The organism is Mycoplasmopsis felis ATCC 23391, assembly GCF_000701865.1.
Lineage (GTDB): Bacteria > Bacillota_I > Bacilli_A > Mycoplasmatales > Metamycoplasmataceae > Mycoplasmopsis > Mycoplasmopsis felis.
Genome location: NZ_JNKA01000001.1, coordinates 1 through 57,671 on the forward strand (window position 1 = coordinate 1; position 57,671 = coordinate 57,671).

A 57,671-nucleotide genomic window follows, 5' to 3' on the forward strand; every position below is an offset into this window, starting at 1 on the left:
AATTACTATTACTATGTAATAGTAAAATAAGAGTTTTCGTTAGAAATTTAAACGTCGTTCTCTTGCACTTTAAAGTAGCGCGTACGTGTGAGCGCGCGAATAAGAAGTTTGTTTTATCTTAGATAAAACAATTATGAAAATCCTTTGCAAAATGAAGAAATTAAGAAAAAAATAAATAATTCTGAAAAATTTAGAATTATCTTTTTGGTCATCCTTGTTTTTGAAAATGCTTTATTGATTGATTGGTTTGTGTTATAATATTTTTGTAAAAAGTTCGGAATATTTATTGATTAGTTTGTAATTAATTACTCCCTTCTTTTCTTCGGTGTCGTTTTGTTTGTGAAGTAATATTACAAATATTATAATTAAAAATAACTCAAACGAGTTATTTTTAATCTAAATAAGTTGGTATATATATTAATGATAATATGTAATATAGTGTGTATGTATCTAATAATACATCTTTGTATATGTGTTTACTTAATTTTTCCTCAGAACTTAAGAATGTAGGGAATGATAATTCCATAAAATTTGAATCAATATTAAATGTAAACCTAATTAAAGCAGCATTTGAATGAATTTTTAATCCTGATAGTTTAGTTCCTTCTTTATCATAATATCTTTTTAAAGATAATTCCATAGATAAAGGTGTATACATCATTCTAGCTTTAATTGGATCTGGTGAAACCAAATTAAATGTTTTATTAAAATTATCATTTTCTGTTTCAATAGATTTTTTTCTACTAAATTTTCCATCAAGTAAAGTAAATTCAAAAACTTTCTCTTTTAAATAAGTTGTGTCTAATTTAATAAAACCTGAATAATGATAAGATCTTGTGATTTCACCTTTAGAATTTTTTGTTTCTTTTTCATATTCAACAACATATAGTTTAGCTGGATAATCATTTATTAAAAGATAATGTTCATCTAATATTCTATTGAAATAAGCATCATAAGGAATTTTAGATGATTTAAAAGCGTCTAATTCTTTAGCAGATAATATTTCACAATTTTTATATGAACTTATTGTTTTTTCTAATTTGTCTTGTTGAACATAACCAATATATTTAATACCTTTATCTAATTCTGTAAATGCATGTTGATAAAGTGATAATCTATCTATATGACTTCTAATTAACCCATAAACATCATATTTTTTCTTATTATAAATATAAAACATAATAGCAGAAATTCCTATTGTTAATACAAATAAAAGAATAAAAATTAAAGAAACAATAATACTATTTTCATTTTTAGAAAATATAATTATCATTAACGATATAAACAATCATAAAATACTAATACCCAAAAAAGAATATTTTAAAATTTTGTATTTTTTTAATATGGGTGTTTTTTCTTTTAAAACTTTATTCACAGATTCTTTTATTCAAGGAAAAAGACTTTTATCTGCACTCTCTTTATATTCTTGAAACTTTTTATAATCATTAACTATTTTCATTTAACTACCTCTTAGATTTATCATAAGGTATTCCTGCTGCAGCTGGACCTTGTGTATTCTTGCTTGTGATTATCATAATAATTAATGTAACTATATATGGTAATATTTGGAATAAATCCTTGTATTTTTGGAAGGATTCTCCAAATGAAATAGTTCCATAAAATGAGATTGATAATAATATAGAGAAAAATAAGGATGTTAAGATAGATATAGAAATTTTTCATCTTGAAGTAATCATAATAGCAAGAGCAATAAAACCAAATCCTGAAACATCTTTTGTTAAAGAGAAATTATCTAAACGGGTTGATTGAATGAATATTGAACCTGCTACACCAGAGATTAAGCCTACAATAATCATTGCTTGTCATTTAATTTTATTAACACTAATTCCAGCAACATCTGCTGCTTGTGGATTTTCTCCTATTGATCTAAATCTTAAACCTCATTTTGTTTTACGTAATGCAAATCATGATGCTAGTGCAATAATAATAGTTATAAAAACTTTTAACGAAACTAAATTAGCAAATTTGTTTTCATCTGGTGATAATGCTATTTCTGGTCTTCCATTAAATGTTATATAAGAACCAGAATTTTGAATACGCAATGTTATTATTGTTACTAATAAAGCTGCTATTCCACCAGCTAAAATGTTAATAGCAAAACCAGAAATAGTTTGGTCTGCTTTTAATTTAATAGTTGCAAAACCAAACAGTAATGATAGTGCTACTGTTGTAATTGAGGATAACAACATTAATGCTATACCTGATCACATATTAGTTATTCCTCAGATAGTTGTAAATAAAGCACTATAAAAAGCATAAGAAACAGCTCCAAATACCATGAAACCATTAATTGCTATATTAACAATTCCGGCTCTTTCTGAAAAAATACCTGAAATAGAACCTAATAATAATAAACAAAAGAAGAATCCTGCGTGACTAATAATAATTTCCATTATTCATCTCCTTCTGATATATTATATTTCTTCATATAGTTGTTTTTTATACTTGATAAATAAGATAAAAATATTTTTTCTTTAATTAATTTAAAATTATTTTTTCTTCCTGATTTTTGGTTTTTATATTTGCTTAATGCATCAGTATATTCATGTAAACCAAAATTTTCTTTTTCTTTTAGGTGTTCAAACTTACTCTTTGAAAGAGAATCATACATATTCATTAATTCTTCATTTGAGTAGTTTTTTGATTTGCTAATTTTTTCTAAAATATAATTTTGATATTCTTTTTCTTTTTGTTTAAATTTGAATTTTAAAATTAAATTTTGTCAATATTTTTTAAATAATTTTATTCTCTCTGGAATTACGTATTTAAATTTGCTTATATGATATGTTTTAAAGTTTAGTCAGTATTCTTTGTTTGTTACTAAATAACATTGCTTAAATATGCTTCTTAATGGTTTAAATTTGTAGAATATTAAACTTAGTGCCGTTACAAATATAATAATCCCATTAAGCAACACAAAAAATTCATTTTCTAGTTTTTCACTACCTTGTAATGTTTGAAATAATGTTCTAGAAGTATAAATTATAGAATATAAGAAAGAAGAAAATAAAACTCCGATAGGACTATTTAAGGCAATCATAGCAATGGCTATTGAATCAAAACCTATTGTTATTGGTGATGGTTCTCCTGTTAATCTACCGTCTTTTAAAATAATGTAAAAGAAACCTCCAAAAGCAACTAATGCACCCGATGCTGCCATTACAAAAACTGTCATCAGTTTTTCGTTTACCCCTACATATTTTGCATTAGTTTTGTTTAAACCTACCATTTTTATTTTATAACCTAAGGTTGTTTTAGAGTATATATATCAAATTACTGCAGATAAAATTATCAAGAAAGCAAAACCAAAATAAATGAATGAATATATTTGATCTTCAGCGATAAAAATTTTTGCTGGCCCCCCTATATCATCAAATCAAGAGGCTACTTCTGAACCACCAAAAACTCCATTTACTCTAGTAAATAATCATTGTGATAAGTAAGTAACAATTCAGTTTAAAAATATAGTTGAAATAACTTCATGGACATTAAAATAAGCCTTTAAAAATCCTGAAATTGATCCCATTATAAATCCACCAATAATAAATATAAATAACATCCCTATTAAAAATGATGGATTAAGTTCTGATGGTTTCACTCTAGATAAAATTAAAACACTAAAGAAAATTATTCCAGGCATAGTCATTTGTCCTGCTACACCAATGTTAAATAAACCAGATTTAAATGCTAATGAAACCCCTAAACCAGCAAAACCAAAAAATATAAAATATAATAATAAATCTGTTTTGTTGATATCTCTTAATAAAGAAAAATCAATCATATAGGAAATAAAACTAAATAGTGATGTTCCTCTTGGTGAACTTCCGGTATTACCTATTATCATATAAATAATTGATGATATTAAAATACCAAAGAAAACTGACCATAATGAAGCGTAAACTTTGCTTCTTCCTGTTTTTTTATCTTCGAAAAGAAGATAGCGTCTGAATCCTTCAAAATAATTAATTATTTTGTTTTTATGATAAACATTTTTTTTCATTAGACACCTCCTTCTTTTTTGTGTGCCATATAAACACCTATTTCAGTTCTGGTTAAATCTTTAGTTTCTTTTATAGCCAAAATTTCTCCACCATTTATAACAGCTATTTTGTCTGCTAATGCTAGAACTTCATCTAATTCATAAGAAATTAATAAAATAGCTTTCCCTTGAGTTTTTTCATCTAGAATTTGTTCATGAATATTTTTGATAGCACCCACATCAAGACCACGTGTTGGTTGAACTATTAAAATAAAATCATGAGGTGTGTTCATTTCGCGACCAACTATAAACTTTTGTTGATTTCCACCAGATAATTGTCTTGCTTGTGAAAAACCATTTCTAGCACCCCTAACATCATATTTTTGTATAATTGATTGATTTTCTCTTACTATTGATTTTTCACGTAAGATAGCAAATTTCACAAATTCACTATCTCATAATCTTCTTAAAATAGTATTACTTTTGATATTGTAATCTAATACTAGACCATGTTTGTGTCTATCACTAGGGATAAATGAGACTCCTAAACGAGATATATTAGAAACACTATGTTCTGTTAAATTAATAAACTCATTTTCTGGTTTTTGTATTATTGGTTCTTTGTTTTTTAATATAACTTTTTTTCAGTTATTAAACTTTCTCTTTATGTAAATACCATATTCTTTACTAATAAACACTGACATTAAGATAAGTGACAAAATAACTAATGTTGCACCTAATAATGTGAATATGTATCTTTGGTCTGTAGTTATTGTTGGGAAAGTGAATAAAATAATCGAAATTACTAATGATAAAATACTTATTCCAAGTGAAATAAAACTGTTTATTTTATTTTTCTTTTGGATTTCTTTACTTCTTTTTTTATTTAAATCAGTTTTAGATAAGAGAATTTCACCTTGTGTAGGTTTAATCATTCCGCTTATTACGTATTCTAAATCTGTTTGACCATTACCTTCTACACCAGCTATTGCAAGGATTTCCCCTGATTTAATCTCTAGAGAAACATTTTTTAAAGGTTTTTCTGAAGAAGTTGAAATGTTATTTAGTTTAAGAACAACAGGATTATTTGATGTATCAGAATACTCATTCCTTGCTATTTCAACTTCACCACCAACCATTTTATTTGCCATTTCTTCTATCGAAACATCAGCAACTTTAAAATTACCAGTTATTTTTCCATGTCTTAAAACTGTTGCATTATCTGCTACTTCTTTTATTTCTCCTAATTTATGAGAAATAAATAAAATTGTTTTTCCTTGTTTTCTAAATAATTTAAATGTTTCTAGTAGACCTTGAATTTCTTGGTCTGTAAGAACTGCTGTAGGTTCATCAAAAATTAAGATTTCTGAATCTCTAAACAACATTTTCATAATTTCTACTTTTTGTTGTGTTGCAACAGTCTCTTTTCCTGTTATATTATTTAAATTAAAATGTAAATTGAACGTTTCCTGTATTGTTTGAATCTTTTTAATAGCATATTTATAATTAATAATTTTTGTATATTTATTACTATCCTCTGATCCTAAAACAATATTTTCTAAATTTGTATAAACATCAACTAATTTAAAGTGTTGATGAACCATTCCTATACCTAATCTATTAGCATCATTTGGTCCTTTTATCAATACTTCTTTATTATTAACCTTTATAACACCTTTATCTGGTTCATATAAACCAAACAAGATAGACATCAAGGTACTTTTACCTGCTCCGTTTTCTCCTATAAGAGCATGTATTGTACCTTTTTTTACTTCAAAACTTATATCTTGATTTGCTTTAATCTGACCGAAATATTTGGAAATTTCAATAAACTCAATTGCGTTTTGTTCTTTCATAAATTCCTTTTGTTTATTAAAATTTAATTCCTCTTAATCTATTGATATAAAACACACAAAATAAATGTGTGTTTTATTATATTAAGAATTTACTTTTTCTAGTAATTTGTTAATTAAATCTTGTAGATTTTCGTATTGTTGTCCACCTTTTTCTGCTTTATCTTCATCTAAGAATGCTTTATCTTCAGCAGAAAGTGAATTAAATTTGTTTTGAGCTGTTGTTATTGCTTCTTGTGCTTTTGTTCTTAATGCTTCATTTATTAATGTTGAAGCAGCTAACTTAACTCAATTTTCAGCTATATCACCTTTTTTAATGTGTTTTGTGCTTCCACCTTTAAAAATAGGTTTTTTATTACTATTAAAGACTACTTCTAAAATAGTATCATATACAGCTTGTGTTAAGTTTTTCATTACAGATGTAAAGAATAATCCAGATGATTCTGTTCCTAATGATTTAGATTGATCTACGTCTACTCCAATAATATATTTAGTTTTTGAGTTTGATTTGCTATTGTTTATTGTAATTGTAGATTGTGTTGCAGGGCCTGCAACAGGGTATGCTGATACTGGGTTTTCTGCTAGAAGACCATTAATAACATTATTAAGTTGTTCTCCTGGAACAAAACCAGAATCTAATCTAACTGGTGTATGTGTAACTTTCTTATCAGGATTTTCTTTATTTCAATCGTATATACCTTTTAAATAACCTGTTATAAAATCAGTTACAGCATTAAATGGTCCACCACCAAATGATGATAATTTTTTATTTTCTGTTTCGTTTTCACTTATAAATTTAGCTAATGCATAACCTGCTACATATGAAACTTCATTTACTTTAAAAGTTAAATTATATACATCTGCATAACCTACTTCTTCAGGATCTATAACAAAGTCAACATTAATAATTTTAACACCTGCATTTTTTAATCTAGATGCATTTGCTTTAATGTATGATTTAATGTGATCACCATGTGTAAATCCAGATAAAACTCAAACTTTATTACCAGATGATAAAGCAGCATTGTATGCACTTGGGTAATCACCACTTGGTTCAATAGAACTAATATTTAAATTGAACACATCTTCTGTTTTTCCACCTTCTGTTGTTTTTTTAGTCATTGTTTGATCTTGCAATACATTTAATGCTTCTCATTGTGATTGGTTAAATGACTTATCTGTAACTCTACCTGAGTCAGTTATAACAACTAATTTTGTTCCTACCATTTCCTCAGGTAAAGTAAATGTAGTGTCTTTAACTATTTCTGCTACCCTTTGGTTTTCTGGTATATAATTTGATGGTCTAGTAATTGGACCTTCTTTTCCACATTGTGCAGCTAGTGCAAAAACTGGCACTATAGAAATTAATCCAGTTCCTAAAAATAATTTTTTAATTTGTTTTTTCATATAATAAACTCCTTATATTAAAGTTTTATTATTATAATATAATATGTAGTTTTTTTTTTTTATTTGTAAGTAATACCATTTTTTTTGCATTAAAATGGAAATTTTTGTGGAAATTTCCATTTTAAGATCTTTAAATCGACAAATAAAAACAACTCAATTGATGAACTGGGTTGTTTTTATTTGTATTTATCTGGGTGTTCTTTTTGCATTCTTGAAATGAATTCTTCTTTATCTAAAGAACCATATTTATTCATTAAATCTACACATTCATAATATTCTTTTAAAGCTCAATCAGTGTTTTCAAAACCAGAAACCTCTGTAATTCCTATACGTTTTCAGTTTTTGTATGTTGAGAAAAAAGTTTTGACTTTTTCTAGAAATTCTGATGGTAGATCACTAAGACTTTGGATATTATCTAATCTATAATCATCTGCATGCACACATATTAATTTAGTATCTGTTTCTCCATCATCTATCATTTTCATTGCGCCTATTATTCTTGCACTTAATTTTACTCCTGGCTGAAATGTTTCTGAAGAATATAATAAAACATCTAATTCATCTCCATCTCAGTCTAGTGCATTTGGTACAAAACCATAATCACAAGGATAAACAAAATCACCTCTTAAAATTCTATCAACTTCTATTTCTTTAGTTTTACGATTATATTCATATTTGATTTTGGAATTTTTTTGGATTTCTATTTTTACATCTATTTTTTTCATATGTTAATTATATTATAAAATTACCCTTTTCAATCAAGTGTGCTTGGATGGACAGGATTTGGATTTGTTTTAATTTTACTTATTTTTCCTTCTTTAACAAATACTATCTTGTTTGCAATTGCTTCAATGTCAGGGTTATGAGTAACCATAACTATAGTTGTTCCATATTTTTGATTGATATCATATAAGTAAGATAAAACAACTCCTGTTGTTTTTTCATCTAATGCTCCTGTTGGTTCATCAGCAAAAATTATTTCTGAATTTTTTGCTAATGCCCTTAATATAGAAATACGTTGTTGTTGCCCTCCAGACATTTGTGATGGATATTTGTCTTTTACTCCTTCTAATTCAAACTCTGAAAATAATTTATCTATATCCAGTTTTAAATTTTTATCTTTTTGTAAATATGATCCTGTTTGAACATTATCATACCCAGAAAGATTTTGCAACAGGTTATAATTTTGAAAAATAAAACTCACGTGTTTTCTTCTAAATAGAGTTAATTGTAAATCACTATAATATGGTAAATTCTTGTTGCAAACTATAACATCACCTTTAGATGGTCTATCTAAGCCACTTATTAGATTTAATAAAGTTGATTTACCTCCTCCTGATTTCCCAAAAATCATAACAAAATCACCTTTATTAATGCTTAAAGATACATTTTTTAATACCTTTGTTACTGAGTTTCCTGATAAGTAATATTTACTTACATTTTTAACTTCGATAATTGCGTTTTCTGAATTTGTTAAATTAATATTTTCATCTTTTTTTCTTTTTTTATTTCCGACTTTTCTCAATATTCTTGCTATTGAATTGTCAACATTAATTATAGAAACATTTGATTCACTATCTAAATAATCAAAAACATTTTTTTTAGTTATTTTGATTTTGGAATTTTTAGAAACTATTTGTATATTATCTGTTTGTTCTTCTTTTTTTCTTCTAAAAAAATTTCACATTATTTTCCTTTCAATAAATCAATTGCTTTAATTTTATTAATATTAATTCAAGCAGAAATGGATGTAATTAAGAATACAAAAAACACAATAGATGATGTTATTAATACTGTTAACAATGAAATTGCTATAGGAAGGGAAATAGATGATCCAGTTACTAAGAAAACACCAAATAAAGACATTAATCCAAATGCAATTGGTATAGAAATTAAAATAGAAAGAATGATAAACGGAACATAAATACCAAAAAACATTTTTACTTTTTCTTTATTTGTATAACCTAAAATACTTCATATAGCAATGTTTTTTTCATTCTCTTGAATTAAAATTGTAGAAATTATAATTAATATTATGATTGAAATTAAGAAGCACAATAATGCTAAAGCTGTAATAATTGTTTGCACTGTACTTCCTATTGTAGAGGTAAATGATATTTCTATTTCTTTTGAATCTAACGTATAAGCAGACGGAACATACAATTTATCATCAAATATATTTGAAAATTTGTTTATTGCATCATCTGGTTTTTCTCTTAGTTGACTATAAATATCCTCTATATTAGATTCAGAAACAAATATAGTGCTGTCAATAAAGCTTATTATTTCTTGATCTGTATAACCTAAAGTCGACAATGCTCCTGGTGTTTTAGAGTTTTTAACTGTTCTTAATGAACCAAAAATTCCATCAAATAAATCCTTTTTATCTTTTTCTGTAGAACTTATAATTGAAAAACTTCCTATTGAACCTGAATAACCAGAAACAGAATACAATCCTGCACTTCATAATAGTTGCATAGGCAATTTATTTTTAGATAAAATACCATTAAATTTATATTTTTCTAAGTCTATATTATTCAGTGTTTGATACTCGTTTTCTACTAGTTCATCAAGTCCTATTAATTTATCTGCTGCTTTTTTTGGTATTATGAACTCGTTGTTTATAAACGTTTGATTGATTCCCTTAACTACAAACACATAATTGTTTTCTTTTTTTGTTATTTTGTTTAATTTTTCATTAATTTTGTTTTCATATGTATAAGTTAAATTGCTTGGTTTTAATGTTATTTTAGAACCGATATTTAAATGAAACTTATCTGCTACAACTCTATTTATAATTAAAGGAATTTCTTTATTTATATCGTTGTTATTATTCTCAAATTCATCATTTATTTCTTTTAATAAATCTGAATCTCCGTAACCTGGAACTTTAATTAATTCTGAATCTTTCTTGTATCCATATAATCTTATTTTTTGATCTTTTAACGTCGCATCAACATATGTATAAGTCTCATCTGTTAATTCATCAAAGTAAATTCCATCAAAAATCATTAAGAAGTCACTTACATTGCCTTCTTTATAAAGTTGTTCATATCCATTAACTAGAAATTCTCTATATTCTTCTCTAAATCTTGAAGTTGTAATTATTTGATGAGTATATTTATGCTCTATTTCATCTCAAACCATTGCAAAAAATTTACCATCAATAATATTATTTTCATTCGGTAGATAAATAAAGAATTGATTGATACCTTTTGCTCTAACTTTATCAAATTTGAATGATAAAGTTTTTTGACCATTCGAATCTAATTCAAAAGGAATATCTTTTTGAGTAAAGGTTAGTGCCTTACCTACATCATCACGAGTACTTAAAATACGTGCTTTTTGAACATCGGGTAAAGATTGATAAACTATTTCAAATGGATCAATAGAAACACTTGAATCAATTTTTAAATTCACCGAGAATTGTGTTAATAAATGTCCATCAAATATTTTTGGTATACCGTTTTTATTATCAACATTAATTGAACTTGAATAACCTGCTTTAAAGTAGTCCGATTGATATAGATTCAATTCCGAAATATTACCTACTGGTACATATAAATTATTTCTGATATCTCTTGGATTTAATGGTTTAAATGAACCACCTTGAACAGTGGGGGTAATCAAATCAATTCTATAATTATATGCTCTATTTTCATAGGTTTGATTTATTGTTTTTTGAAATACTCCAAAGGTTGATAAACCAAATATTGTAGTAATACTTGCTAGTGCTATACTAATTCCGAAAGAAACTAGTTTTCAAAAACTATTGAAGATTAAAGAAGCACCAAACTTGGTTTTTATATTTCTTTTTCTAAATAAAGTAGTGTATTTTTTATATGTTTCACTGGTACTTAGTTCAACTATACCTGACATTAAATCTATTGATTTATATCTTAAAGATCTTAATGATACGGTAATTATTAACACAGACATTGCTATAAGAGGGATTAAAATATTAACTAATAATGTAAATAAAGAAAAATTTAAAGTTTGAATAGGTACTGTTCAATAACTATCTATTACTCTTATCGCTATAGATTGCAACATAAATCCTGTTATGTATCCTAAAAAGTTACCAATTAAAATTGTAAAAAATGCAAAAATAGTTAAAGAAGAAGCAATTTGAAGAGGTGTATAACCTTGAGCAAATAAAATTCCTATAACTTTATTTTTGTTAGATATATATCTTTTGATAATAAATATAACTGACACAACAACTAAAAAAACTAATAACCCTAAAATTATATTAGACACATATGAAATTGATAATATCAATTGTTCTACTGAACTTATTCTTAAACTTCTCTCAGGATTTAATGGATCTAATTCATCATATAGGTAAGTTCTTTGTAAATTTGAATTATCGTCTATTTTACTTTGAACAAAATTTTCAATATCTTTTTTTAATAAATCGTTGCTTATTTTTGTATTATTCTTAACAGTTAAATATTCTTTTATTAAAGTACCTTGATATGATTGCACAATACGATCAAAACCTTTATCATTAACGTATACTAAAGCTTGTGATTTTGTGTTTACTTGTAAGTTATTTTCATCTAATATAGGATAAAAGTAATCAAAACTAATATCATCACCAATAATTAAATATTTTGAACCATTCACATCTAAAAGATATTTATCAGGAAGTTTATTTAATAATTCAAGTAATTGAATTGGGTTTTCTGGAATATTACCAGTATAGATTTCTTTGTTGTTTTGTATTAAATATGCATAATTAACTTTTGCAACATATGAACTACTTTGATTAAAAACTAGTCCTGTATTAAATTTATTTAAACTTGTGATTGAGTTTATTAATTTAATTATCGTATCAGATAAATCAATACCAAAAGGCTTATATATTTCAGGATTTAAACTGACTTTTTCGGTTAATGATGTGAATAAGTGTTCATCTAAATAAATTTCATAAATATAATCTTTTTCTACTATAGACTCAAGTAATTTGCTTTTTGTAAAATAACTACTTATTAAGTCATATGCTTTTTTTTCATCATTAACTAGTTCTTCTATATTTATAATTTTATTGTTAATAAAATATGCTAAATTAGAGTTATTTGAAGCTGATTCCCCTATGTTATTGGTATCTGATAACATTCATAATAATACTTGAGGATTCTTCTTGGACAATATAGGATTTAACAAAACATCTGATACACCTAATCTGTCTAAAGAAATAGATTTATAATCTTTATTAAAAATATAATTAATTTCGTTGTATTTATTTAAAATGTTGTCTGTTAAGTATTTATTTATAAATAAATAGGTAAGTGATGATAATAAGTTCTTATATTTCAAATTAAAACCATTATATTCATTTAGATTTTCATCTAATTTAAAATACATATCATCAGAGGCAATATAAGAAATGATTCTAGTTAAGTTGTAACTGTTTTTTTCTATGAAAGGAATTAGGTTTGGAAATTTTCTAGAAATACTTCTTAGTGTGTTCTGTTGGTATCTTCCTAGGTCATCTTTACTGAAGAAAAACTCTCTCATTTTTTCGGGATTTGCTAGTGACCTCGAAATACCAAAACCTGTTTCTTTATATCTTAATATATTTTGTGAAGATGGTTGAAACAAATTAAAATCATTAAATAAATCTAAAACTTCTTTAGTGTTTATTAAACTAAGTAATTCATTTGAAAAATTTTTCTTTTCTTGGATTGTGCCTTCTATTTCAGGATTGAATAAATCTCACCAAAAACTTAGTAAAGGAACAATGTGTTTTAAGTAATTATATCCTTCATATTGAGTATTAAAAAAACTTTTAAATGACCCTGATATAAAATTGCTAAAAAAACTTGATTCAACTGAACTTTCTTTGTTTATATATAAATCAACTAAACTTCAAAAAGGTTTTGAAGATATATTTGAACTTCTGTTTATTTTTAGATTGTTTATTATTGATTGTCATTCATTAGTTATTTTGTTTATTTGTTCTTTGTTTCAAACCTCTTTTTTATTTTTAACCTTGAAATAAAATGAAGATAAATTAAACAAATCAGATGGTATTGTTTCTCATTCTATTTTCTCAAATTCCTTAAAATAATTTATCAGACTTTCTACTTTTTGAAATTCATTAATGTTAATAAATGATGAGTTATTATTAGGTTGTGCTTCAGATACAGGTTGTGATGGGTTTAAAAGAGCAATTAAATCGAAATAATCTAATTTATTATCGTCTTTTGATGGGATAGTTAAATATTCTTCATCTCCAATTTTTTGGCTTGAACCTTTGTTTGATAAATTCAACATTTTAATCAATTCATCTTTAATTCTTTTGTTAGAACCTGGTACATTAAAAAAGGCTTTTAGTGCAGAATATATAAAATCTTCTGCACTTAATGTGCTTGATACTTGAGTAGTTTTTATTTTTTGTGTATTTTTGTTAATATCAAAATCTATTCTTTCTGTTTCAAAATGAACTAACTTTAATTTAGACTCTAAAGTTTCTATAAAAATATTAAAATCAAATGCATTAATTAAAAACTTAATTCCCTCTAAAATGTTTTTATATTGTAAATCTATAGAGTTTTTATATGAATTTAGTAAAGGGAATATTTTTTTTATTGGTTCTATTAAGTTACCTAAAAATATGTTAAATATGTTATTGCTATTATTAAAGTTAAATAATGATTGAACTTCGATGTTATTAATAATATTTATTAATGTTCTTTTTAATGTTTGTTGATTAATAGATTTTAAGAAATTTATTAATATTTCAAAACTACTAATTTTTCTTAACGAATCTTTTGTTCTATCACTAGGGAAATCTGGATTAGGGACTAATTTATTGTATTCATTATCAAAGAAGTTTTGGTTATAATCCGAAAACAATTTAAAGTCTACGGATTTAACTAAATCAATAATGTAAGTTAACATTAGTGATGTATCTTTTGCAGAATTAATCAAAACATTAAAATTAAATATATTTTTTAAATCAGAACCAATTAATAAATCAATAAAGTTAAAGAACTTATTTATTTCTGTTTTTAAATATTCTTTTTTATTAGTTTCATCTGAAGAATTTGAATTTGATAAATCTAATACTTTTGCTAATAAACCAGTTAAAAGTTCTTTAAAATAATCTCCGTTAGGGTTATGTGATAAAACATAAATACCATCTAGAATCATTTTAGGTAAGATATTTAAATTTATTTGTCCACTTGAGAATATAGTAGCAAAATTGTTTTTATCAAATGAAATATTAATTGCTTCCTTAATTGCATAAATAGTTTCTTTTGAAATAAAACCTTTTTGAACCAAATCTGTTTCTAGTAAACTTTTTTCTATCCTTTCTACTCCTAGTGCTAAAGTGTTTTCAGCTAGAGCTTGTCTAACTATTGTATTATCTGGTGATCTGAAAACAAAAGGTAAATAAACAGAATTAGAAAACAAATTTGATTTTGCGACCCAACTATCTTTAAGTATTTCCACAAAAAGTGTTAATCTATTTTTTTGCAGATAATTATTAATTTCTTGAATTGGTATGTCCCCATTAATATAACCTTCTACATTAACATTTTTTCATTTTATAATATTATTGTTTGAATCATACACCGGGGCAACTACTGTTATAGTATCACCAAGAACAACAATCCCTAAACCGGAAAAATCATCTTTTTTTCTTTCTGGTTTATTATTTGTATATCTTGATAATTTATATATTTTACTTTTTATGTATGTATTAACATCTCCATTAATTTCATTAGTATGCTCTAAATCATTGTATTCATAACTTAATTTTATATATGATTCATCTGGAATAATGTTTGATGCTAATTTTTTTATTATTTCACTTGAAATGTAAGGAGTTAATTCTTTTGTTGTAAAGAATTTTGAAAATTCGGTAGATAAATTATTTAAATTGTTTTTGTGAGAATTATCATTAATTAGTAAATTAATATTATTTTTAATGTTGTGAATTTTTCTCTCATTGTTACCTGTATTAATAAAATGAAAAACTTTTTTTTCTCCGCCTTCATCATCAAAAGCATCTACTGTTATGCTTTGCCTAATCCCTATATTTTCTTTCGATACTTGTTCTGATATATAATTGTAAATTTCATTTTTAACTATATTTAGTGCACCTTCTTTAATGATGTTTTGTTTTTTAGTTAAAATATTTTTGTCTATTAGATTTTCATATTTCTCTTCATTAAAATTCTGTATGTTTTCTATTTCAATTATCTTTTTTGTTCCTTGATAAAAATAAATATTATTTAAGAAGTTATCAGGTTGATTTTTTTCATCTGCTATACTTAAATCAACAGTGAGAAAATCATTGTAATCTAACGCTCCTTCTTGTGCTCTTAGTAATTTTTCTTCACCTAATTCTGTTTGATTATTTTGTATAACATATGGAATGTTATAATAATTTATTTCTTTTGTTCAATATGAAAAGTTATTTAAATCGTTTGGTAAAACATTGTTGTTATTTTTTATTTGATTTTCAATAAAAGTTTTGTAAGAACCCGTCCACTTGTCTTTGTCTAAATTGTTATATGTTATTTCATAGTGTTTTCTTGAATAAAAAGATTCGGTTTTTTGTTTTTTGACTCAGTTGAGAGGGAGTATATATGAATTATTCTTTTTAAAAGTGAATTTTCTGCTTTCTATAATATTTATTTCTTCATTTTTAAATAAATCATAATATGTTAATTCTGTTTTTATTTTTTTGTTAAATAATGATGTGATATCTTCATTTTCTTGTTTATCATAAAATGTGGGAGTTGATTGATGATCAAATTCAAAGACGTTGTTTTGGTTATTGTAAGGTATAAAACCTAAAAAAGAAGAAATACCATAACCTGAAATTTTTAAAACAAAACTTTCTTTTTCTCATTCCTTCCCTTTAATAAAATCAAATGTTAATTCTTTTGTAAGTGTATTTATGAATAATGTTGCTATTTGAGAAATATTTATATCTTTAGGATTTTGACTAGTTATATAAGAAATTTCGTTTAGATTATATTCTTTATCAAATCTAAAGATTGATGATTGGTCTAAAATTTCTATATTTTTGCTTGGGATGAAATCTCCATTATTTGTTTTTTTATATAAATTAAATGTTTGATTTTTATTAAAAATTATTTGTTTTTCTTGGTTATCATAATTTAATGTAAAACCTTCTAAAGTTTCTTCATTAATATAATTATTATAAAAACTTAAAAAATCATTTCTTAAAATATACTCATCATTCTTAGATGTTTCATTATGTTTAAAACTAGATAACTTTAAATATTGGTCTGTTATTTCAGTGAAATCTATTATGTTTTTTTCTGAAAATGCATTTTGATCAATATATCTAATTCCTTTATCATAACCAGAACCACCACTAACTTTTGTTAGACCATTTATATAATAACCACCATTATATGCATTACCACTTGATGGTAAATTAAAATCTACAGTTAAGTCATGATTAACTGATTTATCTTTATAATAATTAAATTGATTTCTCATCGCTTTACTTGTGTCATATAGTAGTGTAAAAATACCAGATGTTAAGAATATTAGTATTGTTAATCCAGAAACTACTATTTTGTTTTTAAATAAAGAACGAAAAACCTCTTTAAATAAGTTTCACATAAGTCTCCCTTAAATAAATAATTATAAATTATTATGATTATTTTAAAAATAATAGAATTTTTAGAAATTAAAAAAAAGAGGTTTCCCTCTTTTATTTAATTAATTTCTGTTTCTTCATTTATAGGACCAAAATGTAAATCATTATTATTTTTTTCTTTTTGGTTTTCTGATTTAGATTCTTTTATTAGAAAATCTAAATCAAACTCTTTTTCTTGTTCAATTTCTTTTTTTGTTTCTTTTGGAGGTGATTTTAGATTTTGAGCAATATAATTAATTTCTTCTGCAATAATTGTTTCTTTTTCTAAAAGCAAGGTTTTTATAAGTTCTAATAATTCTTTATTATCTAGTATGGTTTGATATGCTATTTTTTGAGCTTCAATAATTATTTTTCTAATTTCTAAATCAATCTCATGACTTATTTGATTTGATAAAGAAGAACTTGTTGCAAGTGTTTTTCCTAAAAATGGACTACCACTTTCTTCTTGGTATTTTATTGGACCTAAATCACTCATACCAAACTCAGTTACCATTCTTCTTGCTATGTTTGTTGCTTTTTCTATATCATCAGAAGCACCTGTAGAAACATTTTCTTTTCCATAAACTATTTCTTCTGCTGCTCTTCCTCCCATAAAACTTGCTATAGTAGCTAAAAGTTCTTTTTTAGAATAATTATATTTTTCATTCTCTGGCATCATTAAATTATAACCACCCGCTTGTCCTCTAGGAATTATGGTAATTTTTTGTACTTTATTTCCTCCAGGAACTTTTAAACCAACTACTGCATGTCCTGCTTCATGATAGGCAACAGATGTTAATTCTTCTTTTGTTATAGTTCTTGATTTTTTGGCAGGCCCTGCCATTACACGATCAATTGCTTCATCTATGATAGGTAATGTTATAACTTTTGCGTTTTGACGAACAGATAATAAAACAGATTCATTTATAACATTTTCTAGTTGAGCACCAGAAAAACCCTGTGTTCTTTTTGCTATATTAACAAATTTAACGTCTTCTGAAAATCTTTTACCTTTTGCATGCAATCTTAAAATCTCTTCTCTTTCTGATACATCTGGTAAACCTACGGTAATGACTCTATCAAAACGACCAGGTCTGGTTAATGCTGGGTCTAAAACATCAGTTCTGTTTGTTGCTGCTATAAATAATAAACCAGAATTTTCTTTTATTCCGTCCATTTCAACAAGTAGTTGGTTAAGAGTTTGTTCTCTTTCATCGTGCCCTCCACCTATACCAGAACCTCTTGTTCTTCCTATAGCATCTAATTCATCAATAAATACTATTGCAGGTGAATTTTTTCTTGCTTCTGCTATGACTTGTCTAACTCTTTTTGCTCCCATTCCGACAAATAATTCAACAAAATTAGATGCTGAAACAAAGAAGAAAGGAACATTAGCTTCTCCCGCTGTTGCTTTTGCTAACAAAGTTTTCCCTGTTCCTGGAGGACCACCTAAAAGAATACCTCTAGGCATTCTAGCTCCAGATTCTTCATATTTTTTTGGGTTTTTTAGATAATCAACTATTTCTGAAATTTCTTCAATAGGTTCTTTATTCCCTGCTACATCACTAAATTTTTTATCTGATTTAATTATTTGTGCAGGACTTTTGTCTCCAAACGCACCTGATTGACCATTCATCATTTTCATTTGTGATCTATATATAAAATAAATAATTGTGATTAATAAAAATGTTGGAATTAATGAAACAAAAATATTTAATCATATATTTGGTTTTGGAGCAGGTGTTGTTTGTAAACCACCAACTATGCTTACAACACCTTTATCATCTGTTACTTTAAAAACTTCTTGAAAAACAGTTGAATAATTTGGAATTAATAATCTTAAACTTTCTTCATTACCATATGTCAATAAATTTAAATTTCTTTTTCCATCAAAAAATACAGAATGTATTGTATTATCATATTTATTTATTTGTATACTTTTAAAGAAAATTGAGTCATCATCTGAATTTGCTGCTTTTTCTAAATTATTAACAAAGACAGTTAATGTTGTTTTTATTTCTGAATTTTTATTAATAAAATTACTTATCAAAAATGAAAAAATAATGATACCTATTATTATTAATATTAAAATTAAGAATATATTCTTTTTTGTTTTAAACATTTTCCCTTCTTTCTTTTTAAATTATATTATTTTATTTAATTAAAAACAAAAACTTGACCTTTGTTTTTAATTAAATAATTTTTTTCATCCAATTTATATTTACTTGTTCTATTTTTAGAAACTATAAAACTTATAATAGAATTGATTTTATCTTTAGTCAAATTTACATTTACAAAATTATTATTAATCATCATAAAAATCAATTCATTTTTAAAATTAAAAAAATTAAATAAATCTTGGCTGAATTTGCTTTCTTTTCATATTTTGTACTCTTTTAAAACTAAATTAAAAATCCTTTTTCTTTTTTTATTTTTCAGCAATATATAAAATAAAAAAAGAATTTTTTTGAGTTTATTTTTTTTCTGGTTTTCTTTTCTTATTTTATTTCTTGTGTAAACTTCTTTTTCATTTGTATAATCAATTGCATATGGTATTAACTTTTTGATACATTTATTTAATATAGTACTTTTAAAATATTTGAATAAAAAAGGTCTATAAACTGACATATCATAAACTTTGTTAGTTTTTTTTATCCCGTAGTAAAACTGGTTTCTTTGACTTTGTAATTGCATTTGTGCTGTTTCTATAAAATCATCTAAATGATGAGCGATTAATAAATAATCACAATGATTTTCATAGTAAATTTTCTTAAAAAACAAATATCTTTGTTCTCTTGCTCAATTTTGGAAATTTTTGAAGGTATAATCTTCTTTTTTGAATTCCATAATTTCTAGTGGTATATTGTTCTTTTTACAATATTCCTTAACTATATTAGTATCTATGTGACTATCTTTTCTTTGATTGTAATTTACATGTGCAACAATTATGTTCTTATTTTTATATTTGTCTAATAAAAACATGCTATCTGGTCCGCCACTAACAGCAATTAAATACTTTTTATTTTTTTCCATTATTTAATTGGTTAAATTTATTCATTAATATATTTATATCATTATATACAAACGAAATAGCTACATTTGCACAACTATCTATCATAGAATCTAATGTTATCATTTCTTTTTCTGTAAATGTACCTAAAACAAAATCTCTTAATTCTCCTTGAAAAGGAGCGTTTATACCTATTCTGAGTCTTTTAAAATTATCACTTCCAAGTTGCTCAATTATATTTTTAACTCCGTTATGAGAACCACCTGAACCTTTGTTTTTTAAGGATGCTTTTCCTAATTCAAAATCTTTTTCGTCATGAATAACTAAAACATCCTCAGGTTTTATTTTAAAATATGAGCAAATTTGAGAAATAAATTGTCCTGATAAATTCATATAAGTTAATGGTTTTGCTAAGATAAAATCATCTAATTTTACATACTCACCATTAAATTTTGATTTATTTAAAGTTAAATTTAAGTTTTTGCATATCCTATCTACTACTAAAAAACCTAAGTTATGTCTAGTGTATTTATATTGATTCCCTGGATTACCTAATCCTACTATCAACTTCATTAAAGACCTCCTTTTAAAATGGTTTGGGTGTTGGTATATATTTCTGTTTTTTCTAAAAATCTTGGTACTAAGAATTTAGAGTATAAATTTTGCTCTTTAGAAAATATTCATAATTCTTTTTTTGCTCTAGATATTGCAGTATAAACCAACTTTCTTGATAACATAAATCTATGATTATAATTTAATATAAAAATAACATTATCAGTTTCACTACCTTGAAATTTGTGAACAGTGATTGCATAAGCTAGATTAATTTCTGAGTTAAATTCTTCTTTTGAATATGTAATTATTCTTTCTTTATTATCTAAGATAAACTTTACCTTAATTCTGATTTCATTGTTTTCGTTTATTTCTGAAGTATGAATATAACCTATGTCACCATTAGATAAACCTTGTTCGTATCTATTTACTAGTTGAATTACTTTATCACCAACTTTATATAGTATTTTTTCATTATTAAATTTCGATGTATGAACAACTTTTCCATTTGGGTTATGACTTTCTTGTATTAAATTATTTATTTTGTTTATTCCGGATTCACCTTTATACATAGGACATAAAATGATGGTATTATCTATTCCGTGTTTGTTAACTGATTTTTTAAATAAATTTAATAAATCTCACTCAAATTCTTTATACAGTAAAAAGTTTACTGGTTTATTTTGTAATGAATTACCTAACCATTCATTTCAATTATCTTCTAAATCATAATAATCATTTAATACGCTTGTGTTATTTGCTAATAAGTTACTTTGAATAAAAGAAAATGTTTGTTCATTTATTTTTTCTTTTTTATAAAGTTCTTCAAAATAAGTTAGTATGTTTTTAAGATATTCAGGGTTTGTATAATCACCTATATTATTGATAAAATCAACATATTTTTTTATTTCTAACGAGCTACTTCTATAAAATTTTTTTAATATTACAGTAGGAAATAAATTAGAATTAATTAAATCGTTTAATATATCACCTGGTCCTATTGCAGGCAATTGATCTTTATCTCCTACTAATATTAATTTTTCTAGATTAGTACAGGTTTTTAAAAGTTTATAAAACACGGAAATATTAACCATACTAAACTCATCAATTATTATTGTTTTAACTTCATCATAGTTTTCTTTAATTTCAACTTCTTCAGTATCATCTTTTATTTTTAAAAAACTATGTATTGTCCTTGTTAATATTTTGTTTTTAGAACTTAATATTGATGAGGCTCTACCTGTTGGTGTTAAAATAAAAAAATCTTTTTCTGGTTTTTGATTATTGATTTTTAATGTATTATAAAAGTGTTTAATTAAATTACTCTTTCCTGTTCCTGGGTTTCCTGAAACAATCAAGAAATTCTGGTTTATAAAATTATAATATGCATTTTTTTGTTCATCAGATAAGTAAGATAGATTTTTTTCTTCTTCACTATTTAATACTATTTTTTTATTTTTAGATAGATTAATCAATTGTTTTGATATGAATAACTCTTTTTCATATGTAATATTTCTTGTAAATTTATTATTAATTAACTTTACTTTATTTTTATCTATTAAATTAGACAAACTTTTTTGAAATAAGTTTAAATTTTCTTCAAAATGGTCTAATGATATAGTTTTTAAAAACTCTTTATAAACTTCTTTTAAAGAAAATAATGTTGAATTATTTTCTTCTAAACTAACCATAACTTTTAATATGAATGCTTCAAATCTTTTATTAGAATAAATGTCATAACCCAACAGAATCGCAAACCTGTCTACTGTATATAAATTAAAGTTATCTTCTATATATAATAAATATGGATTGATATTTTTATATTTACTTATAAAATCAATAGATTCTGTTTCAAATTTCTTTTTTAAAAAATCATATAAATCTATCAAATCATTAGAATAAAAAAAACGGATATTTTCTTTATAGAACTCACTTTCTTGTTCGCTTAATTTTAAAATTTTATTAATCGTTTCTTGATTATGTTCATAATAATCGAAAGAGTTATCAATTTGTTGTTCATTTAAAATTTCTTTTAAGATATTTTTATTTACTTCTAATGAACCTAACATTTTAAAAAAAGTTTTTCCTCATTTATCAAAAACTTTTTGTGCGGTTATTTTACCTATTTTTTGAATTTTTAAAATATGTTCTTTTATTTCTATATCAGTATCTACTAATTCTAATATAGGGACAAAAGATAGTAAAACAAAAGAGTTTTTGTTTGTTGTACTTTGTTGAATCTCTATTTCATATTTTTTATATAAATCTGGTACATTTTTTCTTGTATAAATTGAGATTTTTTTCTTTTTATCTGTTGTTTCAAAAAGCAAAAAACCCCATCCTTGCGAAGAACTTCCTTTTAAAAGTTTTACAAATTTTCCTGTTATTTTCTCTTTAGATAAATTAACCATAATTATATTAAATTATACTTTAATTATTTTTTTTTGCTTATTTTTATATATACTAGACTTTAAATAGTTATTAACATACTTATTAACAATTTATATTAATATGTTAATAAGTATGTTTTCTGCTTAAATATAGTTATAAAAGTTGTTTATAAATATGTTATTTATTTTTAATTTATTATATAATTTGTTTATGATTAAAAAAGAAAACTTAAATGAATTTACTGAAAAATTATTAAATTATTTGAGGAACGAAATCAATGATAATATGATGTGAAAATCTTTTTTTTCTAAAATGAAAGTAATTCAAAAAGAAGATAATTTTGTTTTAATTTTCATACCTTTAGAAAAAGAAGAAAACTTATTACAATTCAAGGGTATTTACAAAGAAATTTTTGAAAACTCAATTAAAATTGTTTTTGGTGAAAAAATTAATTATGAACTAACTATTAAAAACACTATAAAAGAAAAACAAATTGAAGAAAAGGTGATAAATCAAATTTCTTTATTTAATAATTCTTCAGGTCATCAAAAAAGTAATTTTTTTTCTTTGAATAATTACAACTCTCAGATGAATTATGAAAATTTTTTAGTTACTAATTTTAATGATGAAGTTTTTAATTTAGTCAATAAATTAGACCAAAATTTTTTAAACTTAAAGACAATTTATATTTATGGTCAATCAGGTTTAGGTAAAACTCACTTACTTCATTCTATCGGGAATTCATTTTTGAAAAACAATAAAAACGGTTTTTATTTAACTCCTTTAAGTTTTTCTATATATATTGCTAACTTATTAAAAGAAAACAATTCAAAAAAAATAACAGAAGTATCTGAACTTCTAAGTAATCTGGACATTTTGCTTATTGATGATTTTCAAATATTTGGTGAAGGACAAAAAACACAAACAAAAAATTTTATCTATCACATCTTAGATAATAGGATTCTTTTAAATAAATTAACTATTATTTCATCTGAACTAGATATTAATGGTATGGAAAAATTATTTGATAAAAGGTTTGTCACAAGAATCCAAGAAGGTTATATTGTTAAAATACAAAATCCTAGTTTAGATGATTTACATAAATTAATGGAATATAAATTAAATCAATCAGGTTTCGATATTAAAGTACTAGATGAAAAATCAAAAAATTTAATTGTTAGAAATCATTCAAAATCTGTTAGAGCGATTTTCGGAGCAGCTATTAAATTAATAAATAAAAAAGATGAATTTAAAGTTTATGATGATTTTGTTTTTGATAAAGTTCAAAATTTATTTATAGATTATATAAAAGAAGAAAAAGAAGTAACTTTTGATGTTATATTAAAATCTGTTTCTAAACATTATAAAGTAAAAGAAAAAGAAATTTTGGGAAAGTCAAGAAAAAAAGAAATAGTTATTGCTAGACATATTTGTATTTTGTTAGTCCACAACTTATTAACATATTCATCCACACAAATAGGTAGATTATTCAACAGAGATCACTCTACTATATTAAGCGCTATTAAAAAAATTAATTCTGATGATAAAAATCCTTCTTTTAAGAATGCAATAGAGTTTTTAATTGGGGAAATTAATGGAATAAATTAATAAATTACTAACTTGTTAATAAGGTTAAAAAGTTAATTTTATTTTTGTTTTTGTTAATTAAAATAACTTTTTTGTTTTTATTAGACTTATTAATACAGAAAATAATTATATTAAATAGGAGAAATTATGAAATTTAAAATAAATAAAAAACTAATAGAAAATTCTGTAGAATTTTTAAATAATTATATAGACTCAAATGATGCTTTTATACCGCTTAGAGGTATATTATTTAAAATAGATTATGATAATATCACAATGATTGGTTCTAATAATTACTTGAATGTCAGAAAAATAATAAAAACAAAAGATAATAACATAAATATTTATGAACCTGGTTCTTTTTTGATTAATGCTTCCTTAATGAGAGATGTAATTAAAAAATTTGATGAAGAAATTTTTTTTGAAAGTGACGTTTTAAACATTATTTTGTATGAAAATAAAACAAAATATATTTTGACTAAATTAGAAATAGAAAAATATCCTTATATAAATTTTGATTTACAAAAAAATAAAACAAAAATTAATAGCAATGAAATGAGAGAAATAATAAACAATGTTTCTCTTGCTACTTCTCAAAATACAGAAAAAGTTAATTTCGTTATTTATAAATGTATTAATTTAAAATCAAATAATGGTGTTTTAAGGTTAACAGCAACAGATAGTCACAGATTAATTACTCAAATAATTAATCTTAATGAAAGTTTTGATTTTAATGTTTTAGCAGAATCAAAAAATTTAAAAAAGCTTTTTCCTAAAGAAATAACAAAAGAGGTTGATTTATTTCTAGGTGAAGAGAAAATAGGTGTTTCTTATAATGAAACTGTTATATTTACAAATTTAATAAAAGAAAATTTCACAGATATTTCTCCTTTTTTAAAACCTATATACAATAAAACATTAAAAATTTCAAAAAATACATTACTTAATTTAGTAAACAAAGTTATTTTTCAATCATCTGATAAAATAAGAAGATTACAATTTTTATTAAATAAAAATGAATTAAAACTAAGTTTTGAAGTCCCTGAAACAGGAATATCCTCTGCTTCATCTAACCGATTCGAATTTGATGGCGATTTAGTAGATATAGATGTTGATTTTCAATTTTTTAAAGATGCATTAAGTGTTGTTAACACTGATGAAATAGAAATTAAATTTAATGAATCTAACGAAAGAATTTATGTTTTATCAGATAAATACCCTGAAAACATTCAAATATTAACTCCTATAAGAAGGTATTAAAATGATTATAAAAATAAAAACAAATGAAATTAAACTAGGACAATTATTAAAGAAAATAGATGAAATAAACACAGGTGGACAAGCAAAATTTTTTATAGAAGAAAACTTTATTAAAATAAATGACAAACAAAACGTCACAAGAAACTCAAAAATTAGATCAGGTGATATTTTAAAAATAAATGAAAATATATATAAAATAGAAAAAGAATAAAAAAACAAAAAATATTCAGGTATTTGAATATTTTTTGTTTGGTGTTTTTATTATTTAAACATAAGGTATAGCAAATAAAATAAAAGATACACAAACATTTAATAAAATAATTAAAAATAAAGAAAACTTCTTCTTTGCTAAATAATAAGAAATTAATATACCTAACGGAACATAAATCTTTAATAAAACACCTTTGTATCCTCTAAAAAAATTGTTTTCTGTTTTTGTATAAGAAAAATAATTTATTGAATTTTTATTAAATTCTATTTCAGGTAGAAAAATTTGAACTAATAATTGTAATACCAAAGAAAATATAATTCCTGATATAATAGGTCTTAATATAATTAACATATTTTTAACAAAAGAATTACTTTTAAATTTTTTTATATATCTCATTGCTAATAACATAATAATAATAGCAGGCAAACAAAAGAAAAAATATGTTACAAACATTGCTACATAACCTCACCATAAAACAGAACCATCATCATTGTATGCTACCAAAAATCCTGTAAAAAAACCGAATTTTGTTGATACTACCCCTGGAGTAGAATTAGATATAGCAAAAACAGTATTGATTTTATCTTCTGATATTTGTGAACCAAAAGCCGAACTTAAAAAAGTTCACAACCATCTAAAAATAGGCATAAAAACTTGGCCACCACCAAAAACAGAAAGTGAAATTAAAATCAATAAAGGAATACTAATTAAAAAACCAATAAAAATCATTACTCCTCTCCTTTTTGAAGGATTATTTTTTTGTTTTTCTTTTTTAAATAAAAATATAAAAATGTATAAATAATCATTACAAACAAAATAGCTACAACCTGTATGTTATAAGGGGAGGGAATAAAAAAACAATAAATAAAAGAAAAAAGAAAAATAACCAATCATAAAGGTGTATAAACGCTTTGTTGTGACTGTTTTAAATATCTCATACCAAACTCTATTAAAAAAGAAATAATTGAAATTAAGACACCAATAGAAAGAATCTTTATGTATTCTTTAGGTAAATAATTAGATAATATTAAAAAAGCAAAAGCTATTAAAACATGAGGTAATATAGCAAATAAAGTAATTAAAATACCTTTAAATTTCCCTAATAAATGTATACAAATATAAGAAATAGTTTGAATAACTGACGCCCCAGGTAACATATTGGTAACAATTACAATATCATCAAATTCAGAATTAGTAATTCATTTTCTTTTATCAACCGCTTCTTTTTTTATGATAGGCATTAAAGCGTTGCCACCACCAAAACCGATAAAAGTAACCTTTAATATAAATATAATTAAATGAATAATACTAACTTTTTTTTGCTGCATAATAGTTATTATAATACAAATTAAAATCATACATTTTATAAACTTATAAAATAAAATAAATTTATTATAATTAAAATTATAATAAATAAAGAAAGTTATATATGAAAAAAAGAGTAGTAATAGGATTAAGTGGTGGTGTAGATTCCTCAGTTAGTGCATATTTATTACAACAACAAGGATATGAGGTTGTTGGTTTGTTTATGCGTAATTGAGATAGCATGGTAAATAATGATATATTAGGAAACAAAGATTTAAATGAAAACATTTGTCCGCAAGAGCAAGATTATAACGATGCAAAAAAGGTAGCAGATAAATTAGGAATAAAAATTTTTAGAGTTGATTTTGTTAAAGAATATTGAGATAATGTTTTTGAAAATTTTATAGAAGAATATAAGAAAGGTCGTACACCTAATCCTGATATATTGTGTAATAAATATATTAAATTCGATAAATTTGCTGAATACGCATTTAATAAATTAAAAGCAGATTATATAGCGATGGGACATTATGCAAAAGTAGAAAAAGGAAAATTATATCGCGCAAAAGATCAAGAAAAAGATCAAACTTATTTCCTAGCCCAGTTAACTACCCAACAATTGGAAAAAGTAATTATGCCATTACAAAATCTAACAAAAAAACAAATAAGAGAAATAGCAAATGAATTAAATTTAGTTACTGCACAAAAAAAAGACTCTACAGGTATTTGTTTTATAGGAGAAAGAAATTTTACTCAATTTTTACAAAATTATATACCTGCTCAAGAAGGAAATATAGTTGATATCACTTCAAACAAAATATTAGGTAGACATATCGGTTGTTTTTATTATACAATAGGACAACGTAAAGGATTGAATTTAGGTGGAATGACAGAACCACATTATGTTTGTGGTAGAGATGTATACAAAAATATTTTGTATGTTGCACCAAGTTCCAAACCAGAATATTTAGAATCGAACAGTTTAATAGCAACTGATTATACGTTTAATCATTTTGAATATGATAAAAATAATTTAACTGCTAAATTCAGATATAGACAACAAGATATTCCGATAAAAATGGAAATATTAAATGATAAAGAAATCAAAATAAGTTATGAAAAATCATTTGCAATAACCCCTGGTCAACAAGTAGTAATTTATGAAGGACAAAAATGTATTGGTGGCGGAATTATAGATAAAGTTTTTATGAATAACGAATGAATCAAATATTTATAGAGAGGAAAAAATGACTTCAAAAGAAATAAGAAAAAAATGATTAGACTTTTTTGAATCTAAAAACCATTATGTTGTTCCTTCAAAAAGTTTAATCCCACAAAACGATCCTTCTTTATTATGGATAAATAGTGGTGTAGCCACACTAAAAGATTATTTTTCAGGCAAAAAAATACCGCCTTGTCCTAGGTTAGTTAACTCACAAAAATCAATTAGAACAAATGATATAGAAAATGTCGGTGTAACAGCAAGACACCACACTTTTTTTGAAATGTTAGGTAATTTCTCTATAGGTGATTATTTTAAAAAAGAAGCTATTGAATATGCAAAAGAGTTTTTATTAGATGTTTTAAAATTAGAAAAAGATAAACTTTATTTTACTTATTATAAAGAAGATTTAGAAACAAGAAATTTGTGAATAAAAAACGGTTTTAAAGAATCCCATTTAATTCCAGGAGATAAAAAAACTAATTTCTGAGAAGTAGGATCAGGACCGTGCGGACCAAACACAGAAATTTTTTATGATAGAGGTCTTAAATATGATTCTAGAGGAATAGAGTTGCTGGAAAATGATATAGAAAATGACCGTTATATAGAAATTTGAAACATAGTTTTTTCTACTTTTAATTCTGATGGACAAGGAAATTACACAGAATTAAAACAAAAAAATATTGATACTGGTGCTGGTTTTGAAAGGTTAGTTTCTATTTTACAAAACGTTCCAACGAATTTTGACACAGATTTATTTTTACCAATAATTAATGAAATAGAAAAATACACAAATTACAGATATAAAACATCTAATTACTTTAGTAAAGATAAAACTCAAACCCAAATCAATACTTATTTTAAAGTTATTGCTGACCATATGAGAACAGTGGTGAACGCAATCGCAGATGGAGCTAAACCTTCAAATGTAGGTCGAGGTTATATCTTAAGACGTTTAATAAGACGTAGTGTTTATTTCGGAATAATGCTAAATATTTCAGGTAATTTTTTATATAAATTAACACAAATAATTAAAGACACATTACCTTTCGGATATGATGTAGAAAAAGTAAGAGAAATAATATTAAACGAAGAAGAAATTTTCTCCAAAACAATAGAAAACGGAAGAAATTTATTATTTCAACACATATCAAAAGATCAAAAAGTATTTCCAGGTAATATAGCATTCAAATTATTTGAAACATATGGTTTCCCAATAGAATTAACAGATGAGATTCTTAGACAAGAAGGTATCAAAATAGATTACTCATCATATGAACAAGCTAAAGAACAACACTCTCTAGCAAGTAAAAACCAAAAAGTTTCTGGAATGGATAAAGTAATAAATTCATTGACTTTAATAAAAAATAAAGTTGATGAATTTATTGGTTATTCTGATACATATTCAAAATCCAAAATTTTATATTTATTAAATACAGAAAGAGAAATTCAAGATTCTAAAGAAACAAGTTATGTGATTTTAGATAAAACCCCTTTTTATGCTACTAGTGGTGGTCAAAAACATGATAGAGGTTATATAAAACAAAATAATCAAAAAATAATTATTTTAGATGTGTTTAAAGATAAATTCGGAAACCACATTCACAAAATAGAGGGTAACATTAATAAAAACGAACAAGTTGAATGTTTTGTAGATAAACAGATAAGATTAGGTCTTGAACGTAATCACTCAGGTACTCATTTATTATTTTGTGCTCTAAGAAATATTTTAGGGCCTCAAATAAAACAACTTGGTTCTGATAATAATGAAGAACGTTTAACTTTTGATTTACCAGCAGATACCAAACCAACGGAACAAGAAATACAAAATATAGAGAACTTAGTTAGAAGTTATATTAAACAAGATGTAAAACGTAATTATTTAACTATGACAACAGAACAAGCTAAAAAAATGGGTGCTATAATGACACTTGAAGAAGCAGAATATATGGACCCTAAATCAGTAAGAATTGTCCAATTTGAAGGAATTACAGCAGATTTATGTGGCGGAACACACTTGAGCAATACCAAGAAACTAGAAAATTTTAAAATCACTAATGTTGAAAAGAAAGCGGCAGGAATATTTAGAATTAGAGCTATTTCTTCTGATGAGTTAGTTAATGAATACTTAGAAGAAGAAAAAAATAAATTGATATTAGAACTCGATAAAGTAATTGAAAAAAATCAAAAACTAGATATTAACTATAATTTCGATTATTCATTAGATAATGATTTAGAACTAGCAATAGAACAATTAAAAGAACATATTTCAATAGCAAGAAATCACTTTGTAGAAATTAATAAAAAAATAAATAATGAATTTGTTTTCGATTATCAAAATATAAATTTTATAAAATTAAATAACTATAATTTATATATAAATCAAAACATTAACAAAAACCAAATTAAAAACATTGCTAGTTCTTTACGGGAAAAATTTCCTTCAAGCATTATTGTTTTATCTACAGATGAAGTCAATCCGATATTAGTTGTTGCTTCAAAAAGTTTTGATTCAAATAAATTAGGTCAATTAATTTTTAAACACAATAACCTTGGCAAAGGTGGAGGAAACTCTATTCTTTGTATGGGTAAACTAAACAAGCAAATTGATATTCTCACTTTATTGAAAGAAATAAAATGAGAAAATTAGCTTTTGATTTAGGTACTAAATCATGTGGGTTTGCAATAACAGATGAAAACGAAATTATTTCTTCAGGTTTGGATAATTTCACAATGTCTGAAAATGATTTTGAAGCAGTTTTTAATAAAGTTCATAAATTTATGAACGAATACAAAATAGATGGTTTTGTAATTGGATATCCAACAAAAATTAGTGGTCAAAAAAGTGAAAGAACAATTATGGTTGAAGAATTTTCTCAAAAACTTTATCAAAGATTTAAAATACCATTTTTATTTGTTAATGAACAATATTCAACTAAAAAAAGCCAAGAAAATTTAATTAATATAGGTTTATCTTCAAAGAAAAGAAAAGCAATCAAAGATAAAATGGCAGCACAATTAATTTTGCAAGATTATTTAGACTACCACAAAAATAAATGGAGTAAAAATGAGTAACACTAGAACAATATTGATTATTTCTGCTATTGTTGTTTTTGTTTTAGGTATAGGTTTATACATAAGTCTACAAATTTGAGCAAAAAAATACCGTCAAAAATTTGTATTAAAATCACAACAAGAAGCATTGATGAAAATACAATCAATGAGGAATGATGTTGGAATTTTACCTTTTCATTTAAAAGAAGAATTTAAGTCAAAATCAGATGATATAGATATTGAAGGTCTAATAAACACATTTTATATAAACAAATATAATTCTTTGTTAATACTTAGTTCAAATGACTTATTTAACTTTGTTGCACTGTGTGAAAAAGTAAAAAAAACTTCATATTACTTACCTAACGAATTTGATTTTAAAACATTTAACAAAGTTAGAATGAAATTACCAAACGAGTTCCAACAAGAAATTACACCTTATGAAAATCAAGTAATAGATTTTGTTGCAGTATTTAAATCAAACCTAGAAATTCAAGAAATATATAACAATTATTTTTCTAATTTAAATGAAAATGGAATGATAGCTATATGTTTAAAATATTACAAAAACAAAGATATTTTAAATCTAATAAATATTTTAAAAAATCAAAACATAAATCATGAAATTTCTTATTTTAGTAATAAATTTTTAATAATAGTAAAGAAAAGTATAATATAAAAAAGGAGCAAAATGGATAACCAAAATTTAAATTATTTATCACAACAAAAATACGATGAGTATAAAAAAGAATATGAACACTTAATTAATGTTGAGCGTAAACTAGTTCAAGAAGCTTTAAAAGAAGCGCGTGCACAAGGGGACTTATCAGAAAATGCTGAATATGATGCAGCTAGAGAGCGTCAAGGAATTGTAGAAGGAAGAATCCAAGAACTTGAGTTTATTTTAGATAACGTTCAAATCATTGAATCTAAAGCTCATACCAATGAAACTAAAATAGGAATAAATTCTACTGTAACATTTTTAATTTTAGATAAAAATATAGAAAAAACTATAACTATTACCGGAACACACGATGCTAATCCATTTGAAGGAAAAGTCTCACTTGTTTCTCCTTTAGCAAATGCTTTAATAGGGAATGAAGTTGGTGCAGAAGTCGAAGTTGATGGACCTAATAAATTTATGATTAAGGTTTTAAAAATAGAACATCTTTAGGGAATGAAGTCGTATTTTTCTACGACTTTTTTATTTTAAAATGAAAAAACATCCTTTTATTAAAAAAATATTGTTTACTCAAGAATTTATTGAACAAAAAATTCTTGAGGGTTCTGATTGGGTAAATCAAACTTATAAAAATTCAAATGATTTAATTTTAGTTGGGTTATTAAAAGGTTCTATTCCTTTTTTAGCTCAATTAATTAAAAATATAAAAATAGAGCACGTTTTAGATTTTATGACAGCAAGTAGTTATAGCGGAAAAAAAGAGTCAACAGGAAGTGTTAAAATAATTATGGATTTAGCACAAGACATTAAAAATAAAGATGTATTAATAGTAGAAGACATTATTGATAGTGGTATAACTTTAGAAAAAATAACTAATATATTAAAGAGTAGAAATCCTAAATCATTAAGGATTATTACATTGATGGATAAACCACATCACAGAAAAAATGATTTGATAGCTGATTATTCTTGTTTTTTAGTACCAGATGAATTTTTAGTAGGTTTTGGTCTAGACTACAAAGAAAAAATGAGAAATCTTCCATACATAGGTGTTTTAGACACGAAAATTTTTGATTCAAAAGATAAGTAATTACATTAAATAATAATTCAAACAATTAATAAGATTAAGTATATATGATTTATTAATGTTAAAGTTATATAATAGATTTAGAAAGGAAAATATGAAAAACAAATTTAAAATACTTTCGATTTTATCTGTAGGAACAATTCTTCCTTTATCTATCATTTCATGCAAACAAAACAAAACTATTGAAAACGGTACTCCCGAAGAAAAACCAACAGAACCTAGTAAACCAGAAACAAAAGTAAAAGAATTAAAAATTACTGAATTAAAGGTTAAAAGTGAAAATAACAAAAACGTTTTAGAAATTTTAATATCAAATAAAGAGATAAATAATAAAAAAATAAAAGACATATTATCTTCAATTAAATTAAAAATTCAACATAATGAAAGTTTTTTATCACCTTCTTCTTTTAATGAAAATACTATGGTATTAATTTTTGATGTATCAAACATTTCTAAGAATAAAGAAAATAAAATTGAATATTTAGAAATAGATGAAAAAAAAATAAACACAGAATTATCATTTAGTGTTAAAGAGGATAAAGATTTGAAAACACCCCCATCAAATGAACCGAACGATCCAATCCAACCACAACCAGGGCCACAACCACCAGAATTCCCTGGTTTACCTCCTGGTTTTACATTCCCTTCTTTTGATAGAACAAATTTACACACATATCCTAATTTTGTAAATGAATTCACAAAAGTTGATAAAGAAGTTATTTATAATGAAATATTTGACAGAACTTTTGCTATTAAATTTGGAGTAGGTAAAAAAACAGGTGATGAAAATTATTTCTTATCAACCGATAGTGGAACTGCTTGATTATTAGATTATTATAAAAAAGATGAAAATAATTATAAATTATTCTTTGCTACAAATTTACATGTAGCTTCTATGTTGTCAAACACACTAGAAGATAATATAGCTCAATCTTTAAATTATAATGATCCTAGAGACCTTAAAGCAAAATCAATTTCTTTAGGAAAAGCAAAAGGTACTTATGAACAAATTAAAACATCGAGAAATAATACTGAAGTACCAAATAACTTTAAAGGAACAGAACAATATTATGCAAAATGATGAAGTTCAGATGAAAAATTTAAAGATGCTAATTTAAGCGGAACTTCAGCATCTATAACAACTAAAACGGGGGGGATTTCTGCTCCGAAATTAATTTTTGCTGGTTATGATTTCATTAAAAAAGAATTTATAAATCCTTTACAAGAAGATTTAAAAAGAAAAGCTAGAGAATACTTAAACAATCAACAAAATAACGGTTCTGTGGTAGCAGACGATGATGAAGATTCAGAAGATAAGGTAATTAAAAGAGCAATAGATTCGAATGAATTTATTCCTATTTATACAGACTTTGCAGTTTTTGAAATAGAAATAAATATGACAAACATGGATAATTCACTAAAAGAATTGTTTAAAAAATCAATTACTGCTCTAGATAATTATTTAAAAAGATTAAAAGATACTAATAAATTACCTAACCAAGATAAAAATATTTCTTCATTTATGCAAACAACAGATTACTTTAGTGCTGCTAAAGAAAAAAATAATCCAACAAGAAATAATTTATGAAATGCTCAGAATTTATATATTGGAGGTTATCCTAGTTCAAATAATGGTTCTGTGTGGTCTGTAAACAACCCAACTGAAAGATATGATGAAAATATACAATGATATCCTAGAGAACCAAAAAATGCTAAAGCATTTTCATTTGCTACAAGTCAAGGAGAAGAAAGAATTACTAATTCCAACGTTTCTCCATATGGTAAAGCGCAAGGCAAATTATTAGGTGATTATTATGGTTATAATTACTCATTACTATTTTCATCACTTTATTATGGTGCTTCTGGTTCATTAGTTTATAATGAGTTCGGACAAATGGTAGGAATTTATAATACAGTTTCAGCAAATGTTGAAAATGGTGATTTAAGTAAAAATGCAGGTTTTGCTCCTTTTCTTTTATCAGAAGATGTTCAAGGAAATATTCCTATAAAAGCATATAATTTAATAGACGGAACAGATAAAAACAGGTTCCCTGCTCAAACTGCTTCATACAGAGAGAATTTAGCAAAAATTTATCCAAACGGATTTAATGATAATAACTTTAAAACAGCTTTATTCCCTGAAGGTTTCAAGAAGTAGATTATAAAGAAAGAACGTTAACTTTATTCTTTATATCAAATAAACTAAATATTAATTCAAAAAAATTAACACAATGTGTTAATTTTTTGATTTTCTTTTTTGCTTTATAGTTCAAGATAATTTAAAAACAAAACCTATTAAGATAAATGATAAATAAACCACTATAACGAAAGTATGTTCTTGTTTTCAATCATTATTTAAAATAAAAGGGAAAAGATAAATGTTTAGTAATGTTAGAATTCAAACTATATTTATAGAATAAATAATTTTCTCTCATAGAGGGATTTTGTCAATAATTTTTTTTCTTGATAGTATTAAAGCAACAACAGTTGTAAAAGTATCTTCTAATAGCAAAGCAACAGCATTTACACCTATAACAGCAGTAAAATAAGGGTTGTTTTCTGAAGAATCTTTACTTAATAAAGTTGGTAGTAATCATAAAACTAGCATAGATAAAAATGTTAGTATAGCAGTAAATAAAATTGCATTTTTATATTCGCCATGCTGATTATGGTCAGCATATTTAGGGTTGATGTGATTATCTAGTGCTAGTGGTATTAATTTACGTGCTGTGGATACACTTTGTGTTATTTTATAACCAATATCATTAAAAATAAACCCTATTATAAACACAACTATACCAGCAGAACCTAAAGCTAAATGGTAAATTTTAGAAAAATGTTCAATTGTATCATTTTCATTAAGTTTTAAACCCAAAAATAACGTATATGAAACAAAATAAATAGATGAAACTATTCCTAATGAAATAAATAAAACTTTTCTAAAATTTTTAAAATGTGCATCTTTTGCCATAGAAGCCATATCTTCAATACCGGCAAAAGCAAATATAAAAATTAAAACATTTACAAAAATTAAACTAACAGAAACTTGTTTTTTTATTTGTTTTGAAACCAAATCTAAGTATCCTGCTCCAGAATTTTTTATTATAAATCCTATTAAAATAAACAATCCTAATGCAATAAAACCTCATTTAACAACAGAAGTCATAAAAACAACTTTAGTATTTAGTTTTAAACCTTTAGTTGAAATTAATATTAAGCTACCGAAAAAAACAATGGATATTATTCTGATTGATCAAATAATAATTTCAAAATTATGTGTTGTTTTAGGTATGGCCAATTCAAATGCGCTAGCTAAAAATAAAGGTGATATAGATGATAAAACAGGAGATTGTAAAAACTGATTTCAACCAACATAAAAACAAAAATTATGAATCAGCTTTCTTTTTATTCTTTCTCATTTACTAAAGTTTGGAAGCTCTTCTTCAAACAAAGTTTTATCTAAGTGTCTTACATAAGAATAAGAACCACCATAGTGATCCTTAAATGCATTACCCATTCTAGAGAATACTAAAGCAGTTCCGCAAACCGTTAACAAAGAAAGACCTATTACAAGATAACCTCATAAACCTAAATTAAATATTTCAGTGATTGTTGTTAAAAAACCAAGTCCAACAATAAAGTTAATAGTTAAGAAAGTAAATGATTTTTCTGTAAAATGCTTATTTTTCATTTAATTTAAATGTTAATTTATTTTGAGGTTCTTTTTTATTAAAAATAACATCATATATTTCATCATATGTATGTACAGGTATGTAAGTTAAATTAGATTTAATTTCTTGTGGTACATCCCTTAAATTTACTATATTTCCATACGGAATAAAAACGAATTTTAATTTCTTCTGAGATGCAGCAAATGATTTTTCTTTTAAACCACCTATATCTAGAACCTTACCCCGTAAAGTTATTTCACCTGTCATTCCATAATGAGATGGAACTATTCTTTTTGATAAAGAAGAAATCAGTGCTGTTGTAAAAGTTACACCTGCGCTTGGTCCATCTTTTGGGACTGCTCCTTCAGGAACATGGATATGAATTGTTGTGTTATCAAAGTCAAAACCTTTAATTCCATATCTTTCAGCATTTGCTCTTACATAAGATAAAGAAATACTTGCAGATTCTTTCATAACTTCTTTTAATGAACCAGTGAGTTTTATTTCACCTTTACCTGGATATGTATTAACCTCGATTTGTAAAGATGACCCACCAACAGCTGTATAAGCTAAACCATTTACAACACCAGGTGTTTGGTAATCTTCGCTATCGCTTTCTTTGAATTTTTCTGGTCCTAATAATTCTTCTAAATCACTAATTTTTAAATTGAATACTTCTTTTTTATTTTTGTTTTCTAATTTTTTAAATATAAACTTTCTAGCTAATTTATCTAATATTCTTTTTAATCCACGAACACCTGCTTCACGTGTGTAATTCTGAATAATGTATTTCATTGTTTCATTATTAATACTTAAGAAATTACTTTTTGCACCAACTTGTTCTATAACTTTTGGCATTAGGTGTTCTTGAGCTATGTTTATTTTTTCTGATAATGTATAAGCAGACAATTCTATTATTTCAACACGATCAATTAGTGCTGGAGGAATATTTTCGTAATAGTTTGCTGTTGCTATAAATATGGCTTTAGATAAATCATATTCATGTTCTAAGTAATGATCCTGGAATTTTGAATTTTGCTCTGGGTCTAACACTTCAAGCATAGCTGAAGCAGGATCGCCTTTATTTGACGAAGCCATTTTATCAATTTCGTCCAATAAAATTACAGGGTTAGATACACCACTTTGAGAAATACCTTTTATTAATTTACCAGGCATAGCACCAACATATGTTCTTCTGTGTCCCCTTATTTCACTTTCGTCTGTTACACCACCAAGAGAAATTTTTACAAATTTTCTTTGTAAGGATTCTGCTATTGCTTTTGATAATGAGGTTTTACCTGTACCAGGAGGACCAACAAGACATAAAATAGGAACATTGTTGAATGTTTTTTCTTTTGTTTTATTTTCTTCTTTAAATAGATTTAAATCTATTTCAAGTTCATTATTATATTTTAATTTGTTTGATTCTTTTTTTGCATTTTCCTTTGTATTAATAATTACAGCTATGTACTCCAAGATACGTTGTTTTACTTCTTCTAATCCATAATGATATTTGCTTAAGACTTTTTTAGAGTGCTCCAAATCTAAAAGTTCTTTTTGGGTCAATCTTCAAGGTAATTTCTTTAAGTGACTTACATAAGTTTTAGAAATATTAGCTTCAGGAGAAGCTGCCATCATTTCATTTGCTCTTTTTGTTTCTTCAGCAATTATTTTTTTTACTGATTCAGGATATCTTTTGCTTTTTATGGAATCACTAATTTCTTTTTGGTATTCTTCTTCTTTATTTAAAGGAACATTCATTCCTTCAAGTTCTTCTTGTAATCATTTAATTTTTTCTCTAATAACAAATTCTCTGTGTTGGTCATTAAGTTTCGTTGACATTTTTTTTGCCATTTGGCTTTCCATTTCAAAATTGCTATTAACAATATTGAGTACAGAATCAGTTATTGCTAAAAGTTGTTTATCACCAAATGCTAAAAAACCAGTAACTTTTTCAGTAAATTCAGGTTTCATAAAAGATAAATATGTAGCAACATATCTTCATCTATCTTTATACTCTGTAGGATTTTGTATTTTATATTTATCATTAAGAAGTTCTTCTATGTATAAATGATTTCTACCATATTTCTTTTTAAATAAATTTTCTACAAATAAAATTTTTCCAATATCTGGTATTTCAATAACACCTTCTTTTATATTTTTCTTTAAAGATTCAGCGAAAAAATTATAAATATGATCAACGGTTTGAGGTGTAGGATAAATATTGCTTGCTTCACTTATTATATTTATAGAACTTTCGTCAGTGTTTCTTATTATAGTTGTGTTATCATATTCAGCAATCGGTACTATATGACCATAACATGAAGTTACAGAACCAACAGGAATTTTGCTGTTTTTTATTTCATTTCTTGTAAGCGAATAAAATTTATCTTGATCAACTTTGCCATCAAACAATAATTCAGCATAACCATAGTCAATTAAATTAAAAAATCCAGTATTAATGTAAGTTAATACTACACTACTATTGTTGTTAGGTATTTTCTGAATATCAATAATTTTAGCAGTAATTGCTTTAGGATATAGAGCTTTTTGTTCATCGGAATAAGCAATCACAACATTTAATTTTTCTTCATTTTTTAAGTCAACATCAGCTTCTAGCAATTCATTTTTCTTTATTTTTATTTGGTGAATTGCTCCAGGAAATGAAATATTAGTCATTCCAGAAATAAGCAAACGCGATACTTTATATTCTTTTGACATTTGTCTCCTTTATTTTATTACAAAGTTAATGAGTTTGTTTGGTACAAAAATCTCTTTAACTATTTTTTTATTTTCTATTCAACTATTGATTTGTTTTTTAGATAAATTTAATACTTCTTCTTTAGACAAGTCTTTTGAAACAGTTATTTCACCTCTTAATTTTCCATTAACAGTTATTCCATAACTTATTTCATCATCTATTAGAGCAGATTTATCTATAGTAAAATCAGTTAAATTTTTTAATTTAAATAATTTTTCTGAATATTCCCATGCAGTATGAGGCGCAAAAGGTTCTAATATATTTAATAAGATATAAAACATTTCTTGTAATAACAATTTATTTGTTATTGTTTCATATTCATTATATGTTTCCATAACTCAAGCAATGATTGTGTTATATGAATATTCTAATTCCTTGTTAGAAAAAATTTCTATATATTTTTTTAAACCTAAATAAAGTTTTTTTCTCGCTTTTTTTTCTTGTGAAGATAATTTTAGTTCTTTTATCTTAAGGGAATCAAAATTTTCGATTTTAGAAACTTCTTGTATTCTTGTTATAAATTTATTTAAAAATTTATAACATCCATTTATTCCTGAATCACTTCATTCTAATTCTTTTGAAGGAGGTGCTGCAAAGAAAACAAATAACCTTGTTGCATCTGTCCCATATTTGTCAATCATATCTTTTGGTTCTACAACATTACCTTTTGATTTAGACATTTTAGAACCATCTTTTAAAACCATCCCTTGTGTTAGCAAATTTTTAAAAGGTTCACGATAATTTATTAATTTTAAATCAGACAGGGCTTTTGTAAAAAATCTTGCATATAATAAGTGTAATATAGCGTGTTCAATACCACCAATATATTCATCAACTTGATTTCAGTAGTTGATATTTTCCTTTTGAAATAATATATCTTCTCTTAATTGAGTCGGAGTGGTGTATCTCATAAAATATCAACTAGACTCAAAAAATGTATCTAATGTATCGGTTTCTCTTTTTGCTCAACCATTGCATCTATAACATTTAACATCTAGTCAAGTCTTACTTGTTAAAATTGGATTTCCATTACCGTTAAATTCAACATCATTAGGTAATAAAACAGGTAAATTTTCTTTTTTTTCAGGTAGTGTTCCACAACTATCACAATTAATTAAAGGAATTGGGGTTCCTCAATATCTTTGACGAGAGATTCCTCAATCACATAAATTGTAATATGTATCTCTAGTTAATAATTCTTCTTTTAATAATGGTGAGTTTTCATTATGAGAAAAAACTATATTATTAAATTTCATAAAAGTTTTTTGCGTTTCATCTAAAAAGCTAACAAAACTTATGTTTTTATTAATATTAAAACTTGTAAAATCTGTGACATATATAGGTGTATCTTTACCATTGACAGGATTTATAACACTAAACGGAGTTTTTAAACACAATTTCTTACTAAAATCTTTATTAGAGATAGCAGAATTTATTTTTTCTAAATATTCTTCTTGTTCTCTCGTAATATTAAATTCTTCTTTTCATATTTTTATTAATTCATGCTTTGAACTAATAGATATAAAATTTGCATTCAATATTTTGTCATAACTTTCTTCAAATATTGTTATTTTATAATTGTTTTCTAAAACATATAAATCAATTTTATATTCAGTTTTTTTACCTATTCAGTTTTTTTGCATTGTTAGCACTTGTTGAGGTCAATGATTTTCTAAAGATTTAAGTTCTGACAATAATTCATCAGCATACTCTGTTATTTTTAGATAATATGTCTCCATTTCTTTTTGAACTACAACATTATCACACCTTCAACATTTGTTATCAATTACTTGTTCATTTGCTAACACTGTATTATCATTTTCACATCAATTTAATGAACTTTGTTTTTTGTAAATTAAATTTTTCTTTCATAGTTCAAGGAAAATAAATTGTTCTCATTTTGTATAAGAAGGGTCTGCGGTTACACATTTTTGATCCCAAGCAAAAGAAATACCTAATTTTTGTATTTCTTTATCCATTATTTCTATATTTTTATAAGTCCATTCTTTTGGATGAACTTTATTTTTTATAGCTGCATTTTCTGCTGGTAAACCAAAAGCATCTCAACCAAATGGGTGGAATACATTATAGTTATTTCTTCTGTAAAAACGAGCAATTGCATCACCCAAAACATAGTTTCGAACATGTCCCATATGTATTTTTCCACTAGGATATGGAAACATACTAACAATATATTTTTTAGGTAAATTAAAGTCATTTTTAGGTTCAAATAATTTATTTTCAATTCAATAATTTTGTCATTTCTTTTCTATTTCTTTATATTTTGACATAATCCTCCTATTTAGTTCCGAAAATTCTATCACCAGCATCACCTAAACCTGGTTCTATATAACCGTTTGAATTTAATTTTTCATCTAAAGATGCTAAATAAATATTAAAGTCCTTACCAAAATTTTTTATTACATTCTCAACACCTTCTTTAACTCCTAATAAACAAACTAATTGTATATTAGTAAAACCTTCTTTTTTTATTTGTTTTATTGCATCTACCGCAGAATTTCCTGTTGCTAACATGGGATCTACAACAAAAATTAAACTATCTTTAGGTACATTAGGCATTTTAAAGTAATATGGATGAGGAGATAAAGTGGTTTCATCTCTATACATACCTATATGTCCGACTCTAGCATTAGGTATGAGATTAAGTAAACCCTCAACCATCCCTAATCCTGCCCTAAGGATAGGGACTAAAATTATTTCTTTTAGAAAAGTTTCACCAATAAATTTTTGATTCAATGGAGTTATAACAATTTTTGTTTTTGTTTCATATTCTCTCATTATTTCAAAAACCATTAATGATGCGATTTCGTTTAAAATATTTCGAAACTCTTTGTGTTTTGTTTCTTTATCACGCAATTTTGTCATTTTAATTCTTATAAGGGGATGATTTAATATTTTTAGCATTTTTTCCTTTTTTATTTAATATATTCTTTAAATTATAAACTTTTTATTTTAATTAAAAATAATAAAGTTTTAAGCAAGTTATATATAAATTATTTTAAATATAAAACAAAAATAAAACATTTATGATAATATTTTTATTAAAAAACAAAAAAATTGAAAAATGTATAATTTCATTATCAATGAAAGGTAAAAAATGGATAAAAAGAAAAAAAGAAAATTAATTGTTATAGGTGGTGTTGTTTCATTAGTTTCTTTATCATCAATAATTATTGGTGCAACATTGGGACTAAAGAAAAATTATGAAACAAGCAATGAACCAGGAAAAACAGATGATGAAAAAAGACCTACTGAACCCATTGTGGATAACAAGAATCGAGAGTTTATTGAAAAAATCAATAATTTATTTATAGAGAGTTATCAAGACATTTCTGGATTCAAGAACAAAATCATTGAAAATTTAAAATCTCAAGATACATATGATGAACTTACCACTAATTTGTATTATGAACAACTAAAAGTGTTTTTGAGAAATTATACAAATCTTAGAGAAGAATTAAATATAAAACAAGAGTTTTTTGTAAGAGATGAAGTATTAAGAGATTCATTCAAAAAATTTTTAAATTATCAATCAGATCATAAAGATTTTTCATTCTCTGTATTTGGGTATAAAAGTTATTTAGATGAATTAAATTCTTTTATCAATAGAAATGCTGAAATAGTTAATATTAAAGAAATTAATAATAAAATTGCTCAAATAAAATTTGATGCAAAATCACATGAAACGAATTTCTTAAGTTATAAAAAAGACTATGAAGACTTTATAACAAAATTCAATGAATTAGGCTTAGATATAGATTATTCTGAAGTAGTTGTTTTTTCTAATGCACCAAGGAATTTTAATGATTATTTAGAAAAAGCAATAGAATATAAAGATTTAACAAATCAATTGAATTCTATTAAACAAGAATATCCAAATGACATAACAATACAAGAAGAAATAGATAAATATAATGTATTAATAGAAGATAAAAGTAATTTTATAAGCAATTTAGAATCACTAAATAATAAGATTTGAAAAATTCTAGATGTTGTTACTAAAAAATTAAGAAGAGGAAGTTCAGATAATGAAGAACTAAACCAATACAAAACCAAAAATAAAACCTTCTTAAACTCTTTAAATTTACTAACACAAAGAACAAAAAATAAATTTATAGATGAAATTAACGCTTCTATAACCAAAGCAAATATTGATTTATTAAAAAATAGAGCTGTTTCTTTAAATTCAAACAAAGAAGAAATAAATGAAATAATAAAAAATTACCAAAATCTAAAAACAAACAACGATCCTTTATATTTAAATAGTAGTAACAAAGACAAATTAGAAGAACTCGTAAATAATAATAACTTTAGTGCAGAAGACGAAGAGTTAAAAGATGTAGAAAACATACAAAAAAATGATGTATATTTAAATAACTTAGTTTCATATAAAAATGAATTAAACACCGAATTTAGAAGATTAAATGGTTTAGTTTTATTAAATGAAATTAAAAATAACTTTAATTCTTTATTAAATTTAAGGGACTTCACTACTGAAATTATTCAAAAATTAAATACTTGACTAGAAAATCAAAATTTAGTAAATGTTATTCAAGAAAAAATAATTTCACTACACTCTTTACAAGAATTATTTACAATTTTTGAATCAAATAAAATTGATAGAAATCTTTTGAATTCTTCTAATTTAACACAAGAAGAAATAAATGAATTGAATAATTTACAAAATCAAACCCTAACTAACATTAATAATAATGGACAAATAATTGATTTTGATATAAACAACATTAGCCAATATAAAACAGAAACAAAACAAAAATTACAAAACTATTCAAATAAACTAAACGAATTAAAACAAAAATATAATATTCAAAATGTTTCTTTTGAAACCCTTGCTCAAAGTAAACTTAGAGTTGAACTAGATCCAAGGTTAGATAAATATGATTTAAAAAGGTACTTATCATCACTTTCATTTAACAAAGAAAACGCAAAATTATACTTACTTGAACAAAATGATTCTGAAATAGATTATAAGTTAGAAAGTGTTTCAATTAATAACGAAAACAAAAATATAGTTAATTTTAATTATAAAGCAACTAACAAAAATAATGCTAATGAAACAGCGATGGTAAGAGGTTCTTTGAACATTAAAGAAGTAAACTCATCAATTGATATTAATGAAAAAATTAACAACATAAGTATTACGAATCTAGAAGAATTATATGATATTGATTACATTGGTTTAAGTAATTTAAAAAAATCTGAATTAAATTTAAGTAATTTAAGTAATTATATTAAAGAAAATAAAACTTATACTAATGAGTATTTTAAATATAGAATAAAAAACGATTCTACATCATTTTCAAACCGAGAAAACAAAATACAATTAGATATAGAATTCTTATTAAACGAATCTATCATTAAAACTCTTAAAATAAATTCAAATGATGTTGCAGATTTTCTTCCTGAACAAACATTAGAAACAAATATTAAGTTAAAAGAAACTTTTAAAGAAAATAGTGATTATTTTAAAGCTCCAAATTATTTTAATTTATTTACTGAAATGCAAAATAAACCATACACAGAAACAGCAAAAGAATTCCAATTATTTAGATATTGATTCTGATTCAAAAAAATTAAACCTTTCTATGAAACAATTAAAAACGAATTCAATAATAAAGAATTTATTATTGAATCTGCTACAAGAAAACCAAACGATGAACAAGGTTTTCCAAAACTAGACAAAAAATATAATTCTGTCCAAAACAATCAACTTTCTTCAGAAGAAGTAAAACAAATTCTTATTAAATGATTTACTCAAACAGATAATGATGTTCTAGATTTTGTAGTTCCAGAAAACTCAACAATAGTTTTAAAAGAAAATTCTGGTTCATTATTTGATGTTGTATCTAATGAATTAGGAGTTTCTGCTATTTTTACCTTTGTTATTTCTAAAAATGGTATATCAAAAGAAATTCCACTTAAAATAACTAATGGAACTTATTACAAAGAAGTATCTGATCCAGTTGATGAAAAATATAAAAATAAAATTATTGACATTTTCAGCGATAAATCAGGTGAAAAATTATATGATTTAATTAATATAAAAAATTCTAATAATACTCATGGACATCATTCGGTAATTGAAAAAGATCCAGCAGCTTTTATAAATGAATTTTATACATGACCAAAAATAGGGAAATATCAGATTTTTGCCAAAGAAACAATTTCTAAAGATAATTTAAAAGGTGAAGCAAAAATATTTTTCTGGTATAAAGATGAAAATAATCAAGAAATGCCATTAACACCTAATCCAAGCGAAAGAGATGTTAATTTTAAAGATAGAATGAGTATAGTTATAAAAAATTGAAAACCAGTTCAATATAGAGATATCAAACCAAAAAATAATTCTCATTTTACAGATCAAGACTTTATCCCTATTCCTTTAGGCCAAGAAGCAAATAACCTACCTCAAAGCGATATTGATGCAATAAACAAAATTAATGGAAGAAATTTTGATTATAGAAAAGCACAAGCTGAAGCAGGAAGTAAATCTGTTCATTATAGAGTTTTAGATCCAAAAGATGTAATTGAACAAAATGCCTCTTTAATGCTAAATTATGTTTTAACTCTAAAAAATACAGTTACTAATGTTGATGAAAAACCAAATGATCAGAATGGTTCATTTACAAACAAAGATTCAAATAAAGACGAAACTCCAAAAACAAGTAATTCTAATTCTATAACCCTTCAAGAATCTAATATTTTTAAAGATTCTGATGTATCCAATGATGTTGATACAAATAGTTTATATCAAAAATATTTTATTTATTTTTATGATGTAACAAGTGAAAATAAGGGAGAAATGAGTTTTAAATTAGGATTCATAAACAAACAGAATACTAATATTAGATATAAAACAAACCACAAAATAACATTAATTAATCTAGTTAATGATTATAAAGAAAAACTATATCCAGAAGTTATATTGAACAAAATTAAAAAATCTGATTTTACAATTCAAAATCTAAATACAATAAGTGCTAACCAATTGACTGAAAATAATTTTAGTAATTATATTACTATAAAAAGCACTGCATTAACATACAATAACTTTAGTATAAATTCAGATAATATTAAATTAGACGAAATTAAACCACACCAAAACAATAAAGCATATATAAAATTAAAATATGTGAAAAATGGTGCTACTATAAAAAGTAATACTTGATACTTATTAGAAGGATTTAATAATATTTCAAATAATGTTGCTGAATTAAATATTTCTAAAACAATACCTCTTACAACAGTTTTTGAAGAGAATAACAATGTTCTTAGAAGCAGAGAATTAGAATTCTATTATAAAGATGCATTATGAAACTATGATAAAGAAAATAATAGGGCAAACTGAACTTTAAAATCTAAGTATCTCGAAAAGACTTTTGAATCAAATAATTCCAATAACAGAAAAATTCACTTACATTTATTTGGTAATACATTAGTTCAAAATGCTAAGAGATTAAGCAGAATAAACGGAAGAGGTCAAAACGAAGGATATGATTTTACTTTTGATTATGATTTACTAAAAACTCAAAAATCTATCTCTATATCAGGACAAACATCTAATGTTTATTTCGAAAATAATGGCGATAGATTAGCTCCTACAATTAATTTTAGCTTAACTGCTAATTTAAAGGATAATAATGATATAGAATTTATTTTTACAATAACAAGTAATCAATACAAATTATTAGTTGATAATGTTCAAAAGAACTTATTAACTGGTGCTAATTTCTATAACAGCCCAAGATTCGATGAGTTTTTACCTGAAAAAGCATTTTTATTAGCAAATAATGGTGCTGCAGTTCATATAGAATATAAAAATACTGTCGAAGAAGAAAATTTCCAAATAACAACAAATAAATTTGATTACAATAAAATTGACTATAACCAAGAAGGACAACCTATTCTTTTTTATAGTGATCCTGAAATATACAATTTAGATAAATACAATCCCAATCAAAATGTTCACTATAAATTACATGATGGATATATACAAGATTTTGAGTTTATTCATAAAACTTGAGAAAAAAATACATTAGATATAGTAGATAACTCTAGAAGTAGAACTTTTGGTTATAGTTTTGGTTCTGCAACAATGTTATCTAAAGTTAATAATGATCCTAAAGATGGGAAATTTTATATTATCACTAACAATCACGTTGAAGCAGGACATAATTTTGATATAGATTCAATTACAGGAGATAATATACCTGATAGAGAAAATAGTGGTAGATATCTAGCTATAGCTGCTCCTGATTATGCAAATAACATAGATAATGGGTTTAGTTATTGAGGAGGTTTATATAATGTAAATAATGCAAAAAGTCAAGTAATTTGAACAGGTTTAAAACAACAAAATATGAATGGTGATGAATCTAATAAATTTGTTGATATGACAGTTTTTGTTATAGATATCAAACCTCTTATTAAGCAAGCAAGAAGAACAGGAAGATTCTTGCAAGCTGCTTGACTAGAAAATTGATTTAAATTACCTCCTTTAAAATTAGAAACTAACGGAACTGATCATTTAGAATTTTTTGGACCAGTAAGAAGACAATATGCATTTAATGGTTTCCCATTAGCAAAACAAAATGGTTATATAGTTAACAGATCAAGTTCTAATGATTTTTCAGTTGGTTTTTCAAGACAAAATGGTTATATACAAACCTTCTTCAATGCTGGTAATTCAGGTACCGGAGTAATAGGGATGGACAATCAATTTATTTCTACTATTAACTCTGGTGCACCACTAACTTTCTTACAAAGTTGGGCATACAGCACTAATGATTTTAATTACTTCGGAATAAATTGAAATAAAGAAAATCCATTAGAATTAAACAACAAAAGATCACTTGCTTCATATATAATGAAGGCTAATGCAAAAAATCCTTACTTATATTCTTTACCATGATACTTTAAGGAATTTGACGAATAAAACCCACTTAAGCAATAGATTTCTTTTATCCTTATATTTATTATTTTAATTATTTTATACATAGTAAATTAGATATATAAAATGATGAATTCTTCTATTTTATAGGGTTATTCGTCATTTTATTTTATTCAACTCAGAAATACAAGTATTATATTAAAAGTTAATTATCATATGAAACAAGTTAACATTTATCACTAAATTATAATAAGTATTATAAGTTTAATATTTGATATAATAAAATAATGCTAGAATTAAAAGTTCAATATACAGAAAGAATTGACAAATATATTTCTAATCATTCTGAAATTTCGCGCAATGATATTAAACAATTAATTGAAGAAAGAGTAGTTTTAGTTGATGATGTTTTAGTTAATAAGCCCAAATTTACTGTAAGAGAAGGTCAAATAATTAAGGTTCTACAAGTTTTGAATAAAGAAATAAAAATAGAACCTGAAAAAATGGATTTAGATATCATTTATGATGATGAATATTTGTGTGTTATTCATAAACCATCTGGAATGGTAGTTCATCCAGCTGCAGGTCATACAAATAATACTTTAGCTAATGGACTTTTATATCATTTTAAAAACAACTTATCAGACAAAAATGGATTATTAAGACCAGGGATTGTACATCGAATTGATAAGGATACATCAGGTTTGTTGGTAATTGCTAAAAATAATCAAGTCCATCAACTATTATCAGAAAAATTTTCTACACATGATATTAACAGAAAATATTTAGCTATTTGTGATGGTATTATAGAAGATAAAAAATTGCTTTTAAATCTACCGATAGGAAGATCTACTTCAGATAGACAAATAATGACTGTAACTAATATAAATTCTAAAAATGCAATAACTCATGTTACATTATTAGATACTTTTTATATAAATAATGAGCCTAAGTCTTTGGTAAAGTGTGAACTGGAAACAGGTAGAACTCATCAAATTAGAGTACATCTAAAGTACATAGGAAATCCTGTTTATGGAGATCCTATGTATGGGAAAAAAGTAGATGAATTTGGACAAAGATTACATGCATATATGTTAGAATTTGAACATCCGATAACAAAGGAGAGTTTGAATTTTTATTGCAAACCACCAAAAGAATTTGACGTATTTAACAACTTTAATTTTGATGAATTCATAAAACAAGAAAAGGAGACAAGTGAAAAATTTATACAATAACGAAATAAAAACAACATCTGAATTATGAAAAGCACACAATAAAGAATTTAAATTATGAGTGTTTTTATACTTGGGTTTAATATTTTTAACAACCTTACTACCAACAATTTATTTGATTTATTTAGGTTCTGCAACACAAGAATATATAGAAATGCAAAAAAGATTGACAGAGTTATCTAATAATGAACTTTACCCATCATCTGTTTATGAATCTCAATACATAAGAGAAATAGTATTCACAACGTTTCAAAATTTATTTTATTGATTTGTTGTAGTTGTTTTTATATTATCAATTAAAAACAGTATAAAAAATAAAAATTTTTCTTATTTATCTTCATGAGTTATTTGATTAACCTGAATTATGGGATTGATTCACATAATTCGATTTATAATCTTTCTTTCTAGTTCCTTTGATACAACTATTCTAAAAGAATTTTCAATCAGTATGTTTTTATTCAGTATAAATATAATTAATGTTATTTTATACTTTATATTAATAGTTTTTGTAGATAGAAAAGTTAAAGCAGTCAAAAAGGCATTTGTATATATCCAAACAATAAAAGCAATGGAAGAACTAAGTAAAGAATATATGGAAAATATCAGAACAGGAAATCCATATGCTCCCAGTGGATTTAAAACAGAAACAAAAAAAGAAGAAAAAAATCAAGAAAACATTGAAGATTCATTTGAATATAAAAAATTAAATGACTTAACACAAGAAGAACTACACTCCATAGCAAAAAAACTAAATATAGTTGGTTATGATGAATTAACAAGAGATGAACTAATTAAAAAAATATTAATTTATACAAAAAAAGCAAATTAATTTGCTTTTTATTTACTTTTTAAAAATCTATTCCATTGTATAATCTTATTATATTACTGTTTGGTAATATAATACATAGAAAGGTTTTATGAATTCACTTAGACATTATGTATTTTTTATACATAAATTAATTTTAAAAAAGAAAAACACAATAATAATTCCAATGATTATATTATTGAGTTCATTTATATTTTTTGGTGTTTTTAGTTTCATAGAAATTAATAACAACCAAAAATTACTATTTATTTATATATTAGTTTTTATAGAACTATTAATCACTATTTTTTTTGCTGCTTTAAAATCCATTAATGTTTATAAAGATTTAGAAGAAGAGGGAATAGAATTATTGACATTATCTAAACCTATTTCTAGAAAAAGCATAATTTGAGGAAAAACTATATCTAACTTATTATTTGCTTTTTATTGAACTTTAATCATATTAATTAGTAATACAATAATTATTTGAAGTCTTAACATTCTAAATACTCATTGAAATTTAATTTTGATTACTATTGGTGTATTTTATTTATCATATATATTATTTGGTTATTTAAGTTCATTGATAGCATACAAGACAAATACTAAAATAGCTATAACATTACCTATTTTATTATTTAGTCCTCTTGCGATAGGTGGTACAGTTATTTCAGGAAAGAGCACATCTACTGCTAACAATTTTGCATATTATTTAAATATTCCATATGAAAATCACTCCACAGGAAAAAGATTGAATGCTGAACAGTTTTATTTAAATAATCAAAATGATTCGTATTATATTATTCCTAATGGATATCAAAATGATAATTTTAGAAACGACCAAAAGAAGTTTTTAAATCTAGCATATTCAAATTCAAAAAACTCTGCTAAAGAATGACAAATTTACTCTTATTTAGTAACACCATATCAAATGTTAGATATTTTTAATGTAAATAACACAAATATATTTGACACTTTTAGTTCTAATAACACTACGAATTTAAGTAATTATTTATTTTATAATCAACTAGATTCGTTTAGTTATAATTATGACTTATTATCAAAATCAAATCTAAAACAATACAATGTAATTGATAAAAGTCAAAGCACTGAATCTACAAACGCAACAGAAACACAACCTGCAATAGATGCAGTTATTGTTAATAAAAAAGCATACTTAGTTCCCGGTGCCTTAAAAAACAAATCAATTAAGGAAAATTTAATTAATACAAACATTATCTATGCAAGAGAAAATGCAGATTCATTTAATGTAGAGTTCCCAGAAGATAATAATTCATTTACAACAACTGATAACTTAGTTGGTGAAATAAAATGACCATATTTATTAGATTTATTAGAAAACTTAATTTTCCAAGATTATGCATTGAAGTTTTTTGATGATATTAATAAAAACATTAAAGATTTCTCACAAGAAGAAACAAAAATTTACTTTATTGAAAATTTAACTAATGCAATAAATTCTGATTCATCACACTTATTACAAATAAATGATGTTAGTTCAATAGTTTTAAATCCGGCATCAATAAAAAACAAGAATATTAAAAATTTAATAGAAAAAAAAGTTTATCTAGCTATTGGTTTATTATATTTTGCATATTTTACATATAATGATTCTAAGTTACTAGATGCTATCTTATTTAATGAAAACACACAAAATTATGAACCTGAACAATTTTTATTAAAAATTGACAACTATAATTACAAATTAGGTGGTTATGCTTCATTTACACCAAAACAAATCATCCAAGAAGAAGAAATAAATGGTTCTAAACAAGCAAAGATAGTTATCAGATATGACCTAAGCAAATCGGATAACTATTTATTCCAACCTCTAGAAGAAATTTATGAAATTTCTAGAAGTAATATAAAAGTAGTAGAAAAAAATATTTATTTTGGTATTTGAGGAATATTGGGAATTTTACTTCTTGTATGAAATAACAAACTATACTATCGTAAGGACTATAAATAATGGAAAATATTTTACAGGTTAAGAATTTGACAAAAATTTATAAATCAAGAAAAGATAAAGCAGGTATTTTTGATTTAACCTTTAATGTTCCTAAAGGTTCTTTCCATGCTTTTATAGGAGAAAACGGAGCAGGTAAAACAACAACAATTAAAACTATTATTGGTTCTTATATAAATTATAGTGGTCAGATAGTTCTCAACGGAATAAATATCCAAAAACCCCAAAGCAGACAAAAATTAGGTTATGTACCAGAAAACACAATTTTTCCAAAAGAGATGAATACTTTTGAATACTTAAAGTTTTTAGGAATGTTCACAGGTCTTAATAAAAACCAAGTTAATAAAAAAATAGATGAATTATTAAGTAAATTTGAAATAACTGATTTAAAATATAAAAAACCTTTTGAATTTTCATCAGGCCAAAAGAAAAAAGTTTTACTTATTCAAGCTTTATTAAATGATCCAGAAATAATAGTTCTAGATGAACCAGCAGCAAACTTAGATCCAACTGCTAGATATCAATTATTTTCAATATTACAAGAATTAAACCAAAATGGTACTACTATATTTATAAGTTCACATATATTAAGTGAAATAGATAAATTTGTTGATTCTTTTACATTAATTCATAAAGGAAAAATCGTTTATTCAGGAGTTAAAACAAAAAGTTTAGAGGAAATTTTTTATGAAAAAATTATTCAAAACTAGTATTTGATTTGCTTGTTTTGCATCAATAACAACCGGAATAATATGAATAGGTGAATTATCAAAAAGATACCAAAGAAAACAAGAATTTACAAACCCTCCAAAACTAAATCATAATTATGCAGATTTTTTAAACAAAATAACAAAAAATGAAAGTCAGGGTGACCTAATATTAAATAAATATATTTTTAAAGAAAACACTATAGAAAAAGTTGATTTTCTTAATAAGCAATCTCAAATTAGTGATACTACTTTTTCAGAAATTAATTCATCTTTAACATTTGCTCCTTTATTTGTGTATGTTTCTGATAGTAATAGAAATGAGATTTTAGGAAAATACGCATTAAGAGGGTCTAAAAAAATAAAAGATATATTAGAAAATAATTGATATTGATATTTAAATAACATACATAAATTTACATTTCAACTAAACCCATTTAACTGAAGATTTAATGATACTTTAATAATAAATGAAGAAACAAAGGAAAGTATTAAAGATGTCTTTTTAAAACAATTATCTTTAGAAAATGAAAATCAAGAAATAAAAGATAATTCTAATTTATTATTTCAATTAAAAGAACTAAATATCCAGAAATTTCATGAAATAGATTTCTTAGAAATTCTTCCAGAAGAATACAGAGATATTGCTCAAGATCAAAATAAATATAAAGAAGGAAAAATATTATTTTGAGAAGACAAAACCGGTGTTTTATTAATTTCTTATTTATTTAATATTGAGCACAATAATACAACTGAAACAAAACTATTTATTTTGCCGGAAATATTAGTTCCAACAAACAAAACCTCAGATAATGTAAATAATTTAATTTCAAAAATAAAAGAATATTACATAGAGGTTTTTAACAAAGAAAATGAAACGGCAATTTCTAGTGAAGCAGAGAATTTTAAAGAAAATGCAGATACTCTTTTACAAGACGAAAGTATAAAAAACAATAAGTATTTTAATGAAAATGAAATTAATAAATATTTAGCTAAATTAAATGAAATAAGTCAAATAGAAGAAGAAAAAGATGATATTTTATTTGAAATAGGTGAAATATTTGATTCTATTCCATCTAGTGAAAAAACAAATAGAAGAGTATTTTCAAGATTTCGTTTTATAAAATCAGGGTTAGAAAAGTTTGTTAAGGATTTATTATCTAATGATCAAAATTATGAAGAAGATAGTTTTGAAGGAAAATTAATAAGCGCTTGAAGATTATATGAAAATATTGATTCTAAAGATGAACAAATAAATCAAATCAACCAAAATATAGAAATACCCGCATATATAAAATTTAAAGCGAGACAGAGAATTTATCAAAAACATAATGATGAAGTATTTATGACTTTGTTTAATAATGAAAATTATTCTGAAGTCTTATATAACTCGGTTTTAAAATTTAATAAATCATTTGAAAATAAATTAAACAGATTCACATTGGGAGCAGCAAATGAAATTTAAAAAAACATTAAGTAGCATACTTCTATTTAGTCCTTTTGTTGCTTTGTCATGTGCCAATTATTCACATGAAAATGTAAGAAGCCTAAGTAAAATAATTTCAAACCAAGATGAAATTTTAGGTACCACTGAAGAAAAACAAAGAAAAAACACAACAAGAATATTAGAAAATTTATTAAATGATTTATTTAAATTTAATCCAATAAGAATACAAAAGTTTAAAGAAGAACAAGAACAAAATAAAACTTTAATTAAAGAGGAGTTTAAAAAGGTAGCTACAGAATTTAAGAATTTAGTAGATCAAGACAAATTAAATAAACTAATTCAAGAAATTAGAGATATTGAAGAAGAATTAAGATCACTTCGTTTTGATCCGAGAAAAAACTCTGAAGAAATCAAAGAAAATCAGGATAGATTAAAAGAAATTCTTTTAGAATTACAACCAATACGTCAAAAACAATTAGAATATATTCAAAAACAAAATGAATTCTATTCAAAAAATTGATACTATTTTTTAACTAATTTAAATGAATTTGAATTTCAAACAATAGAATATGTTTATGATGGTTTGCAAAATGGAAAAACAGCAAGTTCAGAATATAAAAATATAATTGATGAAAAAGCACCATATAAAAACTTTGAATTTAAAGATTCATTTTTAGAATCAATGCAACAAGGTGATGAGAGTAAAGAATTTAGAGGCGGAGTTATTTATTATATTCGTAAAGATAAATTAATATTTAGAATTATCATAAGTCAAACAGATACAGAAAACCCATTGATTTCAATAAAAGCAATAAATTGATATTTCGGTAATTCTAAAGCAAATGTTTTATCATTACAAGTTATTTCTTCTGTAATACATGCACTGTTTATTCATCAATGACCAAACTCAAATAATGAATTCGAAAATATAATGGTCAAAAAACAAAAATATGGTGAACCAGCATTTGTTTTTGGTTATTATAAAGGAGAATAATGAAAAATAAATTAATTAAATTAATAGCAACTTTTTCACTTTTCTCATTTTTAATTCCTCTTTCAATATCTTGTACACAAAAAACAAAAAACGAAATTAAATATAGTAAAACTATAGAAGTAAATGCTAATGAAGAAAAATGAAACTCTTTTGTAAATCAAAAACATATTCAATACATATTAAATAAGTTATATAGCAATGAACAAGAAATTAATGATTATATTAATTCACAAAAAGAAATTAATGTTAATGAGTATTTAAAAAATTTAAAGACATGATTTAGATATGCAAATAATATTATTAGACCTCATGATAGAGGAAGATTTGATTTTCAAACATTTAAAACATTAAGAAATTTTACAACCCAAAAAGGTGATGAGGCAATCTCGAAATTATTAACCGAAAATTGACTATTTTATTTATTTAATATAGATAAATTCAAGTTTATACAATATCCAGACATACAAACTGATGAATTTGCAATTCAAGACAACCAAGATGAAGTAGAATCAAAGCAAAAAATCTTTAGTGACTTTTATTCACCTGAATCAAATTTGATTCTAGATTATGTTATTCAAGAAAGGGTTAATAAAGAAGTTGATGAAGATGAAGAAAATTATAAAAAAATAGAAGAAAGAATTTACTTTTTAACAAATGAAGGTTATATCTTTAGATTAGATTTAGAAGTAAAAATAAATAAAGATAAAAAAACTATAATAAAAAATGAAGTCTTTCAATACATAAATACTTATCCAAAATTATTAATATCAGAAAACAAACTAAATAATTTTAGTTTAAATGAATATATTCGTTCTACTCAAGATTGACCAAGCGCAAATTTAACTTACTCTGGTGCAACAAAATCTAATTTTGATGAATTAAACGGTGGAAGAAATATTAGATATACATTAATAGATGCTAATAATTAAAAGTGGTTATCCACTTTTTTTGTTTATTTTTAGTAAGTCACACAGCTTTTTTTATTATAATTGCGGAGGAATAATGCAAAACAAAAAAGATATTATAAGTAGTGCAATAAATCAAATAGAAAAAAAATTTGGTAAAGAATCAGTTATGTTATTAGGAGAAGTGCCGGATTTAGCAATAGAAACATTTCGTTCAGGTAGTCATACATTGGATAAGTTACTTGGTGGTGGTTATCCTAAAGGAAGAATTATAGAAATTTACGGACCTGAAAGTTGTGGTAAAACAACACTATCTTTACATGCAATTGCTGAAGTACAAAAAAACGGAGGTGTAGCAGCATTCATAGATGCTGAACACTCAATAGACCCTTTATTTGCTTCTAAAATAGGGGTTGATATCAATAATTTAATCTTATCTCAGCCCGATAGTGGTGAACAAGCTCTAGAAATAGTGGATATATTAGCAAAGACTGGTTCATTAGATTTAATTGTTGTAGATAGTGTAGCAGCACTGGTTCCTGAAGCAGAATTAAATGGGGAGATGACAGATCAACAAATAGGTGCTCAAGCACGTTTGATGTCAAAGGCTTTAAGAAAAATAACAGGAAACTTGAATAAAAATAAAACTACAATTATTTTTATTAATCAAATTAGAGAAAAAGTTGGAGTAATCTTTGGTAATCCAGAAACAACCCCGGGAGGAAGGGCGCTGAAATTTTATTCAAGTATAAGAATAGAAGTAAGAAAAGGTCAACAAATAGTTGAAGACAAAGAAATAATAGGATCAGAAGTTAAATTTAAAGTAGTTAAAAACAAAATTTCAACTCCTTACAAAACGGGAACAAGTGAATTTTATTTTAATAAGGGATTAGATAAACTTGGTGAAATAATAGATTTAGCAACAGAAAAAGAGATTCTTGATAAACGCGGTGCATGATATAGCTATAATGGTGA

37 protein-coding genes (1 of these 37 running past the window's edge) are annotated in these 57,671 nt (G+C 24.6%); 19 read left to right on the plus strand and 18 right to left on the minus strand.

Features of this window, described 5'->3' with window-relative positions; translation table 4 throughout:
* Window positions 1-391: 391 nt before the first annotated feature.
* From T405_RS03665 to T405_RS00060, 12 genes are all read right to left on the minus strand, one after another.
* Window positions 392-1,459, minus strand: coding sequence for a hypothetical protein (locus T405_RS03665; RefSeq protein WP_051619500.1), 1,068 nt, complete (start codon window positions 1,457-1,459; stop codon window positions 392-394).
* A 4-nt stretch (window positions 1,460-1,463) separates the two neighbouring features.
* Window positions 1,464-2,414 (minus strand): ABC transporter permease, encoded by a 951-nt coding sequence (locus T405_RS00010; RefSeq protein ID WP_036429789.1) that lies wholly within the window; start codon window positions 2,412-2,414, stop codon window positions 1,464-1,466.
* The gene (locus T405_RS00015; protein WP_036429792.1) at window positions 2,414-4,021 is read right to left on the minus strand and encodes an ABC transporter permease; all 1,608 of its coding nucleotides are present in this window, start codon (window positions 4,019-4,021) and stop codon (window positions 2,414-2,416) included. The genes T405_RS00010 and T405_RS00015 overlap by 1 nt, the downstream gene beginning before the upstream one ends.
* Complete coding sequence (locus T405_RS00020; RefSeq protein WP_036429794.1) at window positions 4,021-5,856, minus strand: ABC transporter ATP-binding protein; 1,836 nt, start codon at window positions 5,854-5,856, stop codon at window positions 4,021-4,023. The genes T405_RS00015 and T405_RS00020 overlap by 1 nt, the downstream gene beginning before the upstream one ends.
* 81 nt (window positions 5,857-5,937) lie before the next feature.
* Window positions 5,938-7,260, minus strand: coding sequence for a BMP family ABC transporter substrate-binding protein (locus T405_RS00025; protein WP_051619501.1), 1,323 nt, complete (start codon window positions 7,258-7,260; stop codon window positions 5,938-5,940).
* 176 nt (window positions 7,261-7,436) lie between these two features.
* A complete protein-coding gene (locus tag T405_RS00030) occupies window positions 7,437-7,985 on the minus strand; it encodes an inorganic diphosphatase (protein ID WP_036429797.1) in 549 nt (182 codons plus the stop codon).
* A gap of 20 nt (window positions 7,986-8,005) precedes the next feature.
* Window positions 8,006-8,947 (minus strand): ABC transporter ATP-binding protein, encoded by a 942-nt coding sequence (locus tag T405_RS00035; RefSeq protein ID WP_084271885.1) that lies wholly within the window; start codon window positions 8,945-8,947, stop codon window positions 8,006-8,008.
* On the minus strand, window positions 8,947-16,878 hold the full coding sequence (locus tag T405_RS00040; RefSeq protein WP_036429800.1) for an ABC transporter permease: 7,932 nt from the start codon (window positions 16,876-16,878) through the stop codon (window positions 8,947-8,949). Before T405_RS00040 ends, T405_RS00035 begins: the two co-directional genes overlap by 1 nt.
* Before the next feature lie 95 nt (window positions 16,879-16,973).
* The gene (gene ftsH / locus T405_RS00045) at window positions 16,974-19,016 is read right to left on the minus strand and encodes an ATP-dependent zinc metalloprotease FtsH (RefSeq protein WP_051619503.1); all 2,043 of its coding nucleotides are present in this window, start codon (window positions 19,014-19,016) and stop codon (window positions 16,974-16,976) included.
* Window positions 19,017-19,051: 35 nt separating this feature from the next.
* Window positions 19,052-19,927, minus strand: a complete 876-nt coding sequence (gene tilS, locus T405_RS00050) for a tRNA lysidine(34) synthetase TilS (protein ID WP_036429804.1) — start codon at window positions 19,925-19,927, stop codon at window positions 19,052-19,054.
* The gene (pth, locus tag T405_RS00055) at window positions 19,914-20,477 is read right to left on the minus strand and encodes an aminoacyl-tRNA hydrolase (protein ID WP_036429805.1); all 564 of its coding nucleotides are present in this window, start codon (window positions 20,475-20,477) and stop codon (window positions 19,914-19,916) included. Before pth ends, tilS begins: the two co-directional genes overlap by 14 nt.
* Window positions 20,477-22,867: an ATP-dependent DNA helicase gene (locus T405_RS00060; RefSeq protein WP_036429807.1), complete on the minus strand. Its 2,391-nt coding sequence runs from the start codon at window positions 22,865-22,867 to the stop codon at window positions 20,477-20,479. Before T405_RS00060 ends, pth begins: the two co-directional genes overlap by 1 nt.
* Window positions 22,868-23,057: 190 nt before the next feature.
* Between T405_RS00060 and T405_RS00065 the strand changes: the two genes are divergently transcribed.
* From T405_RS00065 to T405_RS00075, 3 genes are all read left to right on the plus strand, one after another.
* Complete coding sequence (locus T405_RS00065) at window positions 23,058-24,455, plus strand: helix-turn-helix domain-containing protein (protein ID WP_169734318.1); 1,398 nt, start codon at window positions 23,058-23,060, stop codon at window positions 24,453-24,455.
* A 126-nt stretch (window positions 24,456-24,581) separates the two neighbouring features.
* A complete protein-coding gene (locus T405_RS00070) occupies window positions 24,582-25,694 on the plus strand; it encodes a DNA polymerase III subunit beta (protein WP_036429818.1) in 1,113 nt (370 codons plus the stop codon).
* 1 nt (window position 25,695) lies between these two features.
* Complete coding sequence (locus T405_RS00075; RefSeq protein ID WP_036429819.1) at window positions 25,696-25,905, plus strand: RNA-binding S4 domain-containing protein; 210 nt, start codon at window positions 25,696-25,698, stop codon at window positions 25,903-25,905.
* A 54-nt stretch (window positions 25,906-25,959) separates the two neighbouring features.
* Here T405_RS00075 and T405_RS00080 read toward each other — a convergent pair whose 3' ends face one another.
* Both T405_RS00080 and T405_RS00085 read right to left on the minus strand, forming a co-directional pair.
* Window positions 25,960-26,634, minus strand: a complete 675-nt coding sequence (locus T405_RS00080; protein WP_309299777.1) for a chromate transporter — start codon at window positions 26,632-26,634, stop codon at window positions 25,960-25,962.
* The gene (locus T405_RS00085; RefSeq protein WP_036429878.1) at window positions 26,634-27,233 is read right to left on the minus strand and encodes a chromate transporter; all 600 of its coding nucleotides are present in this window, start codon (window positions 27,231-27,233) and stop codon (window positions 26,634-26,636) included. Before T405_RS00085 ends, T405_RS00080 begins: the two co-directional genes overlap by 1 nt.
* A 95-nt stretch (window positions 27,234-27,328) precedes the next feature.
* On the opposite strand from T405_RS00085, the gene mnmA reads away from it, so the two are divergent.
* From mnmA to T405_RS00120, 7 genes are all read left to right on the plus strand, one after another.
* On the plus strand, window positions 27,329-28,447 hold the full coding sequence (gene mnmA, locus T405_RS00090; protein ID WP_331708016.1) for a tRNA 2-thiouridine(34) synthase MnmA: 1,119 nt from the start codon (window positions 27,329-27,331) through the stop codon (window positions 28,445-28,447).
* A 10-nt stretch (window positions 28,448-28,457) separates the two neighbouring features.
* Window positions 28,458-31,082 (plus strand): alanine--tRNA ligase, encoded by a 2,625-nt coding sequence (gene alaS / locus T405_RS00095; RefSeq protein WP_036429821.1) that lies wholly within the window; start codon window positions 28,458-28,460, stop codon window positions 31,080-31,082.
* Window positions 31,070-31,507: a Holliday junction resolvase RuvX gene (gene ruvX, locus T405_RS00100; RefSeq protein ID WP_036429823.1), complete on the plus strand. Its 438-nt coding sequence runs from the start codon at window positions 31,070-31,072 to the stop codon at window positions 31,505-31,507. The genes alaS and ruvX overlap by 13 nt, the downstream gene beginning before the upstream one ends.
* Window positions 31,500-32,165: a BC85_0335 family putative methyltransferase gene (locus tag T405_RS00105; RefSeq protein WP_036429825.1), complete on the plus strand. Its 666-nt coding sequence runs from the start codon at window positions 31,500-31,502 to the stop codon at window positions 32,163-32,165. Before ruvX ends, T405_RS00105 begins: the two co-directional genes overlap by 8 nt.
* Before the next feature lie 12 nt (window positions 32,166-32,177).
* Window positions 32,178-32,660: a transcription elongation factor GreA gene (gene greA, locus T405_RS00110; protein ID WP_036429826.1), complete on the plus strand. Its 483-nt coding sequence runs from the start codon at window positions 32,178-32,180 to the stop codon at window positions 32,658-32,660.
* Between the two features lie 40 nt (window positions 32,661-32,700).
* Entirely contained in the window at window positions 32,701-33,258 is a 558-nt protein-coding gene (gene hpt / locus T405_RS00115; RefSeq protein WP_036429828.1) for a hypoxanthine phosphoribosyltransferase, read from the plus strand.
* A 91-nt stretch (window positions 33,259-33,349) separates the two neighbouring features.
* Window positions 33,350-35,413 carry an MIP family Ig-specific serine endopeptidase gene (locus tag T405_RS00120; RefSeq protein WP_036429830.1) on the plus strand — a complete coding sequence of 688 codons (2,064 nt, stop codon included), beginning with the start codon at window positions 33,350-33,352 and terminating at the stop codon, window positions 35,411-35,413.
* 78 nt (window positions 35,414-35,491) lie between these two features.
* Here the strand turns inward: T405_RS00120 and T405_RS00125 are convergent, their stop codons facing one another.
* The 4 genes from T405_RS00125 to upp are packed head-to-tail and all read right to left on the minus strand — an operon-like array spanning window position 35,492 to window position 42,612.
* Window positions 35,492-36,946 carry an amino acid permease gene (locus tag T405_RS00125; protein WP_036429831.1) on the minus strand — a complete coding sequence of 485 codons (1,455 nt, stop codon included), beginning with the start codon at window positions 36,944-36,946 and terminating at the stop codon, window positions 35,492-35,494.
* Window positions 36,936-39,647, minus strand: a complete 2,712-nt coding sequence (gene lon, locus T405_RS00130) for an endopeptidase La (RefSeq protein WP_036429834.1) — start codon at window positions 39,645-39,647, stop codon at window positions 36,936-36,938. Before lon ends, T405_RS00125 begins: the two co-directional genes overlap by 11 nt.
* Window positions 39,648-39,656: 9 nt before the next feature.
* Window positions 39,657-41,978 carry a class I tRNA ligase family protein gene (locus tag T405_RS00135; protein ID WP_036429837.1) on the minus strand — a complete coding sequence of 774 codons (2,322 nt, stop codon included), beginning with the start codon at window positions 41,976-41,978 and terminating at the stop codon, window positions 39,657-39,659.
* Window positions 41,979-41,985: 7 nt separating this feature from the next.
* The gene (upp, locus tag T405_RS00140) at window positions 41,986-42,612 is read right to left on the minus strand and encodes a uracil phosphoribosyltransferase (protein WP_036429839.1); all 627 of its coding nucleotides are present in this window, start codon (window positions 42,610-42,612) and stop codon (window positions 41,986-41,988) included.
* A gap of 193 nt (window positions 42,613-42,805) precedes the next feature.
* On the opposite strand from upp, the gene T405_RS00145 reads away from it, so the two are divergent.
* From T405_RS00145 to recA, 9 genes are all read left to right on the plus strand, one after another.
* Window positions 42,806-48,664 carry an MGA_1079 family surface serine endopeptidase gene (locus T405_RS00145; RefSeq protein WP_036429842.1) on the plus strand — a complete coding sequence of 1,953 codons (5,859 nt, stop codon included), beginning with the start codon at window positions 42,806-42,808 and terminating at the stop codon, window positions 48,662-48,664.
* Between the two features lie 242 nt (window positions 48,665-48,906).
* A complete protein-coding gene (locus T405_RS00150) occupies window positions 48,907-49,854 on the plus strand; it encodes an RluA family pseudouridine synthase (protein ID WP_036429846.1) in 948 nt (315 codons plus the stop codon).
* Window positions 49,835-50,680, plus strand: a complete 846-nt coding sequence (locus tag T405_RS00155) for a Rho termination factor N-terminal domain-containing protein (RefSeq protein WP_036429847.1) — start codon at window positions 49,835-49,837, stop codon at window positions 50,678-50,680. Before T405_RS00150 ends, T405_RS00155 begins: the two co-directional genes overlap by 20 nt.
* A gap of 88 nt (window positions 50,681-50,768) precedes the next feature.
* Window positions 50,769-52,646, plus strand: a complete 1,878-nt coding sequence (locus tag T405_RS00160; RefSeq protein ID WP_036429849.1) for an ABC transporter permease — start codon at window positions 50,769-50,771, stop codon at window positions 52,644-52,646.
* Window positions 52,646-53,353, plus strand: coding sequence for an ABC transporter ATP-binding protein (locus tag T405_RS00165; RefSeq protein WP_036429851.1), 708 nt, complete (start codon window positions 52,646-52,648; stop codon window positions 53,351-53,353). Before T405_RS00160 ends, T405_RS00165 begins: the two co-directional genes overlap by 1 nt.
* A complete protein-coding gene (locus T405_RS00170) occupies window positions 53,331-54,815 on the plus strand; it encodes a hypothetical protein (protein ID WP_036429853.1) in 1,485 nt (494 codons plus the stop codon). The genes T405_RS00165 and T405_RS00170 overlap by 23 nt, the downstream gene beginning before the upstream one ends.
* Window positions 54,805-55,791 (plus strand): aromatic motif membrane protein, encoded by a 987-nt coding sequence (locus T405_RS00175; RefSeq protein ID WP_036429855.1) that lies wholly within the window; start codon window positions 54,805-54,807, stop codon window positions 55,789-55,791. The genes T405_RS00170 and T405_RS00175 overlap by 11 nt, the downstream gene beginning before the upstream one ends.
* Window positions 55,791-56,720, plus strand: coding sequence for an aromatic motif membrane protein (locus T405_RS00180; protein ID WP_036429858.1), 930 nt, complete (start codon window positions 55,791-55,793; stop codon window positions 56,718-56,720). Before T405_RS00175 ends, T405_RS00180 begins: the two co-directional genes overlap by 1 nt.
* A gap of 73 nt (window positions 56,721-56,793) precedes the next feature.
* A protein-coding gene (recA, locus tag T405_RS00185) for a recombinase RecA (RefSeq protein ID WP_084271887.1) crosses the window boundary here: on the plus strand, window positions 56,794-57,671 show its 5' portion. 94 nt of this gene lie beyond the right edge of the window; the window shows 878 of its 972 coding nt (coding positions 1-878); it begins with the start codon at window positions 56,794-56,796; its stop codon lies beyond the right edge, outside the window.